Below are 57671 nucleotides of genomic sequence, written 5' to 3'. Positions count from 1 at the left end.
CATCCTCCTGCAATAAACTTGATTATTTATTGTTTTTCTTATAATCGTCGTAGTATTTTTGCATGATCTTCAGGTTGTCTGTGAGACCGGCTTTTTCGCTGTTCTTCACATAAGCATCCCATTCTTTGTCAATGCCGCCGTTTGTGATCCATTGGGAATATTTCGGCATGACCAAAGCCATCAGGTTGGTATTGTTGAGGCCCAAGGTGGAGTTGTCGGCGGTGCTGTACTTGATGAACATGCCCGGGAACACATCTTTTTCTTTATCGATCGCATCAAAGGTTGCTTTCAGCGGCTCCGTTTGTTTGATGTTGGAAGCCATATCCGTGCCGAGATTCAGTTTCAAATCGTCGGAGATATACATCGGGCCGTTGTCCGCCCAAGTGGACGTCCATTTCCAGGTACCCGGGTCCATGGCTGCGTCTGTCGGAGGCAGCACGCTGTACGTGCCATCACCGTTATCGGAAATGTTGGTGCCGAGAGAACCGAACAGAACCTGCATACTGACTTTCGGATCATACAGCTCGTTGATGAACTTCATAGCGGCTTCTTTGTTCTTGGTTTTTTCCGACATGGATACCATGTTGACGCCGTAGTTCAAAGAGTTGAAGTCGTAGTCCCAGGACAGCTTGTAATTGGCGTCGGCAGATACTTTCAAAGGCGCCATGGATTCATATTGCGGAGCCAGTGTGTTGCCTACGCGGTCTGTGATTTCCCAGCCCCAGGTAAAGCCGACGGTAGCTTTATCGCCGTTGCCGCGGGCTACGGCTTGGAACTTGGTGTAGTCTTGAGTAAAGACTTCCTTGTTGATCAGACCGGCGGCATAGCATTTATGCAGGAACTCGATCAATTGCTTGTAGCGTTCGTCAACGAAGAAGTTCTTGACTACGCCATCTTCCAGGAAGTAGCCTTGTCCGCTGCCGTCCGTCAAGGTGATGCCTAAGCTTCCCAAGAGCACCGTTGGCATAAAGTAACCTACACCACCTGTGCCGGCCGGTGCGAAATCCATCGGAATTTCATCTTTTGCTCCATTGCCGTTCGGGTCTTTATCCTTGAATGCCAGCAGCACATTGTAGAGCTCATCCCAGTTGGTCGGCATTTGCAAACCGAGCTTATCCAGCCATTGCTTGTTGATGTACTGTCTCGTTGCCGATGCCGGCCAGAATCTTTGGTATTTGGAGAGGCCGTAGATTTTTCCATCCAGTTGAGTGGAGATGGCTTTCGTTTCCGGCTTGGCTTCGAACATTGCCTTAACGTTAGGCGCATATTGATCAATGAGATCCGTCATGTCCTGGAACAAGCCGTTGAATTGGGCATACTCAGGGTCCGTAATGGCGTTCGGCCCGATGATCAAGTCCGGAATGTCGCCGCCAGCAAGGAGGGCACCTTTCTTCTGATCCCAATCCGCCGTAACCTCCTGCCACTCGATATTAACCCCTGCCCGGTCTTCCGCCTCTTGCAGCCATTTCATTTTGGATAATTCCTGAGTCAGCGGATGCTTGGTCATGATCGCCGTCAGCTTGACTTTCGCCCCCGAATTGCCCGAAGACTTTACCGTTGCAGCAGCATCTTTATTTTTGTCGCCGCCGTTTGAGCACCCCGCTACAACTGCCGTACCTAAACACAAAGCCATCAATGCAGGAAACAGTTTCTTTTTCAATTGCTTCTCCTCCATTTCGTTTGCTATATAGAAAGCGGTTCTGCGCAGAACGGAGTGAACCCGGCTGGTGCGCGTTTGTCCGCTTATCCCATGGTTGCGCTTACAGTGGAATGCGTTCGGTGCGGCACGCGTGGTGCCGCCCCTTACGTTATTTTTTTCGCATGACAAGGGGATAACAGGTCTCGGTTGCAAAATCCTCAGCAACCACCTTCAGCATAAATGCAGCTTCATTGCCGGGAACAGGAAGCTCCCGCGGGAGCGCCTCATCGATTAAGATGCCATCCAGATAAACCAAGGCGTTTTTGTGTGCCGGCGTCACCTTCATCCGTACCGATGCGCAATCCTTGGGGATCAGGCAGGTATAATCGGCAGAACCAGAGGGAACAGGCTCTCCTTTTGGAACGGTTGGGACAGCGGGAACATTATCATCCGACGCTCCGGCGAAAAAGTCGATTTGTTGAAGGTCGGCATTGTCATCATAGGGTTTCATGGTTCGCATCACATCGTAGACGGCGATTTTTTGTTCTCCAGCTTCGAAGCGAATGTCCACGGAGGTTTTCCCTTGGATCAGATTAGCCGGCAGCAGATACCGTTTCTCAAAGAAGGAGCGTTTCAGATCGGTCTCGACGGTTTCACTAATAAGCAGCTCGCCGTCTACCCGGATATTCAGCGTCATGCCATTGTTGCCGGTAAAGAAAACCACCGACAGGTACTGATCGGTTTGCGGGATCACCTTCATCCGGTAGCTGAACCAGCCTCCCGGATTGGCCCCCCGGAACGTGTAGCCGTCCCAGACACCGACATAAGTCTTCTCCCCCTGCACCTCATGCTTCAACTCATACTGGTCATTGCCTACGGGCAGGCTGTCGATGGTGGCATCCTTGATCCGCTGGTTGTCCTTGTTTTTCCGGATATGTGCCTGCAATTCCGCCGAATCCGGCTCCACAAGGGTCCAGTAAATACCGTAACGTTCGGAATGCTGCTTGTAATGAGGGGTAAAGATCAGGCGGTTGTCTTCGTCGGTATGGCGTAAACGAAAGACCGGCTTGTCCTTCTCCTTCACGAAGTGCTCCACAAAGCGCTCCAGCCACTGTTCCACGGTCATTCCTTTTACGGTGATGAAATCTTTGACCAGCATGCTCTTAGTAGGGACGCTGACCATGACTCCCGTTGCCGATAAGCTCATGTCCTCTTGCCCCAAAGCAGCGCTCAGCACGACGGGGCCGTATTGGAAGCCGATGACATGCGGGGCATCCGGCAAGGTGGAGTAGGAAACCTTCATCGGGAGGGTCAGACGGATTTCATCGCCATTTCGCCATTCCCGCTCCAACACCGCATAACGGCCACTCACCTGGAAGTTCAATTCAGCTCCATTCAAGTCGATCCGAGGAAGTCCCGCGATCCAGTCCGGCACCCGCAGATAAAGGGCCAGTTTTTTCGCTGCGCCTTCCGCCATTTGCAGCTTGAAGCTCACGATTTCCGCAAAGGGAATGTCCGCCTGTTGGATGAGCTTGATTTGCTGTTCCTCCCAATTCAATTCGGAGCCGATATATTGATTGACATAGAGCCGGTCATCCTGCTGAAAATAAATGCTGTCTCCCAGCTTCGTGAAGCTTTCCATCCCGGTTCCGGTACAGCACCAGAAATGGTCGAAGGGTGAGCTGTACACCTTGAAATAGCCCGTAGCCATCGGTTGAAAATACATCGTCATGCCTGTTTCCGGATTCTGTGAAGATAAGATGGCATTGATATAGTTTCTTTCGTAAAAGTCCGCGTATTTGGCGTCCCTGGTAATCCGGAATAATTCCCGGGTCAGCTTAAGCATGTTGTAGCTGTTGCAGGTTTCGCAGGTGAAGTTGGAGCGGTCCCGGTTTAAAATATCAGGCTCGCCAAAATGCTCCCATTCGCTATTGCCGCCAGTGATGTAGCTGTGATGCTCGACGACCATATCCCAAAACTTCATACAGGCTTCCAGGTAAAAGGCTTCGCTCTCTCCCAGCACGAGGTACCGGTTCAGGGCGCCGAGGAACTTCGGGATCGTGGTGTTGGCGTGTTTTCCCCGTAAAACATCCTTGCCCTCCCGGATCGGAGTGAATAGCGTCAGTTCATCAAACAAGTGCGCCGCTTCCAAGTGCTTGGGATCACGGGTTACCTTGTAAAGCTCATACAGGCAATCGTTCATCCCGCCGTACTCGACAGACAATACCCGAGTATGAACCTCTTCCGACCAGCTTGATGCGCGCCGGTACACCCAATCGCCCAATTTCGCGGCGACTTCATAAGCCACAGAACTGCCGGTAGCGGCATGAACCGCAATCAGCCCGGATAAAATTTTGTGCATCGTATACCACGGAACCCAAGCAGGCTGACTATTTTCCACCCGGTCAAATAAATCTTCCCGCGAGGCAAAAATGTATCCGCTTTCATTTTGGTAAAGCTTCAATTCGCCGATGATGTAATCGAGCCTTTTTCGGATGAACTCATCCTTCGTACTGCTGTAAGCTTGCGAGCAAGCTGTCAAATAGTGGCCCAATGTGTGTCCTTGAATCTCGGTGCTCTCCCAGCCGGGGTAACGTTCTTGCAACGCCTGCAGCCCAGCGGTTTCGCGAAAACCTGCAAGCAGCCGGTCCGGCTCAAATTCTTTCAAATACCGCAACTCTTGTTGAAAAGCATGAACATGATACCCTCCGGTTACATCCACTTGCTCCAAAGGAAAGCTTTTCAAGTGATTTTTGTCCGGTATAAGGTAAGGGGGGGCAGCAAATTCCATCGTGTGATCTTCACTCTCCAGGTTCATTATGTTCGGCTATCGATCACCCTCGGCTTAGTTTTAGCTTACGCTCCTCGCCCTTTTGGGTAAATAGATCAACGTTCGAATAAGTGTAAAAAGGTTAGTTAACTTTCCTCCTTTTCCCCGAACCATAAATCCGGGTATATGCCGCTTATATCTGAACTCTTCTATATTCACTCGTTGTTTTCATGAATTTTCAAGAAGCCAAACTGCCTTTATTGTGTTATCCTATTTTTGAATGCGGTTACTTTAGGTGTCAAAATGTTAGAAATGGTGGTGGATTCTTACATGATTGCCTATGAACTTTCCGTCGAAAACCCGGTTCAACTGGTGATGACCGGAAAATTTGTCGCCCCATCCCCGGAATGGATTCATTTGAACCGATTTTTGCTGGACTTCGAGCTGATCGTCATGACCCACGGAACCCTGTATATCGCCGGTGATAAAGATCACTTTGTTTTAAACAAAGGGGACTATTTGCTTCAGGCACCACTGACCAATCAGTACGGGTACAAATCGTCGGATTGCAGCTTTTACTGGCTCCACTTCACCACCAAGAACGAGATGATCCCCCGAAACATAGAAGAAGACGACTCTCCTCCGCGCGTGGAAGGGAAAGTCGTCATTCCTCAACAAGGCACATTGACCAGCCCGGAAAAAATCATCGTCATCATGAAGCAGCTTCAGGATTCCATCCGCTGCTATAACGAAAAAACGCTGAACGATTACATGTCCACCGTTATTTTGTGCGAATTGTACAACCAGCTTTTCCCGGCCAAGAAGGATTTCGATAAAACCTCCAAGCAAATGCAGTTGTACAACGACATCGTCGATCACATCAAATGGTTTCGCTATGAGAACCTGAAGGTTTCCGATGTGGCCGATTACTTCGGCTATAACGAAAAGTATTTATCCCACCTGTTTACCACCCTGTCTGGCGTATCGCTGAAGCAGTTCATTTTACAGCAGAAGATGGAAGCGGCGAAGTTCATCCTGTCGGATACCAATCAAAACATCAATGAAGTGTCCATGCGCCTAGGCTATCAAGACAGCCACCATTTCATGAAATCGTTCAAAAAGTTCGTCGGCTTGACGCCTACCGAATACCGCAACGCCTATTCCAAACGGCTGCTCTATTACGAGTGAATCAGGGACTGACGATCTCGGGCAGCAAATCGGGATACTTCTTTCGCCCTTCCGCGAGAATGAGGGCATCCAACTCCTTCGGGACGCCATTCATACTTTTATACTGCTTGCCGTTAATAAATAGGGTACTCAAATAGGTATCTTCCGGAGAGCTGCCGAATTTCAGAAAATAACAGTAGCCTACCCCATCCGGCATATCCGCCACGTACTGCAGCCGAAGCTCCGTTAACTTGGAAATGACAGTCTGGACGGTGTCCGGGTCGGATATCGTCAAGAGCTTGCCGTCCCCATAGCGAACCTCGATGCTGTGGATCTCATCCAGCGGCGTTGCCGTCAAATCCTCAAACTTAACGGTCTTCTCTTTGCCCAAAACCGTGCAACCGCTTATCAGCAAGATCGCAACCAGCAAAAACGCCATGAAACGCGGCATACCGGATCGCCCCCTCTCTTATAACCTTTAGACACGACCCACGCCACTTTTGTTGCATGCCGAACAAGCCGTTCCAAATGAGGAACGACCTTTTGTTATGCAGTCCATCTGAGCATTATTCGACTACCGGCAGCTCAACGGCAAACCGGATCCGTCTACCCACATAATCCGCCCGGATCCGGCCGCGATGCAGCTCTACGATCCGTTTGGCGATGGCAAGGCCAAGGCCTGCTCCTCCGGTGTCTTTTCTGGCGCTGTCGGCCCGGTAAAACTTTTCAAACAGCTGATCCAGCCGGCCCACCGTCTTCGGATCCGCTTCGTTTGAAAAGACTATTTCCGTCAGGTCCCCCTGCCGCTCCAGTTTCACTTGAAGCTCGGAAGGTTTAACGCTGTATTTGATCGCATTCGTCAAAATGTTCTCAAACGCCCTTACGATTTGATCGGCATCCCCTTCTACGTAAAGATCCTCCTCGGGTATCTTCAAGGTTACGGTCATTTCCTCTTTGTGAATGACCGGGGTATACTCACCGACCAGTTGCTCTAATAAAGAGCCCAGATTCACTTTTGCCCGGTTGATTTTGATGCCGGGGGTTGAGAGCTTCGTATAGTCGAATAATTCTTGAATAAGCGCCTGAAGGCTCAGCGATTTATGGTAAATGGTATTCACGTAATCGTTCATTTGCTCTTCTGTCGAATATTCTTTTCTCCTGAGCAAATCCACATAGCCGATAATCGACGTAAGGGGCGAACGCAAATCATGGGAAACGTTGGTGATGAGCTCATCCTTCGCGCTCTCGATGGCTTTTTCCCGGTCCAGCCTGATCCTCAGCTCTTGCGACATATAATTGATGCTGGCCGCCAGCTCGGCAAGCTCGTCGTTTCCGCGGATTTCAACCGTTGCACCTAAATTATTGCGAGCGATCTTTTTGACTCTCTTGGCTAAGTAATTTAAATAGCGGATTTTCCGATGAACGATTAACCAAATAATCGCGATAATAACGCCGACCACCGTCAAAAAATCGGGGAGCGTGTCTTGGATGTATTGGGAGTGGATACTCGAATAGTTGAACAGAGTGCGGGTCAGCAGCAAGAGGAGCACGCAAAGCAAAAGCAAGAGCCGGAGGGTGATATTGCCCGTGTGGGTTCTGAACCTCTTCTTTTTCATATCTTGTACCCGACGCCCCATATCGTTTTGATATAGAGCGGACTCTTCGGATTGCTTTCGATTTTTTCCCGTATTTTCGTAATGTGAACCATCACGTTATTGTCGGATTTCAAGAAATCTTCCTTCCACACGGACTCATATATTCGGCTCACGCTCAGCACCACTCCTTTATTTCGTGCCAACAGCTCCAGGATGTCGAATTCCTTCGGCGTAAGCCGCACCTCCGTTTTTCCCACATAAACCTGGCGGGTATCGGTGTTTATCGTTAAATCTCCGATTTCAATGACGCTGCTGTCCGCGTTAGCCGCAACATTATATTTTTTATACCGGCGCAGCTGGGACTTCACCCGGGCGATCAATTCCATGGGGTTGAAGGGCTTGGTCATGTAATCGTCCGCGCCTGATGAAAGGCCGTAGATTTTGTCCATCTCCTCGGATTTCGCCGAAAGCATCAGGATGGGCATGTTTTGTTCCTCCCGTATTTTAAGGCAGGCTTCCCACCCGTCCATCTCGGGCATCATGACATCCAGGATAATCAAATCGACGCGATTCTCTTGTAAGAAGCTTAGCGCCTCCAAGGCGTCTTTGGCCTTCCGGGTAGCATACCCCTCGTTCTCCAAATAAATGGCGATTAAATTGCGGATCTTTTCATCATCATCCACGATCAAAACTGTTTCCTTCACCATTCCCGCCCCTCTTTGCTTCGGTATTATCGACTCCCGCGCTGCAGTTGAACACATACGCCGGAGGAAAGTTACGAATTTCCCGCTTGATTCGGATCTCACCGAAATAACGGCTGATCAAGCCCTTCTTCAACAAGGTGTATTGAAAGGTGATGAATTTGCCGTCTTCTTTCAAGTATTGCTGGGATTTTGCTAGAATGCCGGATGAAACGGCTGCCGACAAGCTGGCGAAAGGAAGTCCGGAGACGAAATAATCCACCTGGGAAATCCCATACTGAGCGAGATATTTATCGATATGCTCAGCGGAATCGTGAATGATATGAACGTTCGGCTCCCGACCGTATTTCTCCTTCAGCATGCTGTAAAATATGCTGTTGTATTCTACTAGTATTATAACGGTATGCGGCTTCCGCTTTGCCAACAGTTTTTCCGTGAAAACGCCTGTCCCCGGTCCATACTCCACGATGTACTCCGCATGGCCAAAATCGATATCTTCTACCATTTTCCCGGCAAGATACTTTGAACTGGGGGCAACCGCTCCCACGATTCTTGGCCTATGCGCATACTGCCTAATAAACGAAACCCACTCCATAACCGCCGCCTCCTTGAGATGAATTCCTCCCAAGTGTAAAAGGCAAACGTGAAGATCCTCTCCAGGAAAACCTTAAGAATCCTGAAGAAAACAAAAAACCTCCCTGTCGGGAGGCTGTTGCTTTGGAGGATCGATTTTTCATCAGGTCTATTCGGCTAATACCATAAAATAATAAGGTTCTTCCGAATCCGTTACTTCTTTTTCTATTCTCCATCCTTGGGATAGATAGAACTGGAAGGCATTCTTATTTTCCATGACACATTTCAATGACATCGGTTTTCCTTTTAATCGAACGGCTTCATCCAATAATGCTCTTCCTATTCCGAAGCGTTTAAATTCTGGCGAAACAAATAAATTGTGAATAAAATTATCCTCTTCCCAAATGGAAATGAAACCGGCAATCTGGTTGTCAACAGAAGCTGCAAGTATCAATTCGCCTTCAACACTATGGTCAAAATCGTCCATTTTCAGGGTACTGCTGTCCACCCAATGGAAACTTTCCTTTCTTGATTGAAAGAAAATGGTCCTTAATTGCTCGTAATCTTCTTTTTTCGCAGGCTCAATACGAATATTGCTCAATTAGATCCCTCCGTTATTAGCGACATCCTTGCGTCTTCACGATATCATCCTCAAACGCTTGTCCTCACCTTTTATCGTTTATATGGAAAAAGAATAGACACTCAACGGTACATCCTCTTTCACGATATCGCTACTCCTATTCTCCATCATACCCACAATTCGGCAAACATCCAACCGAAACGGGCTCCAAATTCCGCAAAAAGAATGCGAATCCAACGTAATGATAAGTTCATTCGCCGACCATCCCCTCCAAAAAAGAAACCTTAAAAGGCATGAAGCCAATCAAGGTCATTAGTTCATTGCTATTATCTAAAAAGTCAACCGAGTCTACAATAATCATCTTCAAGCCAGGATTCCTTTTCATTTCTAGATGCTCGTGCCTGTGCTATAGACCACACTTCCTTTTCTGTTTCCTGTACTGGTTGCTGTTTCTTCAGCTCTCCTGCCACTACTTGATCACGCTTTGCCATTTGTATCATTCGCTTTTGATTTTGAGCATGCAAAAAAAGCTCATCCCTACTCTGAAGTGCAAGTTGAAAAGAGCTTTTAAAAGTTATTCAAATGTTTGAATTGGTTTATGTTTGGTTTGTTAGTTGTATTGCACTATCTTGCTGTTGCGGTTGTAAAGAATGCAAAAACTTTTTTTGTTGTTAATCTTCTTCTAGGAACTCTATGCTTATTCTATCGATCACAATTTCAACGTATTTACCTGTTAAATAACAGTATTCTTGAAACCACTCATCATCTTGAAATATTATGGCAGAGTACAAGCGATCCCCGTCCAATTCTCCACGAATAAAATACCCAAAGCCCTCTTCTATCTGCTCTATCTCTTTAGCTGGTCGATCAATCTCCTTCAATTCTAAATCATCTAGAACAGTTATGCCAATTTCAACGGGATAATAACCTCCTATATTAATTCCGTAAGGAAAACTATCTACGAATCCTATAAGCTCTACCCCGTTTATTTCAATCTTAACCTCTTCTTCAATATTGGGATCTGTGGCTTTTATCAATGCTTTATATTTCATAAACATCATCCCTCTGTCTTATGGTACTGGATTAATAGTTTTATCGTGTTTATCCATTTAGCAATTTCCACAAGTCTTCTCCACGTTTGACATGATAAGTAGTGATTTTTCCATCTTTATTCGTTCCTACAAACTCAAATTTAAGTTCACCCTTTTTTGTATTCCCCATATATTTAACATATCCTATCCGTGTTTCGACAGTCCCATTTTTCAATGTGTACTCATATTGGACCTTTGTTCCACCAGCTATTACATTCCTAGCCCCCTGAAGATAATCATCCGAATTCTTATAAACACCTTTGAATTCTCCCTTATGCTTATAAAAATGTTCATCAAGGAGCTTCTGGTCAGCAAACTCAGATGGAATATTAATAGCTTTTGGTGTCCCCTTCAATCGACCAATAATACTTTTAGCAGATTCTCCCCCTGCAAAAATCGTTTCTCCAATATTCATGACTTCTGCATAGGCCCCAGCTAAACGTTTTCCATAAGAGGTTATGGCACTTCGGCTATATGTCTTATTATCGAAAATAATATTCCTATTATAATAAACATATCTTATATCACCTTTAATAGTATCAATTCCCATTCGTTTTAGTTGAGCCCAACTTATTTTCCCGGAGCTGATACCACTAATTAAATCTTTCATTGCATAAAGATTATTCCAAGTCTCTTTTATTCCTCCCATGGTGTGGCGTAGCTCCGATACTGCTCCCGAAACAAAACCGGCTACTAAATATTGCGTTTGATACCAAGCAACTTTATGTCCAGTAGGATCAATATAACTCAACGGATTATTCTTCGCATATACATACTGATTCAAACTCAGCGGATTATCAACTTGCCCTTCATACGTATCCTCTGAGATAAACCGAGCTGGACGAGGGTCATAGTAACGAGCTTGTAGGTAGTAGAACTGTGTCTTCCGATCCTAGGAATCCTATTTTCAATTTTTTTGTCATATATTGTAGATTGATATAGTTGTTGGGCATAAATAATCTGTAACCATGGAGCCAGTTTGCATCTTCAATCGGAATGCCCACCTTGCCGGATTGCCTCCATGGCAACCTCCAAAGCATCCTCACCTGCCGGAACCAATATATCAGGAACCAGCTCCCGCTCAGCATCCTTGGCTGTGTCGGGGCGGGTAAATTTTTTGTGGGAAACGATGCCGTACAGCTTGGAGTGCTCCAGTTGAAAATACAAAATATCGCCGTAACTGGAAGGGGAATTCGACGGCGGCGTGCCGACTAATTTGCCCAAATGCCCGTCCCGGACCCATACGGCCAGCATGTTGGCGGAGCTGAATGTGCCTTCATTCACAAGCACATACAGCGAAAGATTAGGATTTCCTTTTGCCTTGTTGCTGGGCTTGAACGTGATCGAACCACTGGTACGGAGGTACCCCTTCTGCTTGGATATTTCCTTGGACAACCGGATGACGCTGCCGTATTCCCCTTCTTTCATTGACATGGCATGCAGCAGCTTGCTTACCGCACTGGAATTGCCTCCCGGATTGTCCCTCACGTCGATCACCACCGATTTAACCCCACTTGCAACGGCCTTCTGCAAATCGCCGGCAACTTGATCCAGATTGCGGCTCATCTCGCAACTCCGCATCGTGATTACGAAAACGCCATCTTCCAAACGGCTTTCGATATCCGGTTTTTGATCCTCTGCAGCTTCCTTGGATGTAGTGTGAAACGGAACCTGCTGTCGAATGGTTTCAGAACCGTTTGTATAAGCGAGCTCAACCGAATCGTTCACTTTTGCCCCGGCTAAAGCGAGCATACTTTTATCCTGGGCATATCCGGACACATTCACGATCTCTGTCGATTTATTTTCAACAGGCAACAGTGTATTCACTAGCTGAACGACCTTTCCTACCGCCACACCACCAATTTCCGTTACTTCCGCTCCGGCAGGCAGATCGCCTCCTTGGGAAATGAGCAGCTTGCTTCCATCCCAGCGCCAATCGACAGCCAGCATGGGATCGCCCTTCCATGAAACCCGGGTATGCCCGTCCTGAAACCAGCTTAAATACCGGCTGACCAAAACCCGAAAGTCCGCGACGGACATGCTTTTGCTTGCCCCTTCGAGAAAATGCGCTTTGTTCGCTTTGTATTCTTCCGTTTCCTTGTTCAAAAACAGCGGGTGTACATCCTCGATAAATGCCGTCAACTGCGCCGCATCTTCCTTCACCTGCTCCACAGTGAGGATGGCATCCGACTTGGGCTCTTGGGTGATGTTTAGCGGATTCCCTACACTAAAGGATATGGGGATTTTGTAGTATGCAAATAGGCATGCCGAGACAGCTAAAGCCAAAATGACCAACAGCGTTCCGATCAGAATCTTCTTCGTGCTCCAAAATCCTAGCTTATGTACGTTTCCTATTGGTTGCGCATTCTCCACATTCTCCATCTCCCTTGGTGATGCTTATCCGCTTTTGTCGAGGATTTCCTTCAACGCCTGTTCGCTGATCCCGTTCTGCATAAACTGAAAAGAACGTTGGCTGATCCTCTGACTTCGGTCGACGATCTGTCCCAAATGATAGCCTGTATGCTCAACGAGATGATAGATATCGTTCATATTAAGGGTGTGATTTGGCAGGTCTTTCTTAACATAGGTCATCGTCACGTCCTGCCACATTCGAAAGGATTTCGTTACTTGTTCGATCAGTTCAACACCCGAAAGCATTTTATCCGGAAAATAATTCTCGATCCCGCCGCCTGCTGTCGCCAGCTTCAGCTCGAAGTACATCGCTTGAGTTTCAGCTAAACCAGCATTAGAGCCGTTTTCTGCTTGGAATTGATCTCCGGTCCCGTTCTCACCTGATCTTGCATACCGGACCGTGTGCCGGTTCACATGCTCGCAAATGTGCAAAACGATGCCGCCAATGGCATTCATATGCACGTATTCATGAAGCCACAGCTCCTCCAGCTTCAGCGGCTCCAAGGATTGAATCAATTTCGGCGCATAATGCTCCATCATCCGGTTGACCGAGATCCGCACAAATTGCTTCATGCTATCGTCCATAAGCTCCCCCTCTCATCTGTCCTTACTATACCTCGACCGTTTTGGAAAATATATCCTCATTTAAAAATGATTTGATTTTCATCTGATTTGAATTAATTATTCAACAAAGCAAAAAAGCTCAATACCTACCTCTCCAGATGTGCTAGGGTATGGATAATGATACCAATAGGGCTTGATATGCTCCGTTTGGTAAATGAATTTGGGGGGCGAACATGGAGGACAAGCCGATAACGACTTTATTCATGCTGATGTCATTGGACGGTAAAATCAGCAGTGGCGCAAGCGACGAGTTGGACGTAGACCGGGATTGGCCCGAGCTAGCCGGTGTAAAAGAAGGGCTTCACCAATATTATGAAATCGAAGCAGATACGGATTGGTACTCTTTAAACACCGGCAGAGTAATGGCAAAAATCGGCGTAAACGGGAAGAAAGAACCGAAGGGAAAAATAAACATCCGGTTCGTCATCATCGACAGGAAACCGCATTTAACGGAAAGCGGAGTCGAGTATTTGTGCAAATGGGTGGGAACGTTGATTTTGGTCACGAACAATAAAAACCATCCGGCTTACAAGCTACAAGAAAGCTATGATAATTTGGAAATTCTAGAATACGACGGCAATATCGATTTGGAAAAAATGATGAAGGATTTAAAGGACCGTTACGGTGCGGAGCGGATTACCATTCAATCCGGGGGCACTCTGAATGGCGAATTTTTAAGAGCGAATCTGATTGACTATGTCCATATCGTAATCGCGCCTGTGTTGGTAGGCGGAAAAGATACGGCTACGCTGATTGACGGGGAATCGATTACGACTGTTGAGGAACTCCATAAACTTAAAGCGATGAGATTAGTAGAGTGCAACCAGTTGGAAGATTCCTATGTGCAGTTGAAGTATGAAGTCATCAAGTAGAGCCTCTGCATTCACCAAAAGAAAACCCGGCAGCTTATGGGCTGCCGGGTTTTGATTGTTGAGCAAAACTCCGCCTTCTCGAGACGCTAATCCTCGTGTCCTCAGCTTACGCGTTGCTAATCTGCGCGTCCCCCAGGTTCTGTACATTATAGAGCCGGGCGTAGGAACCGTCTCTCCCCATCAACTCGTCATGGGTTCCGGTTTCCGTAATCTCCCCATGCTCGATGACCACAATCTGATCCGCATGGGTGATGGTGGACAGCCGGTGGGCGACGATCACCGTCGTGCGGCCCTGAGTCAGCGTCATCAGCGATTCTTGGATCAGGTGCTCCGATTCCAGGTCCAAAGCGGAAGTAGCCTCGTCAAGAATGAGGATGCGCGGGTTCTTCAGGAATACCCGGGCGATAGCCACCCGCTGTTTCTGCCCGCCTGATAGCTTCACTCCCCGCTCGCCAATCTCCGTGTCGTAACCGTCCGGCAAAGAAAGAATGAAGTCGTGGGCGTTGGCTGCCTGAGCTGCGCGGAATACTTCCTCGTCAGAGGCATCCGGCTTCCCCAGCAAAATATTATCTTTCACGCTGCCGCTAAACAGCGTATTATCCTGCAGCACCATGCCGATCTGTTCTCGCAGGCTTTGGATGGTGGCCTCCCTCAGCTCGATCCCGTCGATGCGGATGCTGCCTTCCTGGATATCGAAGAAGCGGGGCAGTAGGCTGATCATGGACGATTTTCCGCCGCCACTCATGCCTACAAGGGCGATGGTTTGCCCCGGCTTAATGGAAAGGCTGACGTCCTTCAACACCCAATCCTCCGAACGTTCATAGCGGAAATGCACATGCTCGAAGTCGATCTGTCCCTTGATCTTGGGGAGCGGCACCGCATCCGGCGCATCGGCAATATCATACGGCTCGAGCATCAGCTCCATCACCCGGTCGAGAGAAGCGCTGGCTTGGGTAAGCTCTGTCGAAGAATTGACCAACCGTCGTAATGGGCTGTATAACCGATCCAGATAAGCATAAAAAGCGATAAATGCCCCGAGGGTCACCTTGCCATGGATAACCTCGTATCCCCCATAGCCGATGACCAGAAGCGGAGCGATATCCGTCAATGTGTTGATGATGGAGTTAGTCAGCGCGTTCCAGCGGGTCAGGTCAAGTGCTCTGTCGAGAAACTTACCGTTGCGGCGACTGAATTGCTTGCTTTCATGGCGCTCCAAAGCGAAGCTTTTGATCACCGGCATGCCGTTGACCCGCTCGTAGAGGTACCCCTGCATCTCCGCCAGCGCTTGGGAGCGGGCTTTGGTCAATAACCGCAGCCTCCGATATAACGTTTTGACCGATACCCCGTAGAACGGAAAAATGGCGATGGCCACCAGCGTCAGCTTCCAATCCATGCCGAACATGAACGCCATGGCGATGGTCAGGGTGAACATGTCCAGCCAGACGTTCATCATCCCTGTTTCCACCAGGCTCTTGGTCTGCTCTGCATCGTTGATCATTCGGGAGATGATCTCACCGGTTTTATGGTTATGGTAATAGCGCAGGCTCAGCTTTTGGATATGGCCGTACAAATGTGCCCGCAGGTCGTACAAAATCTTGCTGGTGGTCAACTGGGCAAAATATTGCCGGTAATATTCGATCGGCGCGCGGATCACGACGAATAGCAGGAACGACCATCCCAGCACCTTGAGAAGATCGTGGGTTTTCTCGTCGGGTGTCAAATTTCCTGTCAACAGATGATCTACCACATATTTCAAAATCAGCGGCAGGGTGAGGGGAATGCCGAACTTGATCATTCCAACCAACACCGTAACCGCCACCAGCTTCCAATACGGTTTGACAAAGGCGAGATAAGAGCGGAAAGGCGACATACCGAAGAGGCACTCCTTTTATGCACGGGAAAACCGCCATGCTTGTTACCCTAAAGTATACATAATCCGCGGAAAAATGAAAAAGGCTGCACCGATATCTTTCATCGGTACAGCTCAGATGGGTCATCTGTAACCCAAAATAATAGACTTAAGCACTCTGTTCCTCCCCGCCGTCGTCCAACCGATAAATGACGCCGTTTAACGGCAGTACACAGCGGATCTCCGTCCCGGAACCGACCAGTGAGCTGATGAACAGACCGTAATGCCGCCCGTACTGGATGCGGATGCGGTCCGCCACGCTGCGAACGCCCAAGCCCCGCCTTTCGGGATGGGCCGGGGTGCCCTCCTCGTCGCCTTGACCCTCATCCTCCGCCATGTATTGGAAACGGGCAAGTACCTCCCCCGGAATCCCGACACCGTTGTCCTCCACGGTTAGGATCAGACGCTTCGCTTCCGGTTCTCCTTTTGCACGAATGACGATTTTTCCGACGCGTTCGAGGCCGTCGAAGCCGTGCTGGATACAGTTTTCCACCAAAGGCTGCAGGGTCAGCTTCGGCACAAGACAGTCCATCCACTCCTCCGGCGCATCAATCTCATATTCGAAGGTATCCACAAAGCGGAATTTTTGAATTTCCAGATAGCTTTGGAGATGCTCGATCTCCTGACGCAGAGGAATCTCCTCCTTGCCGTGAATGCTGATCCGCAAAATACTGGCCAACCGCAGTACCATCTGGCTGACTTTACGGCCTTCGTTTTGCACCGCCAGCACATTGATGGACTCCAGCGTATTGAACAGAAAATGCGGCTTAATCTGCGCCTGCAGCGCCCGCATCTCCGCCCGGTACTTCTGGTCCTGCTCCGTCCGCACCTGGGAGAGCAGCACGTTTACCTGGCTGATCAGGCTGTTCAGCCCTTTAGCCATGAGCTGCAGCTCCGTATCGCCCTTCTCCTCCAGCCGGATGTTCATCTGCCCGCTTTCCACCCGTCGCATAAACCGGACGACGCGGATGATGCTTTTGGCCACCCGATTCACGAAGAAGAGCAGAAAAATGAGCGCCGAAAGCAAGAACAGCCCCATGATCACAGCGACCCAGCGGGAATAGCGCATGATCTCCCCGGACAAGGAACGCCAGGACGTAACCGACACCAAGTGCCAATCCTCCTGCCCCATGCCAATGCTCGATACGACGCTATCTTCTCCGGCAAACTCCTTCCGGCCGCTGGCGAAATCCTCCAGAAGCGGAACGCCGTCCTTGGCCTCGTCTCCTAGTTTATGGCCGTTCATCTGACCGTTGCTGTCGAACAAAATCAAGCCTTTGTCATTGGTGATCAAAAAACGGGTGTGATATTTTTCCCGGTCGTAGCTGAATTCGCGGAAAATCGCTTCCAAACCGGAATTTTTGATCTGCACGAAAAGCAGCCCCTTGTTCGTCAGGGTGGGAATGTCCTTGACGACGCGGAGCTGGGTAAAGACCGGATCGGAGCCTGTTAGCTCCGGATACTCGTAAGGGCCTACCCATTTGGGCAGACCGTCGCGATCCAACACTTGCTTGTACAATTCTTGCTGCTGGAACAAGTCAAAAGGCATGGCATCGAATTCTTTGATATACAGGGGGATCGTCTGCTTGTCAGCAAAGGTGTACAAAAACGCATAGCTGACAGACGGATGGTTCACTAATAGCTCGCGAAAATTTCGCTGAATCCCGTTGAGCCGAAGGTACTCCACCTGGGACAGGTTTTGATAGTCGAAATTCTGGTTGCTAAGAACGTCCTGCAGAGCCGTGCTGGCGATGGTGCTGTCCGTCATTTTATCCATTTCCCGGAAGACGAAATCAACGCTTTGGGATAAGGCCCGAAGTGTCAGTTCCGCCTGTCGGGAATATTTTTCTTCGATGATGCCGGTAACGGTGTAATAGGCGATGATACCGATGAGTATCAGCGGGATGGCGATGAGGGCAAAAAACGATGTGAACAGCCTGGACCGCAAACTCAACTTCATCATTCCCCATTTCCGTTAACCTTTAACGCTTCCCGCCGTCAGCCCTTCAATGATTTTCTCCTGCAAGAAGGCATACATGATCAGGACGGGAACGACGCTGTATACAATCCCTGTACAGATCAGGGCGTAGTTGATTTGGAACGTGTCCCGGAAGGTAACCATGCCGATGGGAAGGGTGCGCAAGGAATCTTTGCTCAGGAAGAAAGCGGCGAGCAAATATTCGTTCCAGTTGCCGAGGTAATTGACGATAAAAACCGTAACCAGCGCCGGCACCGTGATCGGCAATATAATTCTAACAAACAGGCCCGGCGAACTCAATCCGTCCATGATCGCCGCTTCCTCCAGTTCCATGGGTATGGCTTTCATGAACGCCGAGATGAGCAGCACACTGATTGGCAGAGCTCCGGCGGTATACGGCAGGAAAAGCGACCAATGGGTGTTCACGATATGCATGTCGGATACGAGAATGTACTGGGCGATGAACAGAACGTTCCCCGGAATCAGCATGCCGATGAGCACGAACTGGTAAATCCACTTGTTGGCCGTGGCGAACTTCATCCGGGTCAGAGCAAAAGCCGTACCGGCCGCCATCAGTACTCCCGTTATCGAGGAGCTTAGAGCCAAATAGAGGCTGTTGAAGAAATACGTGCTGATTTTCGCTTTTACCCAGGCTTGATAGTAGTTGTGCCAAATCCATTTTTCCGGAAGTCCGAAAGGATTTCCGGCGATCTCCAGGTTATCGGCTTTAAACGAAGACAGAATAACAAAGAGAAAAGGAATCAGGATGATGGCGACGTACACCACCAGGATGACATGGGGGATCGCCTTTTTTATCGAAGTCGGCATCAGTACTCAATCCCTTCCTCTTTGCGATTGAAAATAATTTGATAGAGCGCGGTAAGCAGCATGGCGATAGCGAAAATGATAATGGCAATGGCCGTGCCGTACCCATAACGTCCGGATTTGATTGCCTCCTGCACCATGTAGGAAGCCATGACTTCCGTACTGCCTACCGGACCGCCGCCAGTCATGACGAGTACGATATCCACGACCCGCATGGCGCCGGCGATAGAAAGCATGATGATGACTGAGATTATGGGGCGGATCAGTGGAACGGTCAGGTAGATAGCCCGCTGAAAGCCGCTGGCTCCGTCGATTTCCGCCGCTTCGCCGATTTCCTTAGGAATGGCGAGAATCGCCGCCAGCACCAGAACGATGTAAAAGCCCATCCACTGCCAAGCGTTGGTAATAAGAATGCTGATTAGTGCCCAATGACGATCAGACAGCCAATAAATGGGTTCAACGCCAAAGATGCTGAGGAATTTGTTGATCAGACCAATATCCGGCTCATAAATAAATCCCCACAAAATACCAATAACGGATGTGGACAAAATAGAGGGCATGAACACCGTCGTTTTGTAAAACCCTTGGAACCGTTTGACCGAGCCGATCAAGAGCGCGAAGAAAATAATGAGCGGTACTTGAATAAAGACGCAAAAGACAATAAAAATCATGTTGTTCTTAATGGCATTGAGAAAATCCTCATCTTTTAACGCCTTGGCGAAGTTGGAAAAGCCGACGTAATGGGTTTTGTCCAACCCGTTCCAGTCGGTAAAGCCGTAGAACACTGATGACAGCATTGGATAGATGAAAAAGAGACAATATAGCGCGATGGTGGGCAAAATGAACATCGCATAAAAATACGGATTTCGTAACGTACTCTTCATGACTCGGTCCTCCTCAAGCCCTCCTGAAACGGAAGGCGGTTAGCAAGAAAGGGCGCGACCCTTTAAGGGGCGGCGCCCTTTCTACCGTGATGCGATCAACCGGAATTATTTCGCTTTGGCAAGCTCGGCATCCGTTACTTTTTGAAGCGCTTCGCCCATTTTTTCAGGTGTCGTATCGCCAGCAATCAGCTTTTGGATTTGTTTTTCCGATTCGCTATAAATGACCGATCCAACCGTGGAATCATAGTGAGAGAACAATCCACCGGCTGTATTGAAGCCTTGAAGAACGATCTTGACGATGGGGTCGGTTACTTTGCCGATCGCATCATCCGAGAGCTTCATCGCCGGCAGGACGTTGTCTTCCAACAGGCCGCGCAGTTGTAGATCCTCATTATACAAATTCTTGATGAATGCTTTCACGGCTGCCTTTTCGTTATCGTTCAAATTAGCGGAGAAACCGTAGCCGTTGGAGTAGTTGCCGTTGACGGCGGTTTGGTCGCCAACGCCGCCAGGAACGGCAGGAGCCGCAAAGTAACCGACTTTGCCGGTCAAATCCTTGGCTTGGGCTGCATCCTTGAAGACGGAAGAGCGCCAAGTACCATCGAACAGCATACCGGCCTTGCCGGTCAGGAAGTCGTTCAGTTGGTCAGCATATTCCTTGCCCAACTCTCCTTTGGAGAAATAGCCTTTCTTTTCCCACTCTTGGTATTTAGCAAAAGCGGCTACGACGGTGGGATCGGTCCATTTCTTCGTGCCAGCAGGAATTTCGTTCACGATGTCCGGTCCGGCATAACGTCCGAGCAGGGTATTAACCAACATGATCGGTACCCATGCGGCTTTGGAACCCATAGCGAAAGGCGTTACGCCGTTTTTCTTCAAGGTATCGGCTGCCTTTTCCAGGTCGTCCCATGATTTCGGCTCAGCGATGTTGTATTTTTCAAAGAGTGGTTTGTTGTAATAGAAGCCTTCAGAGCTGCCGCCTACAGGCAAGCCGTAAATTTTGCCGTCCAAGGTGAATTGGGTCAGGTTGACGAACTTGTCCTTGATGCCCAGTTCTTCTACGATCGGGGTGAGATCCAAGAGACGACCAGCCTTTGCGTATTTCAGCGCATCGCCTGAACCGCCAAACATGTCGAAGATTTGCGGAGGATTGCCGGCGGCCATTTCAGCTGGAAGCTTGGTGAAGCGGTTGACGTTATCTTCGATGCCGTCCAGTTCGATCTTCAGACCGGGAACTTCGGCTTCCGTCTTCTTGACGACGTCATCCAAAATCGCTTTGCGGAACTTGGTAGATTCACCCACTTGAATATGGCGCAATGTGATACTGAAGGGTTTCGCTTCCTTCGTCGGTTCCGGTGTCGCTGTCGCTGCTGCTGTTGTGGCGGTAGGCGCAGTACTCGGTGCCTTGGATTCTGACGCCTTGTCGCTCTTACCGCAACCGGCGAGAGCGGTGCTCAAGACCATAACGGATGCAACTAACAGTGTGAGGCTCTTTTTCATCCTATTTGACCCTCCCAAATCGATATGGCAACGTTTTCGTTGCATCTTCATTATAAATTCGCCCCGAAAAACCGGGCAGGTTCACATTTTGATAATAAAGGGAGAAAATTCACCAATCGCTTTCCAGATCATTTTACCCCATTTCTCGCGGCTGGATATAGAAAAACGCCCCGTGAAGCCCGTTGAGGGCTTCACGGGGCGTTAGCTTTAAAGATTCCTATACATGTTTTACTATATTGCAAAAACAGAAGACAAGTTCCTTTCCGTTACTTTTCTATCTTAGCCGCTTAAAGAAAACAAGCTCAGGATCGCCCTCATCCAGGTTATCGATGATCCCGCTCCTGACGTAACCCAATTGTTCAAACACACGCTGCATGGCCCAGTTGGATTCGTTCGTAGAGGAAAACAGTTTGTCCGTCGGACAGATCTGCTCGATGAGCCCGATCATCTTTCGAGCAACACCGTTTCTTCTTCCATCCGGTGCCACCATGACAAGGGAGATGAAGCCATTATCAAAAAAATGAGTGTCGTAAAGAGCAAAGCCCGCGGCTTTCCCATCTGCTATGCCCACAATGCAGCGGCCTTCCACGATCCCATTCTCAATGATTTCGCGCCGCGAGCCGTTGCCGATGCAGGCTAAATCCACGGCCGCCAAATCCTCCAAATGCCGGGCATCCGCGACAAAGGCATCCACGGAGGAGGCTTTTTGTTCCAATCCTTCCATATATCAAACCTCTTTTCGATGAAAATACGTTAACCCCGCCAGGAAAAAGACCGCGAAGCCCCCGACGATGACCAGCAGCAGCGTTTCCATGGAAACGTTAAGAGCACCGTGATTATTATGGGTAACAGGCATCATGGCAAGAAGGGGCTGAGCCCACGGATAGTAAGGCCCATAAGTCGCGGAGTTGACGATCAATATATTCGGAATGGTCGCTATTACATTGATCGCCAGAGGGGTGGCAAAGCTGGCCCAGCCGACCGAAACGGCGAGTTGCAACGCGACTAGCGGCAATGTAGCAACGAGGCCCCCGCACATGCTTTGCAAGAGCGTGCTCCAGGGAATATCGGGCATTCCATTCACCGTACCCACGATGACTATCGCCACCAAAAACAACAGCTGCGTTCCTGCAATCAGTCCGGCAGCCATAGCGAACTTAGCCAGATACACGGACACCCGGGATACCGGAAGGGCGAGCAGCCGCTTCCAGCCGCCGTGCTCATGCTCGTAACGGCAGATGAATGCGGTAAATATGCCGGCCAAGAGCGGTAGAAAAAGAAAGCCGTGAAGCAAGACCATGTCGCTCATAATGGAAACCCACTTGCGCTCTGTCTCCCCCGACCGGATCAGCGCAACCTCCATGATAGCCGCAAGGAGCGGACTAATGAAGATCAACAGCCAAATGCTTGACTTGCGAAGCTTGATCCACTCGGAACTAACAAGCCTTTGAAAACCCAACATGTCAGTCCACATCCTTCCCGGCAAAATGCACCATGCTGATGAGCAGCAGCAGCAATCCGACCGTTATTCCGGCATAAACGGGCCAGTTGGGACTATCCACCCCATTCAGCATAATCGGCCATTTCCATAAGAGCCAATCGGGAAGCTTAAAGGAATACAAGCCGACAATCGTGCCCACGATGCCTGCCGTCAACGGAATCGCCTGGTTTTTGAAAACGACGGACAGCCACAGTTGGAGGGCGGCAATCGCCAGGCTTGCCAGCATCGGATAAAAACTGATTTTCAGAATCCCTTGTATGGGCGCGCTCCAGCCGAAGCCGAGAAAACCTCCTAGGAGCCAAGTTCCGACCGCTAGCAATGCGCTTGATATAACGAGCAGCAGCACGCAGACCGCAAACTTGGAAAGGAACACATGGAAGCGGGTAACGGGCAGCGACAAGAGCTGTTTCCAGGCGTTCGCCCGGTGCTCAATCCCGGCGACCATCGAGGTGAGAAGGGTATTCCCCAACAATAGAGCCAGCGCGCACAAGTCGGCAATATTTGAAAGGAGTCCTCCCCACAGATCGTCTTTATAGAGATGAGTCAAATAGTCATAGCGCAAGCCGAAATTGACAGCGGTCAAGGCGACGACTCCAAACGGCCCGAGAAGAACCAGCACCCCGACCATCGTCCGCTTCAGCTTGAGAAAATCGGCAGCAAGCAGCCGTCCCATCATAAACTTGTGCCTCCTCCCACCATGTCCAGGAAAATATCCTCAAGGGACCGCTTGATTTCCTCGATACGGTAAATGGAATGCCCCGCATACACAAGCTGTGCCACGATTTGCGCCACCTTATCGTCGGGCAATTGCTCCAGCAGCAACCCTCCGTCCTGTCGTACCGCAAAGTTACCAGTAGCAGCGACGGCTTTAACGGCCTGCTCCGGTTCACTGACGACAAGCCGTATGCTTCCGGCGGCTTGCTTGCGCAGGACGTCAATCCCGTCCTGAAACAACAAGGCCCCATCGCGGATAATGCCGACCCGGTTGGCCATCAGATCAATTTCGCTCAAGAGATGACTTGAGACCAGGACGGTCATGCCATATTCGGCCGGCATGCTTTTGATCAGCTCGCGGATTTCGATAATGCCTGCCGGGTCCAGGCCGTTGGTCGGTTCATCGAGGATAAGCAGCTCCGGTTGGCCCAACATGGCGGAGGCGATCCCGAGCCGCTGCCTCATGCCTAGCGAATATCCCTTTACGGGACGATGGGCATCCTTCGTAAGCCGGACGGCAGCAAGGACTTCGTCGATGCGCGATTTGTCCACTCCCAGTATCCGCCGCGCGGCTTCCAGATTTTCGTAACCGGTCAAATGGCCATAATAGGAGGGCGACTCCACCAAAGAACCTACTTTTGCTAGAATGCCCATCCTTTCCTTGCGCAGATCCTTGCCGAAGATGCGTACCGACCCCGACGTAGGACGAATCAAACCCAGCAACATGCGGATCGTAGTGGTTTTACCGGCACCGTTGGGTCCGAGGAAACCGTAAATGTCCCCTTTACGGATTTGCAAACTGATGTGATCTACCGCTTTTCTGCGGCCGTATTGCTTGGCTAAGCCGCTCGTTTCAATAATCCATTCCTTCATGTCCTTCACCTCGTCAACCAGCTTATCAGCCGAAGGTTAGAACGAGGGATGGCTTCTGTTTAAATTTTGTTTAAAACATTCCTATCGCTACTCCCGAATGTCCACACCTTCCCCATATGTCAAACAAACCCGGGTACCGCCGGCATGGCTGCTCAAGGTATATTCAAGCCCCAGCTCGCGGGACATGAGAGCAACGATGTCGAGACCGATTCCGGCCCCTTTTTCCTCGGATGATTCTTCCATGCCGGGCCCTTTATCCTCGATGACGATCCGTGACCGCCGTTCCCCGGTTTCTTCCAAAATGACGCCAACGTATCTTCCGGATTTGGCGTGGCGGAGAGCATTTTGCAGCAAGTTGCCGAGAATCCGGCTCATCCAATGGGGATCGACCTGCCAATACACGGCATGCTCCGGCAAATCCACCTCCACTTCGAAGCCCTCCGCTTCCAGTGCGGGAAACCATTCGGCAACCGTCGTCCGGATGAAACGAACCATATCCGTCTCCTTCCGCTCGAGGAGGTATTTCCCCGCCGCAACCAGGTTATACGACAGCAGGTTGTCAATCAGCCGGTTCAAATCGTCGGATTTCACTTCGATAAGCGTGACGGATTCCTGGCCCTTTTTCGATAACGGTTCTTTTGCAAGGGAATAGGCATGACTGCGAATGATGGTGAGGGGCGTGCGCAAATCGTGGGAGAGATTGGCGATAAGCTGCTTCCGCAGTGCCTCTTCCTGCTCTTCCCGTTGTCGAGCGGTGCTGAGCTCCCCGATCATTCCATTGAAGGCGATCTCCAACTGGCCGATTTCATCCTCTTTTTTCACGGCAACCGGAATGGGGATGCCCTTTACGTCCAATTCTCCCATCGCTCTTTGCAGCCGAATCAGCCTCTTGCGCAAACGGTAGATGAAGGACCAGGACATCACCAAAAACAGAACAAAAAGAACGAGTAGGATAACATAATTGTAAGTGTTATTTGAAGCTTTGACGGCAAAAAGTGCTGCGGGAAGCTGCAGGACCATAAAACCCTGCTCTGGTTTATTCCCGATAAAGGCAACAACGGTGAAGGGATCGGCGCCATAGCTTTTTTTCATGAAAACGATAGCATCGTTGGACGTCCAGTATTCAGGCAAGTCCGGCTGAACGGGGAGCTCCAGCATCGTTTTTCCATCACCGTTTACCCAAAATATCGTGGATTCTGGCATTTCGGCCTTAAGCGACCGCAGCTTTTCGTCTATGGTTTCGGAATCGGCATTATTTAACTCGCCAGCTGTGTCGTGCCACGAAGAAATCAAAGCGCTTCGGGACCGGTACGCTTCATTTCCATGTCCATCCCTGTGAATAACCCAATCCACTATGTTGGACAAGTTAAAGCTCGCTAACAAAAGAAGAGGCAAGATCATGATCGCAATGACAATGATCAGCAGGTAGCGCAGCAGCAAGGAGTTTCGCCATTTCGTCTTCATATCCGCACCCGGTAGCCGATGCCGCGAACCGTCTCCACGATTTCCGGATTGCCGGGATCAAGCTCCAGCTTCTCCCGCAAATACCGGATGTGCACCATCAGCGTCTTGTCTCCTTCCAGATAAGGCTCCCGCCAGACGGCCTCGAAAATCTGCTCCTTTGTAAGAATTTGATTCGGATGAAGCAGCAGATACTGGAAGATCTGATGCTGCTTGCCTGTTAGCGGGATTTCCTCACCCGTACGGCTATCCACGACCCGGTTTTCCTCCGGGTAGACGAGAAGATGCTTCAATTCAATGACAGCCGGCGTCTTGCCGGTCCTGCGGAGCAGAACCTCGATCCGTGCGGCAAGCTCGTCCGGGTGAAAGGGCTTCGTCAAATAGTCATCGGCAAAATCCAACCCCTGCAGCTTGTCCTCAATGGAAGTGCGTGCCGAGAGCAGAAGCACCGGCGTCGCAGGAAATGCCTTTTTCAGGCGCTGCCCGACGGTAAACCCGTCGAGTCCCGGTAGCATAATATCCAGGATGACGAGGTCGCATTTCTCCGCTTGTTCCACTGCGCCTTCTCCCGATTCCAGCCAGGCAACATCATAGTCCCGCTCCGATAAATGATCCCGAAGCCATGTTCCGATCTCCCGGTCATCCTCTATGTACAAAATCCGCTTTTTCATCCTTCTGCTCCTTTAGCATTCATACGCATTCCCAATGATCCGTTTGGGGCATACCTCCATCATATACCAGCAGCCGTCTCTCCTGAAATCAGTTCCAGGAAAAACGGCTGGTTATTCAGTATGGAGATGTCCGAGGAGCATCATCAAACGGTCAAATCGAGGAAATCCTTGCTCATATCAAATCGGTCCCGGACGATCGTCAGCTTCCCTTCCCGTTTTTCAATGTATGCCTCACCCCAGGGCAGGATGGTTTCCTTCGTTGTGCCGTCTTCCATTTTTATCGTTACTTTTACCGAGTAATCAATATGAAAAGCATTTTTGGCTTCTTTTTTCACTTTCACATCGATAACCTCTGAGGTGACATCCGCCTTTTGGTGGTCCGCAATGGCCATGGACAAATAAATGTAGCGATTAGCGCTTATTTTTTTCATCAGATCTTCCACGACATACCCTCTCACTCGTTCATCCTGTTCCGAATAGGTCGGGATCTTATCATGCAGGACATCGAATTGAACCGTCTTGAACTCCTTCAACAAACGGATGCTCTCTTTTTCATCCTGACTTTCCTTACTGCATCCAAAGGTAAATAATAGCGCAAGAGTCGCCAAAAGCACGGTAATCGCTTTCTTCATAACAAGCCTCCGGAGTTACAAAATTTTCCGTTTATTCCTATGCCTATATACGCTTTGTAACCGATTCAAGTTTCATCTTGCATAGGAGTTTGCATAAAAAAACCCGCCCCCGTAGCGCACGTTCCTGAAGAACGGAGGCCAGGGGGCAGGTTTTGTCTTGCAGCGAATCCAAATGCTACTTCGTTAGCAGTGTGTAAATGACTTGCGCTGCTTCGGCACGGGTTAAGTAGGCCGCAGGAGCAAACTCTCCGCGATCTCTTCCGTGGATTAATCCTAGGGAATGAGCAGCGTTTACCGAAGCTGCCGCCCAATCCGCAATTTGAGCTGCATCTGAAAAGCTATCCGAAACTTCCTGCGTGTTCAAGACTCCCCCCCGGAACAGATAGGCCTTCATCAACATGACTGCCATCTCTTGTCTGGTTACCGGCGCATTCGGATCAAAAGTCCGGTTATCCCGTCCCTGTACAAGGCCTGCCTTATAGGCTCCTGACAAGGACTGGTAATACCATGCGTTTTGAGATACATCCACAAACGCATCCATGGTTCCCGGCTCAAGCTTCAACGCGTGCGCCAGCATGACGACGAATTCGGCACGGCTGACCGAGCGGTCAGGTTCAAAGGAACCATTCGATGTCCCCGCCACGATTTGCCGCAACGCAAGACCGGAGATCGCGTCATAAGCCCAGTATGCTTCCGGAACATCCGCGAACCGCTTCGTGAACTCCAGCACCGCATATTTGCTGAAATGGTGGACTGGGGCGCTGATTTCTCCATTCGCCCAATTTCCGCCTGCATACTCCAGCTTGCCTTCGTCGGAAATATAGAAAAGGCCCGTTTGCTTGATATCATGAACGGCATCCGGCTTAATCCGGATCGTGATCGGAGTCTGGAAGCTCTTTAGATCTTTCTCTATGCCTTCGCCAGTCACCAAGCTTAGCTTGAAGTCGTAGGCCTGCCCTAAGGGTTTGACCGTTGTAGACTCATTTTGAAGGGCTCCCCGCTTCAAGGCGGCTTCCAGTGCTTCTTGCTCTACCGGCTTAAACTGCAGAACAATCTCAAAGCCCGAAGACGCTCCCACACTCTCGATAAGCTGCTTCAGCACTTCCGCCGGAATAACCAGGGACAAGCTGCCGTTTGTTACCTCCAACGGACGATTTCCAAGAAAAGCTGCAGACTCTTTCGTCAAAATCACTTTGTTCACATCCGGCGCTACCTTAACCATTCCAGCTCCTGATTCATTGGTTGTGATTTGCTCCGGCTTAATCGTCACTTGTCCCGGTTGCGAATTGCCTGTTCCAGAGCTGGAAGATGGGGTTGTTCCGCTTCCGGTCCCTGGAGTTGTTGGGTCCGTTGGTGTCACTGGTGCTTCCGCTGTCAGAACAAGCTCTACATCGTCGAAATATCCCCAAGTGTTCGCCGGTGCTTGAACCTCGAATCCGACCGTTAACACGCCATCCTTCACTTCTATGTCCTCAATGACATATTGCTTCCATTGATTCCATCCCTTATTGACCATATCCGCGCTGCGGATATTCCCCGCGCTATCTTCGGTAAACAATTGCAGCACCGTTTCTCCGCCGCCTCCAGAAGCCCAGGTTTTCAGCGAATAGGTTCCATTGGGCAGGCCTGTGATTACTTGCGTCAAGCGATAGGCATACGGCGCATCATACCAGTAATTTAGAGCATGGCTTCCCGAATGGGCATTAGCGGCATTTTCCTCAACCTTACCTGCTCCACTCGTTCCGGATAGCGTCCAATTGCTCAGATCTCCACTCTCAAAGCCAGCGTTCTTCACCCGGTTTTCCTGAGCAAGTACCGTAACTTCGATTTTAGCCTTTTGCTGCATGCCGGCTATTGTGCCATAGACCGTGAATGTTCCCGGCGTTTGCAGTTGCCCTTCTGAAATGCTGTCCCACGTTACACTCTTCTGTAAAATCGACCCCTCGTTATATAGCACTTTCACCGTCGACGGGAGTGTAGGAGCGGCTCCCTTGGATACGATAACCTTATCGGCTGGATAAACCAGAATCGGAAGATCTTCCGTGATGCTTCCAGGCAGGTATTGAAATGCGTTCAACGAATCCAGGGCATTGCCGTTATAATCGAACATCGCCTGGTTCTCCCACGCATTGCCCTCTCCCGATTTCCAGCCTACTCCGGGAAGCCATGCCGGTTCCCAGTAAAAAGCCCCCAGTCCCTGATGGTTCTTCACGCTGGCTACTGTATTGAATACCGTTTCGATGACGAGCTTTTGATTTTCCACCGTGGCAGGGAACCCTGCTATATCCGTCTCACTCTGTTTAACGATATTGGTGTAATCATCCCCGTTTTCGTAGGTATTCGCATAAGCCGTCTCTACGACAACAACCTGTTTCCCATACCTCGCCGACAAGTCGTTGAGATTGCTCTTTAGATCTTGAAAAGTCCCATGCCAATAGGGATAATAGGACAAACCAATGATATCGTAATCTACGTCGTGCGCCTTGATTTGATCAAAGAAACTGCGGAATTTACTGTTGTTTCCTCCCTCGGCAAGATGAAGCACGATTTTGGTCTCATGGTTTACTGGCGTCATGTCGCGCACAGCTTGAATGCCTTGCTTCAACAGCTCGGCCAAGTTGTCGAATGTGCTGGTCGACCCGTCCGGAAGCAGAATCCCGCTATTGATCTCATTGCCGATTTGCACCATATCCGGATATGCATCTACAGCCTTGAGCTCTGACAATACCTCTGAAGTGTAATCGTAAACCGCCTTTTTCAACTCAAGGAAGCTCAACCCTTGCCAAGCAGCCGGCTTCACCTGCTGCCCGGGGTCAGCCCAAAAATCGGAATAATGAAAATCCACGAGCAGCTTCATTCCCGCCGCCTTAACCCGCTTCGCCATCGCTACCGTATGTGCTTTGTCATTGTAGCCGCCCGCTTGTACAGGATCATTCCAGACTCTCAGTCGAATGTAGTTAACACCGTGATTTTTCAATATCTCCAGGAGGTCCTTTTCTACGCCGCCTTCGTAGTATTTGACTCCTGCATCCTCTAATGCCTGCAGCGTTGAGATGTCTGCGCCTTTGATGAAATCGTTCGGATCATAGGGTTGAGTCTGATTGGCTTTTACCAATTCGATATCGTCGAAATATCCCCAATAATCAGCCGGGGCACTAACATCAAAACCGATGGTCATCTCCCCTCCGACAACCTCGATATCCTGGACAATGTATTGAGACCAAAGATTCCAACCCGTATTAACAATAGCCGTGCTTTTGACAGAAGGATTGCCGCTGCTGTCTTTCGTCTCGGCGAACAGCTTCAAATCCGCGTCTCCTGCCTTTCCCGAAGCCCATGCCCTCAGTTCATAGCTGCCGTCCTCTAGCCCGCTGAACGTTTGCGACAAACGAAGCTCATACTCAGCGTCATGCCAATAATTCAAAGCATGGTCTCCGCTGTGGGCATCAGCTGAACTATTCTTTACTGAAGCCGCATAAGTGACCCCGGTTACCGTCCAGCCCGTAAGGTCGCCGCTTTCAAATCCTGGATTTTCGATCGCAATGTCTGTAGATGCAACGCTTGTCCCCGCTGCTTCGGCTATCCTCGAGTCCTGGCTGAACAAAATACCAGGCAACGCCAATAATACAATCAAAAGAATGATGAACGGTCTTTGAATCCTCTGCATTGTCCTCATTGCTTCCCCCCCAATGATCGTCTTCGCCTCTATTGTAGTAGGAATAAAACAAGGCCAGGATTCAGCGCGCCAACAATATTTAATACTATTTCTACGAACATGACGAAGAAAAGTGATGACTAACTCAACTTTCGCAGCAACAAAGAGAGGTGTAACTTAGTACACCATCGTTCCTATATGGCCAGTCTCGTTTTTCATCTGTATTCATCGCCATTGCGATACAGCCCCAGACCGTTCATTACATAGGGACGAACAATGTCTACAAGCATATCGGTTCGATCTTTTTCCTCGACATATAACCAATAATGCGCAGCGCCATAGATCGCTGAACCTGTCATGGCCGCCATGATTTTTATATGATACCTCTCCGTCCTATGGTGAGTATCCCCTTTCAGAAAAATACATTCTATGGTTTGCTGCAGCATTTTCTTTATTTTTTCATCGACAAGCGTAGCCATCGAATTGGAATCCATTCTGCAGATCCGATAAAAATCCACGATGTATTGGTGCGTCAGCAAGATCAACTGGTCACATATTTCATCCGTAAACTCCTGTGCATTCGCCACTTTCTCAGGAATCATCTCATGAAAAGCCTGTTCTGTGACTTCGTCAAGCAAAGCATATTTATCTTCAAAATGGGCATAAAAGGTCGCGCGGTTAATGGTTGCTTCTTGAGCGATATCTTTGATGGTGATTGCATCAAATCTTTTACTCCGCAACAAAACTCTGAACGCTACTCTAATTAACTGCCGTGTGCGCAACACCCTCGGATCTTCCTGATTTACCATTTCTGTATCTCCTTGTTAAACATCATTTATCACAATGTGTTGTCTATGCAACTTTCATCTAAATCTGCCGATTGAAAGCATAAGCATGCGATTTTATGATCTTATCAAACAGGTGTTGCTTAAACAATCTGTGACTAATTCTATGAAAGGAAGGATCATATTGAACACCAAACCACATAGGCTTTTGATATTTGGCGCCGGCGTGATTGGCAGTGTATATACTCTCCGATTCGCACAGTCAGGACTGGACGTCACTATACTGGCACGAGGAAAGAGACTGGAGGAGCTGAAAAGGGACGGACTGAAATATAACGATAATGGAACGATTAAGCAGATATCGATCAAGACGATCGAAAAACTTGATAACGATGACATTTATGATTTCATTTTGGTCCCAGTCCGATATGATCAAGCCGAATCTGCCCTGTCTGCGATCAAGCATAATCGGAGCAAGAACATCGTCACCTTGACCAACACCATTGGATATGATTCTTGGCTTGAAATCGTGGGCGATCGCTTACTTCCGGGATTACCGGGCGCCGGTGGAGACATCAAAGAAGATGTTCTATACGCCCAATTCGGTTCCGAAAAACATCAAGGAACCATTTTTGGTGAAATAAATGGACTGACGACCGAAAGAGTGAAAGAGCTTGCTCAAATATTTGAATCGGCAGATTTGCATTATGAAATCCAAAAAGATATTCAAGCATTCCATATTTCGCATACTGCGTTGGCTATCGTCAACAAGCATTTCTATACAAATGACGGCATGATGGATATAGAGACGGCAAGAAGTGCGAGCACTCTAAGTAAGATCGCCGCAGATATTAAACAAAACATTCACCTGGTAGAGCAAGCCGGAATTCCGGTAATTCCACCTGAAACGAAGGCAATGGGAGAATGGCCTGACAACGATATTATTTCCCGTTACCGCCAGATGCTGAGCAATGACTTCATAATTGATGTAAAGCTTGGGAACCATGCCGTCAGCCAAAAAGCAGAAATATTGTTATTGGATGAGATGTTTCATAAAATGATATCCGCCCGGCGATGACATCACCATAGGCTCCATAAAGGACGGCAAACGGTTGATATTACCGCCCAGCGGGAATAAATTGAATATCCATATCGATTCATATCGAAAAACATGTAGTACATCAAGGGTTTGTTCGGCAATTTAAGCTACGAAAGTTGAGTTACTAAGATATTCAAACCTCATGACGTTACGGCCAACAAAAAACCCGAGCTCACTTTACGCCATAAAAAATCGCGTTAAGTGGGATCGGGTTTCGTATAGATATCGTAAAACCAGCTACTTCCGATGCATCTTAAACTCCAGGAACAACTCGTTGTAGTGGGCCAGCATCTTTTTGCCCAGGTTGTCGTAGACCTCCAGCTTGCTCGTTACCTCGGGGTCGGGGTAAAAACGCTTATCCTCGGAGATATCCTTCGGCAAAAGCGCCAGCGCCTCCTTGTTGGGCGTCGCGTATCCGACGTATTCGGTATTCTTCGCCGCATGTTCCGGGTCCAGCATGAAGTTGATGAAGGCATGGGCGCCTTCGATGTTTTTGGCCGTTTTCGGGATAACCATGTTGTCGAACCACAGGTTGGAGCCTTCCTTCGGCACGATGTAATCGAGCTTGTCGTTGGCATCCATGATTTCCGCGGCATCCCCGGACCAGACAACGCCGACAGCGGCTTCTTCGTTGGCCAAAAGCATCTTGATCTCGTCGCCGACAATGGCTTTGACGTTAGGCGTCAAGGTGTTCAGCTTCGCTTTTGCCTGCTGCAGGTGGTCTTCATTGGTGTCGTTCAGCGAGTAGCCCATGCTGTTCAAGCCGAAGCCCATGACTTCGCGTGCCCCGTCGACCAGCAGGATCTGGTTGCGCAGACTCTTGTCCCACAGATCATTCCAGCTCTCAAATTTGAGATTGCCGACGAGATCCGGGTTGAAAATAATGCCCACCGTGCCCCAGAAATAAGGCACCGAGTAGACGTTGTTGGGATCGAAGCTCAGGTTCATGAACCGCGAGTCAATGTTTTTCAGGTTCGGCAGCTTGGAGTGATCCAAGGGCAGAAGCAAATCCTCTTCCTTCATCTTGCTGATGGCGTATTCCGACGGCACGGCGACATCGAAGGTGGTGCCGCCTTGGCCGATCTTGGTCATCATCGCTTCGTTGGAATCAAAGGTTTGATAGATGACCTTGATGCCGGTCTCTTTTTCAAACTGGCTCAACAGCTCGGGATCGATGTAGTCTCCCCAGTTGTAAACCGTTAAGGTATTTCCGCCGCTGTATCCTTGGCTTGAGTTCAAGTAAGAAGTTAGGAACATCAGAGCGAAGGCGACGACGAAGATGGTCAGAAACGTCTGAACGAGCTGTTTCATTCCGGCACCTCCAGTCGGGCTGTGCGGCTGGCCGTGTGGTTGCCGCGGCGGGTGATGAAGTAATACCCGACAACCAGCAGGATGGTGAACAGGAACAACAGAGTGGACAAGGCGTTGATGGAAAGCGAGATGCCTTGCCGCGCCCGGGAATAAATTTCGACGGACAGGGTGGAGTACCCATTACCGGTGACAAAGAAGGTAACGGCGAAGTCATCCAGCGAGTAAGTCAAAGCCATGAAGAAGCCTGCGAAAATACCCGGCCGGATAAAAGGCAGTACCACCTTGGTCAGCACATTCCAGCGGCTTGCCCCCAAATCCCGCGCAGCGTCGATCAGCGTCGGGCTCATTTCCTGCAGCTTGGGCAGGATCATCAGTACCGCGATGGGAACGCTGAAGGCGATGTGAGACATCAGCACGGAGATAAAGCCCAGCTTGATCCCCACGATGGTGAATAAGATCAAGAAGGACGCTCCGATAATGACGTCAGGACTGACGATCAGCACGTTGTTCAGCGTGAGCAGCGTGTTTTCCATCCGCCGTTTGCGCACATTGGAGATGGCGAGGGCGCCGGCAACGCCGATGATCGTGGAGATCGCTGCCGACAAGAGGGCGATGATCAGCGTATTGAGCACGATGATCAAGAGCCGCGTATCCTGAAATACTTCCTTATAATAATCCAGCGTAAAACCTTTATAACCATGCATCGTTCCGCCGCTGTTGAAGGAGTAGTACATCAGGTACAAGATGGGTGCATACAGAATAATAAAGATGACGATCAGGTACAGGTTAGACCATTTTCCTTTTGCCCGCATCGCTCACCCCTCCCTTCCGTTTGCCGGTGAGAATCATGATGATCGCCATGGCAATGATGAGGAATACGGCGATAGTCGAGCCCATCCCCCAGTCCTGAGTGACGAGAAAATGCTGCTCAATGGCGGTACCGAGGGTAATGACCCGGTTTCCCGCAATGAGGCGGGTGATCATAAACAGCGACAGCGCCGGAATAAACACCGCTTGGCAGCCGGATTTTACCCCATCCAGCGTCAGCGGGAAAATAACTCGGCGCAGCGTCGTCCAGGAGGAAGCGCCCAAGTCCCGGGACGCATCGATCAGCGCCGGATTCAACTCCTCCAGGGAATTGAAGATCGGCAGAATCAGAAACGGAATGAAGATGTAGACGGATACGAAAATAAAGCTGAAGTCCGTGAACAAAATCTGCTGGGTGCCGATGCCCAGCCATTTCAGCATGCTATTGGCGGCTCCGTAGGTGCCGAACAGGCCGATGAAGGCGTAAGCCTTCAAAAGCAGGTTGATCCAGGTCGGCAGAATGATCAATAGAAGCCAAAGCTGCTTGTGCTTCGTCTTGGTCAGCAAGTACGCCGTCGGATAAGCGATGATCAAACAAAAGAAGGTGATCAAAAAGGCATACCAGAAAGAACTGACGGCCATCTTCAAATAGACCGGATCAAAGAATTTGCCGTAGTTGGCGACTGTAAAGTTCCCTTCAATATCGAAGAAGGAATAGTAAACGATCATGGCGATAGGGGCCACGACGCATAAAATTATCCAAAGGGCGTAAGGAATCAAATAGAGGTTGCGGGATTTAATCTGCATGGCCGGCCTCGATCTCGCTGTCGCTGTACGCTTCCAGCCGCTTATCGAATTCCTCTTCCGTCTCGCCGAAGCGCATGACGTGGATCGCTTCCGGATCGAAATAAAGGCCGATGCGGGAGCCGACGTTTACTTTTTTCGTGGAATGGACAAGCCATTCGTTATCCGCATCGTCATAGCAGACGATTTCGTAGTGCACGCCACGGAACAACTGGGTATCGACGCGAACTTGCAGCTTGCCCTGCTCAACCGTGGTGATCTCCAAATCTTCGGGACGGATGACGATTTCCACCGCCTCATCTGGATGAAGCCCTTGGTCGACGCACTCGAATTGCTTTCCTGCGAATTCGACCAAGAAATCTTCTTTCATTTTGCCGGGAACGATGTTGGATTCCCCGATAAAATCGGCGACAAACCGGTTGATCGGCTCGTCGTATATGTCAGTGGGGGTGCCGCTTTGCTGGATTTTCCCTTTGTTGATGACAAAGATGTAATCCGACATAGCCAAAGCTTCTTCCTGATCATGGGTAACGAAAATAAACGTGATGCCGAGACGGCGCTGAAGCTCCCGAAGCTCATACTGCATTTCGTACCGCAGCTTCAAGTCCAGTGCCGACAAGGGCTCGTCCAGCAAAATGATCTCCGGCTCATTGACGATAGCCCGGGCAATGGCAACGCGCTGCCTTTGTCCTCCGGACATTTCGCGGATTTCCCGCTTCTCGTAACCCACCAGATTCACGAAGCGCAAGGCTTCGGACACTTTACGGTCGATTTCCTCTTTCTTCAGCTTTTTGATGCGCAAACCAAACGCTACATTCTCAAACACATTGAGATGGGGGAACAGGGCATAATCTTGAAATACCGTGTTCACCTGACGTTTGTTGGCAGGGACGTCGTTGATCACTTTGCCGTTAAAATGTATCTTGCCTTGGGACGGCTCGATAAATCCGGCGATCAAACGGAGGATGGTCGTCTTTCCACAGCCGGAAGGGCCGAGAAGAGTATAGAACTTTCCCCGTTCAATCTCAAAGCTGACGTCGTTCAAAATGGCGTCGTCGTCATCAAATTGTTTAGTTACCTGTTCGAAACGTATGATAGGAATGTCTTCTGGCATTGTCGCTCCCCTTTTTTCCGATTAGATATGAGGTCTACAGAACGAATCCGGCATACCCCTACAGTCCCTCATTGTAGTCGAATTTTGACAAATCGTAAATCGGCTAGAAATGAAAACTTGTCAGGAGAAGTTCTTTTCCGAAACCATTTTTCAGTTATGATTCGCTCAAGGAAATGGTATTATGAATATAGTGGACAATATCGTACAAAATGAACCTTTTCAAAGGGAAAAGAGGCTAAGGCATGAGCGTACAAATCGTAACAGACAGCGCAGCGGATCTTCCTAAGGAGATCATCGAAAAATATAGCATTAAGGTGATTCCCCTGGTGGTGATGGACGGCGATCAGGAATATCTGGATGGGGAGACACTGGACCCCGTCGACTTATTTGCCGGGATGCGCAAAGCGACTGTATACAAAACGTCTCAGCCTAAGTTCCAAACGTATTTGGATGTATTCAAGGGCTATGCGGAGGAACGAAAAACGGTTCTATACATTGCGTTCTCCTCGGGCCTTTCGGGGACGTATCAAACCGCCGTCATGGCGAAAAATGAACTAGTGGACGAATACCCGGATTTTTCGATCGAAGTCGTGGATACGAAGTGCGCCTCCTTCGGCGAAGGATTGGTAGTGCTTTATGCCGCCCAAATGGCGGAGACCGGGGCAAGCTTGAACGAGCTTAAGGATAAAGTCGTCCATTGGGCGGAGCATATGGAGCATATTTTTACGGTGGATGATCTGAACACGTTGATGAGAGGCGGCCGGGTCAGTCCGTTGTCGGCGTTCATCGGTGGGCTGCTCAATATCAAGCCGATCCTCGATGTGGAGGACGGAAAACTGATTCCCATCGAAAAAGTGCGCGGACGCAAAAAAGTGTTCCAGCGGATAATCGAGATCATGCGGGAGCGCGGCGTTCAGTTGGATAAACAAGTGATCGGCATCAGCCACGGTGACGATTTGGAAGCTGCTCAGCTCTTTGCCGATATGATCCGGGAAAGCTTCGGAACGAAAGAGATCATCACCACCATCATCGGCGGTGCCGTCGGCGCCCATGCCGGCCCAGGTACGCTGGCTATTTTCTTCCAGAACGTAGAATAACGTGATCCAAAAAAATGCCTACCAAGAGAAATCTTGATAGGCATTTTTATTGCTATTTGGAGCGTTCAGTCAAGAGCTGCACCAACTGCTCGCCTAGCTGGCCGCCGCCACCGAAGCCACCTTCAGGCCGCTGTCCGCCAGGTTGTCCGGACGGTGCTTGGCCGTTCCAGTCGCCCTTGCCACCCTTGCCGCCGTTTGCATCGGCGCCATTGCCTGCGGCACCACCGTTGCCATTGGCGTCAGGTCCGCCGGGTCCTCCCGGCCCCCCGTTGCCATTGCCATTTGCGTCGGCACCATTGCCTGCAGCGCCGCCTGCGTCTGCTCCGTTGCCTTTGGCTCCGGCTCCACCATTGCCGTTAGCTCCCGGTTCACCGTAGCCCATGCGACCGTTCCGCATGTTGTTCATACGATCCTGCTGGGCCTGCTCTTGTTCATCCACGAACGCCTTCTGAGCTTCCGTCAATTGGTTGTTAATCTTCCCGAGGTTTTCGTCCGAGGCAGTGTTTGCCTTTATCATATCCTGAACCACTGGCAAAAGCGCGGTAGCCTGCTCTTTCGTATAGGCCAGTCCATCGGCTTTATCCATCTGCAGCATAATTTGAAAGGTGCTGAACAGCTGGAACATGCCCTGATCCATCATTCTCCCCTGACCGTATCCCCCATTGGCACTGGTGGCTGACTTGGCCGCGTCTCCGCTGTCGCTTTTTCCGCCAGTTCCATTGGCAGACTTCGTTCCGCACCCCGTCCCAACCAATGCGAACAGCAAACCAACTGCAAGGGCTTTCTTAAAATTCAACCCTATCACCCTTTCATTTCCACTTGATATTGACAGCATTTTATCAAGCGAAGATGAAAGTAAGCTTAAAAATAGCCAAAGATTTCATGAAAAAGCACCCTCATGACTCATAGGGAAATCGGTTGAATCCTGCCGTCTTCATCGTAATGAAGCTCGGTGAATTTGACGCTGCGCAAATGGTCCACGCCGCCGGATAAAGAAGCGTCATGATAGAACAGATACCATTTTCCCCCGAACTCTACAATGGAGTGATGAGTCGTCCACCCGAGTACCGGACTCAGGATCATCCCTTGGAAAACAAACGGTCCGCAAGGGTTGTCGCTCATCGCGTACACAATCTTATGGGTCGAACCCGTAGAGTACGATAAATAATATCTTCCATTATATTTGTGCATCCACGGACCTTCGAAATATCTCCGTTCTTCGTCCCCCGCCAAAAGCGGTTTACCGTCTTCGTCTATGATATCGATTTCATGAGGCGCGGCCTTGAAAGTAAGCAGGTCGTCGCTAAGCTCCGCTAACCGCGGTTTGTAAGCCGGTTCCTCCGGACCTTTTTCTATCGCATCCGGCTGAAAAGCGCCGGTCTGCCACTTTTCCAATTGTCCGCCCCATAATCCGCCGAAATACATATAGACCCTGTCATCATCGTCGACGAAAACGGCGGGATCGATGCTAAAGCTGCCGGGTATATAGCTCTCTTTTGCCTGAAAAGGACCGGCTGGAGATGAACTCGTCGCGACTCCAATGCGGAATATCCCTTCTTTGTCCCGTGCCGGAAAGAACAAATAATAGGTGCCATCCCGGTACGCGGCGTCAGGAGCCCACATTTGCTGCGATGCCCACGGCACGTCTTTGATATGCAGCGCCGCCCCATGATCGACGCAAGGCGAAGTTATATTCTCCATCGACAGCACATGATAATCTTCCATGACATATTGATCGCCGTTATCGTTGGTTGGCCCATCGTGGTCGATATCATGGGAAGGATAAATATATATCCTGCCCTCGAATACATGAGCGGACGGGTCCGCCGTAAATAGATGGGTAACCAACGGTTCGTTTGGTCCAACGGCTTTTTCTATCATCGCCATATTTTTTTCTCCTATCTTAAGTATGAAAAATATAATATTTTATCCTATTATTGCAAAATATATCCATGAAGATGCGCGTGAAGCGCTGCACTTCTGACCAAGCTACCGTAAAACGGCCAAAAGTGCAGCAGCTGCAATTGTCACCCACGCTTATTTCCCTATGGATTCATACTATTTGGGACTTGTTTTGAAGGGAATAACAACTTACTCTTTCACGCCTCCAAGAGCCACGCCCGCGATAATATACCGTGAAAGCAGGAAGTAAATCACAAACAGCGGCAGCGCAGTCAGGGATAAGCCTAAATAAATCGTGCCGAACTCTGTTTTGTAAATGTCGCCGCGCAGCAAGCTTACCATGATCGGCAAGGTATACTTTTCCTTCTGCGTCAGCAGGATCATCGGCATAAACAGGTTATTCCAGTTGGCAACAAAGGCAAAGATCGCTTGCGTCGCCACTGCCGGTACCATGATCGGCATGATGATCCGGTTGAAGGTAGCTAACTCGCCGCAACCGTCGATGCGCGCCGCCTCAACGATCTCCATCGAGAGCGTGGCAAGCAGGTACTGACGCATGAAAAAAACGACTGCCGGAGCGGCAATGGCTGGAAGAATGAGCGGTAAGAAGTTGTTCGTCCAATGCATGTGATACATAAACTGATAGAAGCCGATAGCGCTTGCTTGCGACGGAATCATCATCACGGCCATGATGAACGTAAAGAACGGCTGGCGCGCTTTCCAGTGGTAGGCCACTAGCGCATAGGCGGTCAGAGACGAAAAATATACCGTACAGATGGTGGCGCCGCCGGAAATCATGAGCGAGTTCAGAAACCCTTTGATAGGATCGAAGGTTTTCTTTTCGAGTATCACATGCCAGTTGGCCGATAAGTGTGTGGATGGAATAAGGGAAATACCGCTTTGGATTTGCGGCGTCGAACGCGTTGCGTTCACGAACATGATCCAGAACGGAAGGATGCTGAGCACCGCAAGTAAGATGCAGACGACATAAATGATCGTTTTATTTACTTTTCGGGAGGCGTTTCCGCTACTTTGTATTTTCGCCATGGATTACGCCCCCTTTATTGCTGCTTTTGCAGCTTTTTTACGCATTTTATCACGTTTCTTGAGTTTGGCCGCATCGCGGTCGCGCATCAAGTAGAAAAGAATGGCCGACAATACTCCCGCGATCACGAACATGATCATGCTTGCCGCCGCCGCGCGGTTATACAAGTAGCTGCCCTTAAACGCTTGCCCATAAATGAATACAGATGTCGTGAGCGTTGCATTATCTGGACCACCGGCAGGCGTGAGGAACAATTGCGGAATATCGAACATTTGCAAGCCGCCGATCATCGAAGTAACCAAGCTGTAAGTCAAGATCGTGCGGAGACTCGGCAAGGTAACACGGAAAAAGGTTTGCCAACCATTGGCGCCGTCGATAGAGGCCGCTTCAAAAAGCGCGGGATTTATACCCAGAACGCCTGCGATAAGGACGATCATCGTGTTGCCGTACCACATCCAGAACTGAATGAAGGAAATGATGCCTCTGGCCGTATTCCGGTCATTAAGGAAGAAGATCGGTGTGTCCGTTATGCCCAGAGAGTGAAGGATACTGTTAACCGGCCCTATCGGATAACCGAACAAAGAGCTAAAAAGCACAGCGATCGTACTCGCCGTGATAATATTCGGCATGTAGAGCAGAACCTTGAACGCACCTTGCCCCTTTATGCTGAGACGTTTGTTGGTAAACCAGGCAGTAAGTAAAAGCGCAAGAAGGATCTGCGGAATGAAGTTGACAATCCAAAGGATGAAGGTATTGATTAGAGACTGTTTAAACAATTGGTTATGGAACAGGAGATCTTTAAAGTTCTGAAATGGATTATCCAAAATATGAATTGGTTTCGGAATTAATCCGTGCAAATCGGTGAACCCGATCGCTGCGGTGTATAAAATCGGGTATAACGAAAAAATCAGAAAAGCAAGTATAAAAGGAGCGCTAAAGATATAGCCAAATTTCGAATAGTTAATTCCTTTGCGGCGCATACTCTCACCCCATCCATTGTATAAAGGGGCGGGAAAAACTCCCCGCCCCTTCGGCGCCATTTATTTTTATTCGCTATCGATATTCAATTGGTCTTTAACCGTTTGTTTAAAGGATTTGATTGCATCCTCTTTACTCTTTTTGCCTGTAGCGTATGCGGTTACTTGATCGCGCCAGATTTGGTTGATCGTTTCGTCGTACTGCGTCAGGTTTTTACCATTAGCGTTGGCATTTGCCGGAACGAATACGTCAAACATGTTTTGTCCGCCGAGCAGCGGAACGGTTCCATCAGCCTTCGACATAACAACGGCAGAAGCAACACTGTCCTTCGTTCCTTGCTTGGAAGCATCCATCGTACCATTTGCCCAGTAAGTTTGGAGGCCCGTATCAGAGGTGTCGAGAGTAACAAACTTGATGAAGTCAGCTACAGCCTTGGACTTTGCATCATCCTTGGCAACGTCCTTGTTGGCGAGGAGCCAAGTGCCGCCCCAGAAGAATCCTGTCGTCGGCTCAGTAACCGCCCAGTCGCCATTGGTGCCTTTAACTTGACCATTCATAACATAGTTGATCAGCCAAGCAGGACCGAAGAAGCCGAATACCGGTTTAGCGCCAGAACCGGACATATCCGCATACCAAGCATCCGTCCAGTCTTTCGTGCCGTTGCTGTAACCGTTATCTGTCAGTTTCTTAGAGTAATCCAGGAACGCTTCGCGCTTCGGATCGATATGCAGCTTGTCATTAACAAGCCAACCTGTGTCGGAGCTGTTTTCGATCGGGTGCCACATGTCGCCGTCGCCGGAAACGATGGCGTAGCCTTTAGCTTTCAATTTATCAGCTGCATCGAAGAACTTATCCCAGCCAGGACCGACTGCGGCCTTGATGGTTGCTGGATCGTCTGATCCGAATACGTCTTTAGCGATCGAACGGCGATAAATGAAAGCACCGCCAGTTGCTTGATAGCCAAGGCCTTTCAATTTGCCGTCCTTGGAGCCGATATCAACGGAGTATTGAGCGATACCAGCGTCCTTCACCAATTGATCGGTAAGGCCGAGATCGGCATAATTAGCTGCAAAATCGGATGCGTCGCCTTGGGTGTACTTGAGGACGAACGCAGATTCAGCTGCATAGATGTCAGGTGCATCTTTACCGCCGGCAGCCAGTGCCTGGTCAAGAGCCGGCTGATAAGCGCCATCCGTGGTTGCGATAACCGTTGTTTTAAACGTTACATCAGCGTTCGGATGGGTTTCGATATACTTTTTGGTCATGTTGGGAATTTCGTCGGTAAAGCTCCAAAGGTTGATGGTGACTTTACCGCTTCCAACCGAGTTTACTACAGGTGTAGTCGAAGGTGATGCGGTAGCTGCTGCATTTGAACTTTCAGCCGGGCTAGAGCTTTCTTTGCTGTCCGAGTTTCCGCCGCAAGCGGCAAAAACAGATGACATCATAAGTACTGCAGATACACCGGCAATCGTACGTTTCATGCGTTTCATACTTATCCTCCCTTTTTCCCTCTAACTATGATCGGTTGAATGTAACCGCATTCATAATTATAGAGCGATAAATGAAATCGCATAAGGAACGGGTTTTGGGAAAAGTTCCACTATTTTTAGATCCGGTTAAATACAAAAAGACACCGAAGGATTTCTCCCTGGTGTCTTCTATGCACGTCTTCTTCGATTACTTGCCCGCTTTCAGCGCCTCATCCTGCTTCTTGATGAACTCCTCCGGCGTAACCGCCTCTCCGAACAGTGCTTGAACCTGGTTGATATGCGTACTGGAAGCGCCCGGTTTCATCTGGGTATCCAGATACAAGGTGACTCGATTGGCCTTGTTCAATTCGTTCAACAGATCGATGAACATTTTCGGAAGCTTGACCATGGAAGTATCAACTTTCGTAGCGGGAATGACACCCGCGTCCACTACGGAATGCTCTCCCCATTTTTGCACGAAGAAGCTGACGAATTTTTTGGCCTCTTCGATATGCTTGGAATTTTGGGAAACGAATAACCCCACCCCCGGGCCGCCGACCCAATCGTCCACACTGCCTTTGCCGCCTGTTACCGCTGGAAATTTGAAATAACCGATCTTGTCTTTAAACGCTTGGGATACATCCCCAGCGGTCGTGTAGTTCGGCACTTCCCAAGTACCCATGGCGAACATGGCCGATTTCCCGTTCATGAACTGTGCTTTAGCTTCGTCATTCGATAGTCCGTTATAGCCTTTGATGAACGTATTTCGGTCCACCAAATCTTGCACTTGTTTCGCAGCCTCAAGCAAGGAAGGATCGGTGAAGTCTTTGCCCGCGACGGCTTTATCCATCAAATCCGCTCCCCCGATGCGGTCGGCCAGGTACATATACCAGAAGGAAGCCGGCCAACCGTCCTTCCCGCCAAGCGTAACCGGGGTTACACCGTTTTGGTTCAACGTTTTTATTATGGCTTTGAGGTCATCCAAGGTTCCAGGCGGCTGCAGGTTATATTTGGCGAATATTTCTTTGTTGTAATAGACCGGAACAATGTTCAGCTCCACTGGGAGGGCATAGGTTTTCCCATAAAAAGAGAACGCTTCCGTCGTGCCGGTTACGAATTTTCCCTTCAACTCGTCCTGCAAAAGATCGTCCAACGGAGCAAACTTGTTACCGCCCACATAGGGATCCATGAAACCGGCTGCCCAGGTGAACCCGATGTCCGGCAGAACGTTGGCTGCGGCCAACACTTTCAACTTGCTCTTGTACTGCTCGTTATCCAGAACTTCCGTGGCGATCGTGATATTCGGATTGGCGTCTTCGAATTCCTCGACGATTTCTTTTACCATTTTGTTCTGCGCGGAATTGTTGCCGTCCGGCCACAGATGCATCAATTTGAGGGTGATTTTCTCACCCGCAGCCGTTCCATCGCTCGGTTTAACGGCATCGCCGCTCTCTCCGTTACCGCCTCTGCAAGCTGTTGCAAGCAGCAGCAACGTCATGAGCAGAGCGCAAAATAATAATGCTCTCTTCATTGGACACTCGCTTCCATTTCGTTCCGCATGGATCGGTACTGCCCCGGGCTCATCCCTTCATTATCCTTAAACAGCTTGTTGAAATATTTGACGGTCTGATAACCGATACGGTCAGCAATCTCCGCTATGGGCAGATTCGTTTTCAGCAGCAGCTCCTTCGCTTTCTGCAATTTTCTGCGGGCTACGTATTCGGTGAAATTCATCTGGATCTGATCTTTGAAAAGCACGCTGAAATAGCTCCCGTTCAGGTGAACATGCTCAGCGACATCCTTCAGGCTGATGGCCTCCTCGATATGCATTTCCACATATTCAATCGCCTGGCGAACGGGATCGCTTAATGCGGCTTCTTGGTCCTTAACCGCCATCAATTGCGGGTCGGCCATCTTTTGCATGAAGCCGATGCGGTCCCGCTCTTCCCCAGCTTTAAGAGCCTCCTCTACGGCTGCGTATAGTTTTTCTCTACTGACCGGCTTCAGCAAATAATCCGCAACAGACAAATGGATTGCTTGCTGGGCATATTCAAACTCGGCATGGCCGGAAATGAGAATAACGGAAGGCTGGCGCATCATCCGATTTTCCTTCATTCGGCTCACCAAAGTAAGTCCGTTGATTTCCGGCATGCGAATGTCGGTGATGACGAGATCCACCGGAACGCTCTCCAGAATTTCCAAAGCAGCCACCCCGTTGCCTGCGGTGAGGATCTCATATTGCCCGGCTGCCCATACCCCCAATAGTTTCTTCATACCTTCTCTCGATCTCAGCTCATCGTCGACGATAAGGATCGTTCTGTTCCTCATAGTTTGTTCCCTCCATGGATAGGTATATGAATTTTTATGCGGGTACCATGGCCTTTCCGACTTTCGATGGCGATTTCTGCGGTCTTGTTGACCTCATCTGCAAAAAACAACTGGAGTCTGCGCTGCACGTTGGCGATTCCGAGGCCGGATTTTTTGGAGGAGGGCACTTTTCCGCTTTCCAGCCCTTCCACAAGTTTCCGCATCTTCTCCTCGTCCATCCCTGCCCCATCGTCCTCCACTGTGATGGCGATCCGATCTCCTTCACTCGTAACCGTCAAACTTACCCGGCCGGGTTCAATCTTACTTTCCACCCCATGCAAAACGGCATTTTCCACCAACGGCTGCAGCAAAAGCCGCGGCAATTCCACATCTCCGTATTCAGGCGGAGCATTGATCTCCCAGTCAAGGTGGTCTTCCAGACGCATCTTCATAATGAGCAAATACCGCTCAACATGCTCCAACTCTTCACGCAGCTTCACCCATTCGGATTTATTAGGCCCTGTGATGGTATAGCGGAATAAATCGGACATGGCGACGACATACTCGGCCAGCTTGTCTTCATCCTTATCCAGCAGTGACCAGTACAAAGCATCCAGGGTATTAAACAAAAAGTGCGGATTGATTTGGGCTTGAAGCGCTTTTAGCTCGGTATGACTTCGGGAAAGCTCCTTCTCATACACCAACTGGATCAGTTCGTTGATGTTATCGACCATTTTGTTATAGGAATAATTCAATTCTTGAATTTCGATGGTAGACGACACGTGTTCGATGGGCTTCAAGATGCCGAGGCGGGTGCCTCTCATGGTTTTGATCAGTTTGAAAACGGGCCGAGTGATGATGGTAGACAGGAAAAACGAAAGCAAGGTAAATAACACGGTGCCTATACAGGCCGATACGACGATGGTCGTGCGCAAAATCGATGTCCCTTTGGTGACGGCGCTAACCGGCGTTAAGATGAGCAGCGTCCACCCCGTAACGGATGAGCGCTGTTTGACGACGATAAAGGACCGATTGCCGATGGAAGCCACCTGATCATTGGATGCCTCCGCCAACGTGACTGCCGTTTTTTGCGATATGGTGTCGTCATTGGACGTGATCAGTTGACCGTCAGCGGCGAGGAGCAGCACCGTCTCCCCTGTTCCCTCACCGGATAATGAGCCTTTCAAGGCAAACTTGCTGCGGTCTGCACGGATGAGCAAATAGCCGCCTGACGTGAAATACCGGTCGATAAGGCTGACCCGCCGAATAGCCAGAAGTGATGAGGAATCCGACGGGTCAATGCCGAACCACACGAGACTTCCTTCCTCCATCGCCGCCTGCCCGATCCAATCCTTAGGTACCTTGTCTCCAAGACTGCCCCCGTCGAGAGGGTACAATCTCGCCCCGCTATTGTTGTAAAGCTCGACGGATTTGATGCCGTCTGTGTAGATTTGAACCAAATTGATAATAGGCTGTAGTGCCTGCCGTTCCGCGAAGGTAGAGTGGGAGCCATCCATTTCCTGCAAAAGCAGCTGTTGTACGTACCCGTTGGTCGAGACCAACGTCGTCAGGGAATTGATCTGTTCGAGAATGACTTCCAGGCGGCCGTTGGCCTGAATCGCGGTTTGCTGGATATGCTTCTCCGCGTTGTTCTTGAGCAGAGTCGAGACCGAATGGAACGTAATCCCACCGACAAACGTCAAAATGATCAGCATGACGGCGAGAAAGCCAAGCAACATTTGGTTGCGCAGCGTATTGAACCTCGACAACTTCGACCGCATGCAGTCGGCCCCCCCTTCGACATTCGGAACTTGGATTCCGTAAGGGCTTACAAAATTTCATTGTCTGAAACAGCGCTCGACCTGCAAATATTGGCAAATCGTTGCCGCTCGGATACATCATCGTACTACATCCTATCCTTTTTTCAAGTTTGTGTACAGTACCCGGATGATTTACCAATCGATTTACGGCTCCGTCGCTGGATGAAAAAGTAGCTGCAAATAAGAGAAGGAACCTCCATTGGAGATTCCTCTGTCTCTTAATGCCGTCGATCGGCATTCCGCCGATCAGCCTTTCACGCCGCCAACCACCATACCTTTCACAAAATACTTCTGCAGGAACGGATAGATGATAATCATCGGCACGGAGGCCACGATCGTCATCGTTGCACGGACCGAAATTGGGGAAACCTTCATCGTCGATCCGCTACTCGAACTCGCAAACGCAGATGCCGCATCATTGGTCGTATTCGAATTCTGCAAAATTTTCTGAAGCTCATACTGCAACGTGCTGAGGTTTTGATGAGACGAGGTGTACAGCATGACGTCAAACCACGAGTTCCATTGACTGACAACCGTGAACAGCGCGACTGTTGCAAGGACAGGGAGACTGAGCGGCAGTACGATATTGACGAACGATCTAAAATCTCCCGCTCCATCAATGGTAGCCGACTCGATTATGCTTTCCGGCAGCTGCTCGATAAAGGAACGGATGACGATCAAGTTAAACACGCCGATAATCCCTGGTAAAATGTAGACCCAAAAGTTATTGACCAAGTGCATATCCCGGTAGAGCAAGAAAGTCGGAATCAACCCGCCATTAAAATACATCGTCAAAATAAAAGCAATGGTAACAAATTTCCGCAGAACATAATCTTTCCGACTGATCGTGTACGCGACCATCGCAGAGCTGAAAACCGTAACGACCGTGCCGATAACGGTACGAAGAGCCGAGATGAGTGTCGCATGGTAAATCGAGTCTTCTTTGAACACAAATTTATAGCTTTCCCAGGAGAACATTCGCGGCCATAAGTAGATCCCCCCTTTGACCGAATCGCTAGCGGCGTTTAAAGAAACGGCGATTGTATTGATAAAAGGGTATAGGGTAATGATCATTAAGAGGGTCAGAAAGGTGTAAACGATGCCATCGAATAGTTTATCGTTAATCGTAGAGTTACGGCTTGAGAACTTGAACTTGCTTTGTTTTGAGGCAGCTGTCGTATTCGCCATTCCAATAACCTCCTTCTAGAACAATCTTTCTTCACCCATCCGTCTGGCGATATTATTCGCTGTGAATAGAAGAATGAAGTTGACTACCGTTTTAAATATGCCAGCTGCAGTAGCAAGCGGGAATTTAAATTGCTGGATCCCGTACTTCAATATATATAAGTCAATGTTCTGGGAATAATCGACGTTCATACCGTTACCGAGCAGGTACTGCGGATCGAATCCCGATTCCATCAAATTTCCGATATTCATAATTAACAATACGATAATAACAGGTCGAATGCCTGGCAGCGTGATACTCCACATCCGTCTTAACCGGCCCGCTCCGTCCATTTCCGCCGCTTCATACTGTGCAGGATCGATCGACGTGATGGCGGCCAAATAGACGATCGTATTCCAGCCTACATCTTTCCATACCTGACTTACACCTAAAATCCCCCAAAACCAATGGGCTTTACCGAGGAATAACATTTCCTGACCACTGTGGATAATCCCGGTCCACTTCAACAATTCATTAATAATACCATCCGGAGCCAGCACATTTTGGATAATGCCCGCGGCGACAACCCACGAAACAAAGTGTGGCAAATAACTAACCGTCTGTGCGACGCGTTTGAACGCGACTTTACGAACTTCATTAAGAAGCAGTGCCAAGGTAATCGCCGTAACGAAGCCTAACACCAAATTAATTACGCTCATTGCCAGCGTATTTCTCAAGTCTTGTATAAAGAGATTGTCTGCAAATAATTGCTTGAAATACTTCAACCCAACCCATTTTTGCTGGCTAAAGTGTTTGGCCGGAGCATAGTTCTGGAAAGCGATCGTCCAGCCCCAAATCGGCACATATCTAAAGACAAATAACCAAAGCACAAAAGGAACGGACATGACTACCAGCATCCGTTGTTGAAACAGCCGTTTGAAAAACAGCTTCAGCCCTGCCGCTTTTTGATCTGAAGTCAAAGGCGATGTTGCCAGTGTGGTGTTATTCTCCATGATTCTCTCTCCTTCCCGTCGGGCAAAAAATAGGAAAGGAAAGGCCGGACTTATGCACGGATCAGCACGCTAAGCCGGCCTTTCGCTATTTCCTATCATTCAGTTCGATTACTTTGCAACATCCATAACTTTCTTGATTTGTTCCGTCGTCCACTTCTCATAGCCGGCCGTATCAAGCTTGTTGAACTCTTTGATGTAATCGGCCCAAACGCCTTCGAAATCGGCAGGTTTTGCAAGGACCATTTTCGGGAAGTATTTCTTCGTCAGATCGTCTTTCTTCGTCTCCCAGGTTTTCTCTGGCGAGTCATTGTCTTTCGCGAAGCTCCATGCCGGGTACCATGGGCGGTCAGCCGGTGCAGAGAACATTGCGGAATACGTTTTAACGCCATATTTACCAAGAATCATCTTGTCCGCATCCGTCAACGTTGTTTGGAATACTTCAGGCTGATAGCCTGGAGCTAAAGCATTGCCATCCGAAAGGGTAGAGGAGGTGTTATATTGCGGCCAATCCCAATCGTAGGTCGAAAAACCAAAGCTATCTTTGAACGCTTGGGAGGAAAATTTCGTGATTTCTTCTGGCGTTTGGAAGAAGCGGCCGTTGGCGTCAACTTCGTACGTTTCGCCTTTGATGCCCCAAGATCTAAGAACTTGATTCTCTTCTTTCAGCAGGTTATCAAAGTATTGAACGATGCGGGCCGGATCCTTCGCGCTCTTCGTGATGCCTACCCCACGGTTGCTCGTCCATCCAGGAGGATCCAGATAGGCGTCTTTCGTTCCATCGAACGTTACCGGCAGAGGGAAGTATACGTAATCGTCTTGTGCCGGATCTTTTCTCGCTGCGTCATTCAAAGCATTTTTCGCATCACCGATCTGCCAGCCGTAGTCGAAGAAGCCTACGACTTTGTGGGAGGTCAGTTTCGCGATGTACTGATCGTAGTTGTCTACGAATGAAGATTTATCGAACAGACCTTTACCGTTCAGATCGTTCAAGGTTTGCAGCCAACGCTTGGTAGAGTCAGAACCGGCATACGTCTTCGCTTCAAACGTACTCAGGTTAACCTCGACGTTACCGTCGTTCGGATAGCCATCCAAATGCATCGGCGGGTTGGACGTTGCGAAGAATCTCCAGTCGTTCGTCAGCGTAAGCATGCCGGTCAGCTTCTCGTCGCTATGTTTGGCAACGAAGTCTTCGACCAACTTGATGTATTCATCCAAGGTTTTGATTTGCGGATAACCGGCTTCCTTCAGCACGCGGCGTTGAACCCAGAATGCGCCTTGGTTGATGTTCGGATCCGCAGTGTAAGCTCCGACTTGAGCGGAGAACGGCAGGAAGTAAATATGGCCGCCGTAGTCGGCTTTCATGCGGTCGAAATACGGGCCGTAAACACGTTTGATATTCGGGCCGTATTGATCGATCAGGTCATCCAGCGGGATATATGCATTTGCTTTCATTATGGCATCGATCCCAGCGTCCGGAGCCATGACGTCCGGATACTCGTCAGAAGCAATAAAAGTACCGATTTTCGTGGTCAGGTCACCGACCAAGTGCTCGATCTTGAAGTTGACGCCCGTTTGATCTTCGAGGGCTTTACCGATGGTCGTCTCGTTCGTATTGACGTCCTTATCACCAGCAACCCCATTAAAGAAAGTAAACGTTACTTTGTCCAGCGGCTTTTGTGTAGGTGCTGCGCTTGCCGCACTTGTGGCCGCTCCCCCTGAGGAAGCACTTGGACTTACGCTTTCATCTGCCTTCTTGTTACTTGAGCAGCCGGCAAAAACGGATGCCAACATCACGGACGCCAAAACCAGCGATAAAACTTGTTTTTTCGCCATACTTGAGCCATACCCCTTTCAAATCTACTTATTGTTGAAAGCACTTTCATTATAAAGGGCTATGCTCTTCCTTGATTACCCGGCAAAGTATAGTTCCTACTTTGAAAAACTAAGCTCTTTCGCCTGGGATCGTCAGGGTTATTTCCGTGCCTTTACCGTTTTCACTGGCCAAATCGAAGCCGAAATCGGCGCCGTAATAGAGTTTTAGCCGATAGATGACGTTCTGGATGCCCACCCGCTCGCCCATTTCCTCATCGCGTTTCAGATAGGAGAGAATGCGCTCAACGGTGTCCGGGCCCATGCCGATGCCGTTGTCTTTCATGTGGAAGAGCAGGTTGCCGCCCTCACGGGTGATGCGCATTTCCATTCTTCCTCCGTTTTTCAAAGGCTCGATACCATGAATGCTGGCGTTCTCCACAAAAGGCAAGAAGGTCATTTTCGGGATTCGGCAATCCAGCGCCTCGTCGTCCACTTCAATGGCGTAATCCATTTTGTCGCCGAACCGGTATTTCTGGATTTCCAAAAAGCAATGAATAAACTCCATCTCCTCCCGGACTTGCACCATGTCCTTGCTCCACGCCAGGGAGTTGCGGAAAATTTTCGCCATGTTGTGGATGATCCGAGCTGTCTCCGTCTCGTTCTTCATCAAGCTGCGCATGCGGATCGTTTCCAGTGCGTTAAAGAGAAAATGGGGGTTGATCTGGCTTTGCAGCGCATTGAGTTGGGCATGCCGCCGCTGCAGCTCCAGGTCTTTCCGCTGGATATCGGCCACGTAGACGTCATTGATCAGACTGTCGATGCGCCGGGTCATCCGATTGAACTCGCTGGTCAACTGGCCGATTTCGTCCCGGGCTTCACCGCCGTCGATGGTGTCGAAGTTTTGGTTTTTCACCTTTTTCATATGCCGCAGAACCCGCGTAAGCCGCGTATTGAGAGATCGGGTAATCCAAACGATGACCAGCGTCGGAATGAGCAAATTCAAGCTGGCCAGCAAGAAGATGAATTTCCGCGAACCTGTAAGGGCTTTCAAAACTTCATCTTCTGAGATTGTGCCAATAACCCGCCAGCCCTGCAGGTAGTTGCCTCCGGAAAACTCCGTTGCAAACTCCATCGTATCCTTCGGTTTTTTCACATTGTCGTAGAGAATCTGTCCGTGCGTCCAATTGATCACAGGGTCCGTTGTATATTCAATTTCATTATTCTCGTTAAGGAGATAGATATAGCCATCTAGATTCAAGTTGTCGAAGGTCGCCTTGATCGTGTCCGTGTTCATGTCGATCTTGACGAACTTGGGGACTTTTTTGGCCTCGGAAAAGTAATTCAGCTTGCGAACGATGCTGAAGGTATCGTATTTCCCTACCGTTTCGGTCTTGAACAAGAGTGGCAATGACTGGGTTGAGCCGTTCACGGCTTTATACCAGTCCGTGTCCTTGACCTCTTCCGTGATAGGCGTGACATAACCCGATGTGAGTATCGTCGGATTGTCAACGTAAAGGTTGATCGCTTGCACGGAATTATACAGCGGACTGTAACTGGTCAGCGTTCGGCGCACATAGTCGTAAGCCTCAACGTAATCGGCGGGGTTTACATATTGCGTCTCCAAGGTTTCGTTCAACAACTGGTCCGTATAAAAGCTGGTGGAAACCGATATCGTGTCCACCACTTGCTTCTTGAATTGGTTGGCGATTTGGTCCACAGCCCGGGTGATTTCCTTGATGCGTTGATCCCGAACATTTTCCATCGTTACGCTGTAAAAGACAATGTTGGTTACCAAGATGGGGAAAAAGACGGAGGCAAAATAGAGGAGGAGCATCTTGCTGCGCAGGCGGACATTATTTAAGCTTGGTTTCACGGCCAAAGCCCCTTATCGGTTTATTTCAGCTTGCTGCGGTACTCGGATGGCGAACATTTTTCCAACTTTTCGAACTGGGTGACAAAATAATCCGCATTGTTAAAGCCTATTTTTTCCGCTATCTCATAGATGCGGAGATCGGTCTGGCGCAATAGCTTTTTCGCTTCAGCCACGCGTATCTGCAGCAGGAACTCGTTGAAATAAACACCGTACGTCTTGCGGAATAATTGCCCCAGATAGACAGGATTCATGTAAAATTGAGCCGCGATGCTTTTCAAACTCATATTCTCTTGGTAGTTGGTTTCGATGTAGCTTTTTATTTTTTGAATGCCACCTCTGCCTGTTTCCCTGCGGCGGTTGGAAATCACTTGCATGCTTTCTTCCGTCCAATTGGTGAACAGCCGTTTAATCTCTTGCAGCGTCAGATTCATGTCCTGCCAGCTGATGATCGGCTCCAGTTGGGTCATATCATCTTCGTCCCCCTCCATCTCGCGGATAATCTTCAAGACGGCGGAGACGCATTGATGAATGCTCAGTTTCACCGCTTCAGGGGCATACCGTTTTTCCTCAAATTCTCGGAACATTTCTTCGATAGCGGCATTCACTTCCGCTTTGCTCATCTCTTCCATTTTCTCCGTAAGCCGTTGGTAGACGGAAAAGTCCATATGGACATGGTTGAGCGACTTTTCTTTAATCCTCTCAAAGATCACCAGCCGGTCTGCGTTTTCCGCGTACTTGTGCTGCAGCGCCTCTCGAGCCGACCGATAGGACTGGCTCACCTCTGCAAGACTCCCAACGCTTTTTCCGGCATACAAATATACAGGCTGTGCCATCCCGCGCTCCAACCGCTGCCGCAGCTCTTTGAGGAACCGCTCCAGGCTTTGGCCGCTTTGGTCCATCCATTCCACCGGCAGGAGCAGCCCCCATCGGTTACGGTGCTGGTGTACATAGATGCCGCGGCCCTTCTCCAAGCAGTTGCTGACGGACAGCTTGATTTGCCGCACAACGTCGTCATAGGTGAAAGGGTTCGCCTTAAGCTGCCAAGGCGTCCAATCGTTCACCTCAATCAGGATATACCGAAAGACGCTGTCGGCCGATATGCCGTAGCGTTTCGCCCAATGGGCGATATCTTGGGCACCGGCCTCCCCCTTGAGCAGGGCGTCCATCGATGCGCTGTCCAGTAGATGCTGGCTCTTCATGCGAAAAAGCTTGTCCTGGCTGATCCGCCGATCCAGGTTGCGCAGCGTTTCCCGTAGTTCGTCCTCATCGATGGGCTTCAGCAGAAAATCAAACACACCGTAGCGCAGTCCCTGCTGGGCGTAGGCAAAATCGTCATAACCGCTGATGATGATAAACTTTGGCTTCCGCTCCATTTCCTCTTGAGATCTGCGGATCAGCTCCAAACCGTCCAGAACAGGCATGCGAATATCCGTAATCACTAAATCAGGTTGGATGCGATGAATAAGTTCCAGAGCGTCTTCCCCGTTATCCGCTTCTTCTATGACTTCATAGCCGCAATCTTCCCAACGGATGAGATTCCGTAGTCCCTTGCGGGCAAAGATCTCGTCGTCTACCAGTAATACCGTGTGCACGTAAGGCTGCCCCTTTCGCTAACAAGGTCGTTCTTTTCGCTTCTAAATGCCCGGCATAATGCTGCCACCGCTAACCGGAAGAAAGGCGCCGGAGATGAAGCCAGCCAAATCCGAGGCGAGAAAAGCGACGGCATTGGCGATTTCCTGATCCGTCCCCCGGCGCTTCAGCGGCACGTTCCGTTCATATTCCTCACTGTGCTCCGTGTTGTTGTCCCGGTCCCGCTCGCTGATGGTCCAGCCCGGTGCCACTTGGTTGACGGTGATTCCATGCTCGCCCACTTCCTTGGCCAGCACCCGATATACGCCGTCCATGCCCCGCTTGCCTGCAACATAAGCCGATTGACCCGGAAGAAGCTGCATGGAGCATTCGGTATTGATGCCGATAAACCGGCCGCCTTTTGCCGCGATCATGCCTGGGATAAATGCTTTTGCCAGAAAAACGCTCTGCAGCACGCAAGACTCGAACTGGCTAACATAATCGGACGCCGGCTGTTCCAAAACAGAGGTCCACGGATATTGAATGACCGCATTGGCGACGACGATGTCGACGGCGCCTAGCCCGGCGGCAACTGCATCCTTCATGTTCCGGACCGACTCCTCATCGGTAATGTCCGCGTATACGGTTACCGCCCGACGGCCCAAAGCTTGAACCTCCTCTTGCAGCTCCAATGCCTTGCTTTCATTTCCACGATAATGGATGGCTATATCCGCCCCGCATTCCGCTAGAGTTCGGACCATGACACGGCCCAATTGGCCTGTAGCGCCTGTAACTAGCGCGATTTTTCCGGATAGATCGATATTCATCTGCTATTCCTCCTGTGCCCGGTAAGCCGGTTTGACGGCAGCCTCAACCGAACCGCGGTTTTCGGCGATAAACGTATCCCGGCCGGATTTTTCCCTGTCCTCTTTATAATGCTTCGGGTTTTTCTTATGGTAATCCTGGTGATAGTCCTCCGCCTTGTAAAACGTAATGGCCGGAACGATCTCCGTCACTATAGGCTGAGTAAAAGCGCCGCTGGCTTCAAGACGCAGCCGGGAGCTTTCCGCCCGCAGACGTTGGTCCTCGTTATGATAAAAAATCGCCGTGCGGTATTGGCTGCCCCGGTCGTGGAACTGCCCCCCGGCATCGGTGGGATCGATTTGCGGCCAATACAGCTCCAGCAGCTTTTCGTATGGGAACACTTCCGGATCAAAGGTGATCTGGACAACCTCGGCGTGGCCTGTCGTGCCGCTTTTTACTTCCTCGTAGGTTGGGTTTTCGCGGTAGCCGCCCATGTATCCAGATTCTATCCCATAGATTCCAGGGAGATCATCAAACGGCGTCACCATGCACCAAAAGCACCCTCCGGCGAATGTCGCTAATTCCTTTTTTTCTTGGCTCACTCGCTTCAACCTTCTTTCTCTGAGTTTCCGTCTATCTTACTATTAACCATATCACGATTGGAATGTGAAAAAAATCCCTGTCGAATGAGTTCGTCAGGGATTTGGTTTGCATTGAAACGAAGTTGAGGTAAATCATGTCGTAAAATCGGAACTGCTGAACATTTGGACCAACGGTCCTTAACCGAGAACGATCCGGTCGTCGGTCAGCTTGTGGCCGCTGATCTGCTCGAACTCGCCCAGCAGTCGTTCCACGGTGAGATCTTGCTTCCGTTCCCGGGGAATATCCAGCACGATGCGTCCTTTATCCATCATGATCAGCCGGTTGCCAAGCCGGATGGCCTGCTCCATGTTGTGGGTGACCATCAACGTTGTGAGCGAAAGCTCGCGGATGATCTCCTCGGTCAGCCGGGTGATCAGTTCCGCCCGTGCCGGGTCCAGAGCGGCGGTATGCTCGTCCAGCAGCAATATTTGCGGCTCGGTGAAGGTCGCCATGAGCAAGCTCAAGGCTTGGCGTTCGCCGCCGGACAGTAGACCGACTTTCGCCCGCAGCCGGTTCTCCAGACCGATGCCGAGACGCGACAGCTGCTCCCGGAACATGCTGCGCTTCGCGGCGTTCACGCCAAAGCGCAAGCCTCTCTTTTTGCCCCGGTTATAAGCCATGGCCAAATTCTCTTCGATCGTCATGCGCGGAGCGGTGCCGGCCATCGGGTCCTGGAAGACCCGGCCGATCCAGCGGCTGCGGCGGAACTCCGGCAGGTTTTGGACTTCGCTGCCGTCGATGAGCACCTTCCCGGCATCCGGCTTCATTCCGCCGGAAATGATGTTCATCAGCGTCGACTTGCCTGCCCCGTTGCTGCCGATGACGGTGACGAAGTCGCCCGGCTCCAGGTGAAGATTGATATCCATGAGGGCAACCTTTTCGTCGGTTGTACCCGGGTTAAACAGTTTGGAAACATGCGTAAGCTGCAACATCACGCATTCCCCTCCTTTGCGCCTGCATCAAGATCCGTAAGCTGGGCTGCCCGGCGCTTCGCCGCGCTTTTTTGCTGCAAAGAGCGCTGAATGGTGGGCAGGACGAGGGCGATAATGACGATGAGGGCGGTGATCAGCTTCAAGTCTGTTGTCTTGAACAACTGGACTTCCAGAGCCAGCGCCACGATTACCCGGTATACGATCGACCCGACGATAACGGCGATGGTGGCGACGAAAATTTTTCGGCTGCCCAAAATCGCCTCGCCGATAATAACCGACGCCAAGCCGATTACGATCATGCCAACGCCCATAGAGATATCGGTAAAGCCGGACTGCTGGGCGATCAAAGCGCCTGATAGGGCGACAAGGCCGTTGGACAAGCTGACGCCGAGAATGGTCGTGTTGTCCGTGTTAGCCCCGAAGCTACGGATCATCCGGGCGTTGTCTCCCGTCGCTCTCAGTGCCAGTCCCTTATCCGTGTGCAGGAATGCGTCCAAAAGCAGTTTGATGATAATAGCAAAACCCGCCACCGCGGCAATCCGCACCCATTGAGAGTCCAAACCGGAAAACAGCGTCTTTTCCCCGTATACAGAAATATTGGACTTTCCCATAATCCGGTTGTTGATGGAATAGAGGGCGATCATCATGAGAATCCCGGACAGGAGTCCGTTGATTTTCCCCTTGGTGTGGAGCAGG

General features: G+C 49.8%; 49 protein-coding genes and 1 pseudogene. 4 read left to right on the top strand and 46 right to left on the bottom strand.

Annotated features, from left to right (window positions below; all coding sequences use genetic code 11):
- Positions 1–22: 22 nt before the first annotated feature.
- Together TJ79_RS19450 and TJ79_RS19445 are read right to left on the bottom strand one after the other, a co-directional pair.
- The gene (locus tag TJ79_RS19450; RefSeq protein WP_040952006.1) at positions 23–1660 is read right to left on the bottom strand and encodes a type 2 periplasmic-binding domain-containing protein; all 1638 of its coding nucleotides are present in this window, start codon (positions 1658–1660) and stop codon (positions 23–25) included.
- Between the two features lie 148 nt (positions 1661–1808).
- Positions 1809–4430, bottom strand: a complete 2622-nt coding sequence (locus TJ79_RS19445; protein WP_052339766.1) for a glycoside hydrolase family 127 protein — start codon at positions 4428–4430, stop codon at positions 1809–1811.
- A 309-nt stretch (positions 4431–4739) separates the two neighbouring features.
- Between TJ79_RS19445 and TJ79_RS19440 the strand changes: the two genes are divergently transcribed.
- Positions 4740–5597, top strand: coding sequence for a helix-turn-helix domain-containing protein (locus TJ79_RS19440; RefSeq protein ID WP_040952005.1), 858 nt, complete (start codon positions 4740–4742; stop codon positions 5595–5597).
- A gap of 1 nt (position 5598) precedes the next feature.
- On the opposite strand, the gene TJ79_RS19435 is transcribed toward TJ79_RS19440, so the two are convergent.
- From TJ79_RS19435 to TJ79_RS19395, 9 genes and pseudogenes are all read right to left on the bottom strand, one after another.
- On the bottom strand, positions 5599–6027 hold the full coding sequence (locus tag TJ79_RS19435; protein ID WP_040952004.1) for a hypothetical protein: 429 nt from the start codon (positions 6025–6027) through the stop codon (positions 5599–5601).
- 115 nt (positions 6028–6142) lie between these two features.
- Positions 6143–7192 carry a HAMP domain-containing sensor histidine kinase gene (locus tag TJ79_RS19430; RefSeq protein WP_040952003.1) on the bottom strand — a complete coding sequence of 350 codons (1050 nt, stop codon included), beginning with the start codon at positions 7190–7192 and terminating at the stop codon, positions 6143–6145.
- Entirely contained in the window at positions 7189–7878 is a 690-nt protein-coding gene (locus TJ79_RS19425) for a response regulator transcription factor (protein WP_420319399.1), read from the bottom strand. The genes TJ79_RS19430 and TJ79_RS19425 overlap by 4 nt, the downstream gene beginning before the upstream one ends.
- Positions 7847–8467, bottom strand: coding sequence for a class I SAM-dependent methyltransferase (locus tag TJ79_RS19420; RefSeq protein ID WP_052339765.1), 621 nt, complete (start codon positions 8465–8467; stop codon positions 7847–7849). The genes TJ79_RS19425 and TJ79_RS19420 overlap by 32 nt, the downstream gene beginning before the upstream one ends.
- A 147-nt stretch (positions 8468–8614) precedes the next feature.
- On the bottom strand, positions 8615–9046 hold the full coding sequence (locus TJ79_RS19415) for a GNAT family N-acetyltransferase (RefSeq protein WP_081757017.1): 432 nt from the start codon (positions 9044–9046) through the stop codon (positions 8615–8617).
- A 650-nt stretch (positions 9047–9696) separates the two neighbouring features.
- Complete coding sequence (locus TJ79_RS19410) at positions 9697–10077, bottom strand: hypothetical protein (RefSeq protein WP_040952002.1); 381 nt, start codon at positions 10075–10077, stop codon at positions 9697–9699.
- Between the two features lie 49 nt (positions 10078–10126).
- Positions 10127–10996: pseudogene (locus tag TJ79_RS27780) on the bottom strand (RHS repeat-associated core domain-containing protein); the annotation flags it as partial.
- A 107-nt stretch (positions 10997–11103) separates the two neighbouring features.
- Entirely contained in the window at positions 11104–12489 is a 1386-nt protein-coding gene (locus TJ79_RS19400) for a S41 family peptidase (RefSeq protein ID WP_040952001.1), read from the bottom strand.
- Between the two features lie 24 nt (positions 12490–12513).
- Positions 12514–13113 carry a hypothetical protein gene (locus TJ79_RS19395; RefSeq protein WP_040952000.1) on the bottom strand — a complete coding sequence of 200 codons (600 nt, stop codon included), beginning with the start codon at positions 13111–13113 and terminating at the stop codon, positions 12514–12516.
- Positions 13114–13325: 212 nt separating this feature from the next.
- Between TJ79_RS19395 and TJ79_RS19390 the strand changes: the two genes are divergently transcribed.
- Positions 13326–14024, top strand: a complete 699-nt coding sequence (locus TJ79_RS19390) for a dihydrofolate reductase family protein (RefSeq protein WP_040951999.1) — start codon at positions 13326–13328, stop codon at positions 14022–14024.
- 106 nt (positions 14025–14130) lie between these two features.
- On the opposite strand, the gene TJ79_RS19385 is transcribed toward TJ79_RS19390, so the two are convergent.
- The 14 genes from TJ79_RS19385 to TJ79_RS19320 form a co-directional block, all read right to left on the bottom strand.
- Positions 14131–15894, bottom strand: coding sequence for an ABC transporter ATP-binding protein (locus tag TJ79_RS19385; protein ID WP_040951998.1), 1764 nt, complete (start codon positions 15892–15894; stop codon positions 14131–14133).
- Positions 15895–16042: 148 nt separating this feature from the next.
- Entirely contained in the window at positions 16043–17896 is a 1854-nt protein-coding gene (locus tag TJ79_RS19380; protein WP_238323076.1) for a cache domain-containing sensor histidine kinase, read from the bottom strand.
- Between the two features lie 12 nt (positions 17897–17908).
- Complete coding sequence (locus TJ79_RS19375) at positions 17909–18739, bottom strand: carbohydrate ABC transporter permease (protein ID WP_040951997.1); 831 nt, start codon at positions 18737–18739, stop codon at positions 17909–17911.
- Positions 18739–19620: a carbohydrate ABC transporter permease gene (locus TJ79_RS19370; RefSeq protein WP_040951996.1), complete on the bottom strand. Its 882-nt coding sequence runs from the start codon at positions 19618–19620 to the stop codon at positions 18739–18741. Before TJ79_RS19370 ends, TJ79_RS19375 begins: the two co-directional genes overlap by 1 nt.
- A 105-nt stretch (positions 19621–19725) precedes the next feature.
- Entirely contained in the window at positions 19726–21120 is a 1395-nt protein-coding gene (locus tag TJ79_RS19365) for an ABC transporter substrate-binding protein (protein ID WP_040951995.1), read from the bottom strand.
- 274 nt (positions 21121–21394) lie between these two features.
- The gene (locus TJ79_RS19360; RefSeq protein ID WP_052339763.1) at positions 21395–21844 is read right to left on the bottom strand and encodes a GNAT family N-acetyltransferase; all 450 of its coding nucleotides are present in this window, start codon (positions 21842–21844) and stop codon (positions 21395–21397) included.
- A 3-nt stretch (positions 21845–21847) separates the two neighbouring features.
- Entirely contained in the window at positions 21848–22582 is a 735-nt protein-coding gene (locus tag TJ79_RS19355; RefSeq protein ID WP_040951994.1) for an ABC transporter permease, read from the bottom strand.
- A gap of 1 nt (position 22583) precedes the next feature.
- Positions 22584–23297 carry an ABC transporter permease gene (locus TJ79_RS19350; RefSeq protein WP_040951993.1) on the bottom strand — a complete coding sequence of 238 codons (714 nt, stop codon included), beginning with the start codon at positions 23295–23297 and terminating at the stop codon, positions 22584–22586.
- Positions 23294–24208, bottom strand: a complete 915-nt coding sequence (locus TJ79_RS19345; RefSeq protein ID WP_040951992.1) for an ABC transporter ATP-binding protein — start codon at positions 24206–24208, stop codon at positions 23294–23296. Before TJ79_RS19345 ends, TJ79_RS19350 begins: the two co-directional genes overlap by 4 nt.
- Positions 24209–24295: 87 nt before the next feature.
- Entirely contained in the window at positions 24296–25672 is a 1377-nt protein-coding gene (locus TJ79_RS19340) for a HAMP domain-containing sensor histidine kinase (protein ID WP_040951991.1), read from the bottom strand.
- Positions 25669–26340: a response regulator transcription factor gene (locus TJ79_RS19335; RefSeq protein WP_040951990.1), complete on the bottom strand. Its 672-nt coding sequence runs from the start codon at positions 26338–26340 to the stop codon at positions 25669–25671. The genes TJ79_RS19340 and TJ79_RS19335 overlap by 4 nt, the downstream gene beginning before the upstream one ends.
- Before the next feature lie 143 nt (positions 26341–26483).
- A complete protein-coding gene (locus TJ79_RS19330; RefSeq protein WP_040951989.1) occupies positions 26484–26972 on the bottom strand; it encodes a hypothetical protein in 489 nt (162 codons plus the stop codon).
- Between the two features lie 175 nt (positions 26973–27147).
- A complete protein-coding gene (locus tag TJ79_RS26160; protein ID WP_238323075.1) occupies positions 27148–30606 on the bottom strand; it encodes a glycosyl hydrolase 53 family protein in 3459 nt (1152 codons plus the stop codon).
- Between the two features lie 236 nt (positions 30607–30842).
- Positions 30843–31436, bottom strand: coding sequence for a TetR/AcrR family transcriptional regulator (locus TJ79_RS19320; protein WP_040951988.1), 594 nt, complete (start codon positions 31434–31436; stop codon positions 30843–30845).
- A gap of 160 nt (positions 31437–31596) precedes the next feature.
- Between TJ79_RS19320 and TJ79_RS19315 the strand changes: the two genes are divergently transcribed.
- Positions 31597–32490, top strand: a complete 894-nt coding sequence (locus tag TJ79_RS19315) for a ketopantoate reductase family protein (protein WP_040951987.1) — start codon at positions 31597–31599, stop codon at positions 32488–32490.
- A gap of 258 nt (positions 32491–32748) precedes the next feature.
- Here the strand turns inward: TJ79_RS19315 and TJ79_RS19310 are convergent, their stop codons facing one another.
- The 4 genes from TJ79_RS19310 to TJ79_RS19295 are packed head-to-tail and all read right to left on the bottom strand — an operon-like array spanning position 32749 to position 36547.
- Positions 32749–33822, bottom strand: a complete 1074-nt coding sequence (locus TJ79_RS19310) for an ABC transporter substrate-binding protein (protein ID WP_040951986.1) — start codon at positions 33820–33822, stop codon at positions 32749–32751.
- Positions 33819–34634: an ABC transporter permease gene (locus tag TJ79_RS19305; RefSeq protein WP_040951985.1), complete on the bottom strand. Its 816-nt coding sequence runs from the start codon at positions 34632–34634 to the stop codon at positions 33819–33821. Before TJ79_RS19305 ends, TJ79_RS19310 begins: the two co-directional genes overlap by 4 nt.
- Positions 34609–35436 (bottom strand): ABC transporter permease, encoded by an 828-nt coding sequence (locus TJ79_RS19300; protein WP_040951984.1) that lies wholly within the window; start codon positions 35434–35436, stop codon positions 34609–34611. Before TJ79_RS19300 ends, TJ79_RS19305 begins: the two co-directional genes overlap by 26 nt.
- A complete protein-coding gene (locus TJ79_RS19295) occupies positions 35426–36547 on the bottom strand; it encodes an ABC transporter ATP-binding protein (RefSeq protein WP_040951983.1) in 1122 nt (373 codons plus the stop codon). Before TJ79_RS19295 ends, TJ79_RS19300 begins: the two co-directional genes overlap by 11 nt.
- A gap of 242 nt (positions 36548–36789) precedes the next feature.
- Between TJ79_RS19295 and TJ79_RS19290 the strand changes: the two genes are divergently transcribed.
- Positions 36790–37644, top strand: a complete 855-nt coding sequence (locus TJ79_RS19290) for a DegV family protein (RefSeq protein ID WP_040951982.1) — start codon at positions 36790–36792, stop codon at positions 37642–37644.
- A gap of 52 nt (positions 37645–37696) precedes the next feature.
- Here TJ79_RS19290 and TJ79_RS26155 read toward each other — a convergent pair whose 3' ends face one another.
- The 17 genes from TJ79_RS26155 to TJ79_RS19205 form a co-directional block, all read right to left on the bottom strand.
- A complete protein-coding gene (locus TJ79_RS26155; RefSeq protein WP_052339761.1) occupies positions 37697–38440 on the bottom strand; it encodes a hypothetical protein in 744 nt (247 codons plus the stop codon).
- Positions 38441–38547: 107 nt separating this feature from the next.
- Positions 38548–39525 carry a glycoside hydrolase family 43 protein gene (locus tag TJ79_RS19280; protein WP_202903346.1) on the bottom strand — a complete coding sequence of 326 codons (978 nt, stop codon included), beginning with the start codon at positions 39523–39525 and terminating at the stop codon, positions 38548–38550.
- Between the two features lie 210 nt (positions 39526–39735).
- Positions 39736–40593 carry a carbohydrate ABC transporter permease gene (locus TJ79_RS19275; protein WP_040951981.1) on the bottom strand — a complete coding sequence of 286 codons (858 nt, stop codon included), beginning with the start codon at positions 40591–40593 and terminating at the stop codon, positions 39736–39738.
- Positions 40594–40596: 3 nt separating this feature from the next.
- Complete coding sequence (locus TJ79_RS19270) at positions 40597–41367, bottom strand: carbohydrate ABC transporter permease (protein ID WP_238323074.1); 771 nt, start codon at positions 41365–41367, stop codon at positions 40597–40599.
- Between the two features lie 270 nt (positions 41368–41637).
- Positions 41638–43059, bottom strand: a complete 1422-nt coding sequence (locus tag TJ79_RS19265) for an ABC transporter substrate-binding protein (RefSeq protein ID WP_081757013.1) — start codon at positions 43057–43059, stop codon at positions 41638–41640.
- Between the two features lie 187 nt (positions 43060–43246).
- Positions 43247–44536, bottom strand: a complete 1290-nt coding sequence (locus TJ79_RS19260) for an extracellular solute-binding protein (protein ID WP_238323073.1) — start codon at positions 44534–44536, stop codon at positions 43247–43249.
- 29 nt (positions 44537–44565) lie between these two features.
- Positions 44566–45366, bottom strand: a complete 801-nt coding sequence (locus TJ79_RS19255) for a response regulator transcription factor (protein ID WP_040951978.1) — start codon at positions 45364–45366, stop codon at positions 44566–44568.
- Positions 45363–47126, bottom strand: a complete 1764-nt coding sequence (locus tag TJ79_RS19250) for a sensor histidine kinase (protein WP_040951977.1) — start codon at positions 47124–47126, stop codon at positions 45363–45365. The genes TJ79_RS19255 and TJ79_RS19250 overlap by 4 nt, the downstream gene beginning before the upstream one ends.
- Positions 47127–47411: 285 nt before the next feature.
- On the bottom strand, positions 47412–48353 hold the full coding sequence (locus TJ79_RS19245) for a carbohydrate ABC transporter permease (RefSeq protein ID WP_040951976.1): 942 nt from the start codon (positions 48351–48353) through the stop codon (positions 47412–47414).
- A gap of 15 nt (positions 48354–48368) precedes the next feature.
- Positions 48369–49343: an ABC transporter permease gene (locus tag TJ79_RS19240; protein WP_040951975.1), complete on the bottom strand. Its 975-nt coding sequence runs from the start codon at positions 49341–49343 to the stop codon at positions 48369–48371.
- Between the two features lie 108 nt (positions 49344–49451).
- Positions 49452–51176: a type 2 periplasmic-binding domain-containing protein gene (locus TJ79_RS19235; RefSeq protein ID WP_040951974.1), complete on the bottom strand. Its 1725-nt coding sequence runs from the start codon at positions 51174–51176 to the stop codon at positions 49452–49454.
- A 109-nt stretch (positions 51177–51285) separates the two neighbouring features.
- A complete protein-coding gene (locus TJ79_RS19230) occupies positions 51286–53028 on the bottom strand; it encodes a histidine kinase (RefSeq protein ID WP_040951973.1) in 1743 nt (580 codons plus the stop codon).
- Between the two features lie 20 nt (positions 53029–53048).
- On the bottom strand, positions 53049–54620 hold the full coding sequence (locus TJ79_RS19225) for a response regulator (RefSeq protein ID WP_040951972.1): 1572 nt from the start codon (positions 54618–54620) through the stop codon (positions 53049–53051).
- Between the two features lie 42 nt (positions 54621–54662).
- Positions 54663–55424, bottom strand: coding sequence for an SDR family NAD(P)-dependent oxidoreductase (locus TJ79_RS19220; RefSeq protein WP_040951971.1), 762 nt, complete (start codon positions 55422–55424; stop codon positions 54663–54665).
- A gap of 3 nt (positions 55425–55427) precedes the next feature.
- On the bottom strand, positions 55428–56003 hold the full coding sequence (gene msrA, locus TJ79_RS19215) for a peptide-methionine (S)-S-oxide reductase MsrA (protein WP_272944760.1): 576 nt from the start codon (positions 56001–56003) through the stop codon (positions 55428–55430).
- Positions 56004–56180: 177 nt separating this feature from the next.
- A complete protein-coding gene (locus TJ79_RS19210) occupies positions 56181–56975 on the bottom strand; it encodes an ABC transporter ATP-binding protein (protein ID WP_040951970.1) in 795 nt (264 codons plus the stop codon).
- Positions 56975–57671, bottom strand: a 697-nt coding sequence (locus TJ79_RS19205; protein WP_040951969.1) for an ABC transporter permease, incomplete at its 5' end; no start/stop codon positions are given. The genes TJ79_RS19210 and TJ79_RS19205, both read right to left, overlap by 1 nt.

Origin of the sequence: Gorillibacterium massiliense (assembly GCF_000455485.1) — a bacterium.
GTDB lineage: Bacteria > Bacillota > Bacilli > Paenibacillales > NBRC-103111 > Gorillibacterium > Gorillibacterium massiliense.
The sequence above is the reverse complement of the archived record's forward strand: the minus strand, read 5'-3'. Positions and strand labels throughout refer to the sequence as shown.

Bases quoted from the DNA above. Each gene is read 5' to 3' on its own strand.
- TJ79_RS19365 (WP_040951995.1), bottom strand. From the start codon at position 21,120: ATGAAAAAGAGCCTCACACTGTTAGTTGCATCCGTTATGGTCTTGAGC.
- TJ79_RS19395 (WP_040952000.1), bottom strand. From the start codon at position 13,113: ATGGACGATAGCATGAAGCAATTTGTGCGGATCTCGGTCAACCGGATG.
- TJ79_RS19295 (WP_040951983.1), bottom strand. From the start codon at position 36,547: ATGCCAGAAGACATTCCTATCATACGTTTCGAACAGGTAACTAAACAA.
- TJ79_RS19440 (WP_040952005.1), top strand. From the start codon at position 4,740: ATGATTGCCTATGAACTTTCCGTCGAAAACCCGGTTCAACTGGTGATG.
- TJ79_RS19385 (WP_040951998.1), bottom strand. From the start codon at position 15,894: ATGTCGCCTTTCCGCTCTTATCTCGCCTTTGTCAAACCGTATTGGAAG.
- TJ79_RS19340 (WP_040951991.1), bottom strand. From the start codon at position 25,672: ATGAAGACGAAATGGCGAAACTCCTTGCTGCTGCGCTACCTGCTGATC.
- TJ79_RS19335 (WP_040951990.1), bottom strand. From the start codon at position 26,340: ATGAAAAAGCGGATTTTGTACATAGAGGATGACCGGGAGATCGGAACA.
- TJ79_RS19380 (WP_238323076.1), bottom strand. From the start codon at position 17,896: ATGATGAAGTTGAGTTTGCGGTCCAGGCTGTTCACATCGTTTTTTGCC.
- TJ79_RS19430 (WP_040952003.1), bottom strand. From the start codon at position 7,192: ATGAAAAAGAAGAGGTTCAGAACCCACACGGGCAATATCACCCTCCGG.
- TJ79_RS19255 (WP_040951978.1), bottom strand. From the start codon at position 45,366: ATGAGGAACAGAACGATCCTTATCGTCGACGATGAGCTGAGATCGAGA.
- TJ79_RS19345 (WP_040951992.1), bottom strand. From the start codon at position 24,208: ATGAAGGAATGGATTATTGAAACGAGCGGCTTAGCCAAGCAATACGGC.
- TJ79_RS19320 (WP_040951988.1), bottom strand. From the start codon at position 31,436: ATGGTAAATCAGGAAGATCCGAGGGTGTTGCGCACACGGCAGTTAATT.
- TJ79_RS19375 (WP_040951997.1), bottom strand. From the start codon at position 18,739: ATGCCGACTTCGATAAAAAAGGCGATCCCCCATGTCATCCTGGTGGTG.
- TJ79_RS19350 (WP_040951993.1), bottom strand. From the start codon at position 23,297: ATGATGGGACGGCTGCTTGCTGCCGATTTTCTCAAGCTGAAGCGGACG.
- TJ79_RS19235 (WP_040951974.1), bottom strand. From the start codon at position 51,176: ATGGCGAAAAAACAAGTTTTATCGCTGGTTTTGGCGTCCGTGATGTTG.
- TJ79_RS19390 (WP_040951999.1), top strand. From the start codon at position 13,326: ATGGAGGACAAGCCGATAACGACTTTATTCATGCTGATGTCATTGGAC.
- TJ79_RS19280 (WP_202903346.1), bottom strand. From the start codon at position 39,525: ATGATAGAAAAAGCCGTTGGACCAAACGAACCGTTGGTTACCCATCTA.
- TJ79_RS19245 (WP_040951976.1), bottom strand. From the start codon at position 48,353: ATGGCGAATACGACAGCTGCCTCAAAACAAAGCAAGTTCAAGTTCTCA.
- TJ79_RS19310 (WP_040951986.1), bottom strand. From the start codon at position 33,822: ATGAAACAGCTCGTTCAGACGTTTCTGACCATCTTCGTCGTCGCCTTC.
- TJ79_RS19250 (WP_040951977.1), bottom strand. From the start codon at position 47,126: ATGCGGTCGAAGTTGTCGAGGTTCAATACGCTGCGCAACCAAATGTTG.
- TJ79_RS19420 (WP_052339765.1), bottom strand. From the start codon at position 8,467: ATGGAGTGGGTTTCGTTTATTAGGCAGTATGCGCATAGGCCAAGAATC.
- TJ79_RS19260 (WP_238323073.1), bottom strand. From the start codon at position 44,536: ATGACGTTGCTGCTGCTTGCAACAGCTTGCAGAGGCGGTAACGGAGAG.
- TJ79_RS19360 (WP_052339763.1), bottom strand. From the start codon at position 21,844: ATGGAAGGATTGGAACAAAAAGCCTCCTCCGTGGATGCCTTTGTCGCG.
- TJ79_RS19240 (WP_040951975.1), bottom strand. From the start codon at position 49,343: ATGGAGAATAACACCACACTGGCAACATCGCCTTTGACTTCAGATCAA.
- TJ79_RS19435 (WP_040952004.1), bottom strand. From the start codon at position 6,027: ATGCCGCGTTTCATGGCGTTTTTGCTGGTTGCGATCTTGCTGATAAGC.
- TJ79_RS19300 (WP_040951984.1), bottom strand. From the start codon at position 35,436: ATGCAGATTAAATCCCGCAACCTCTATTTGATTCCTTACGCCCTTTGG.
- TJ79_RS19410 (WP_040952002.1), bottom strand. From the start codon at position 10,077: ATGAAATATAAAGCATTGATAAAAGCCACAGATCCCAATATTGAAGAA.
- TJ79_RS19305 (WP_040951985.1), bottom strand. From the start codon at position 34,634: ATGCGGGCAAAAGGAAAATGGTCTAACCTGTACCTGATCGTCATCTTT.
- TJ79_RS19330 (WP_040951989.1), bottom strand. From the start codon at position 26,972: ATGAAGAAAGCGATTACCGTGCTTTTGGCGACTCTTGCGCTATTATTT.
- TJ79_RS19210 (WP_040951970.1), bottom strand. From the start codon at position 56,975: ATGTTGCAGCTTACGCATGTTTCCAAACTGTTTAACCCGGGTACAACC.
- TJ79_RS19445 (WP_052339766.1), bottom strand. From the start codon at position 4,430: ATGGAATTTGCTGCCCCCCCTTACCTTATACCGGACAAAAATCACTTG.
- TJ79_RS19265 (WP_081757013.1), bottom strand. From the start codon at position 43,059: ATGAAACGCATGAAACGTACGATTGCCGGTGTATCTGCAGTACTTATG.
- TJ79_RS19425 (WP_420319399.1), bottom strand. From the start codon at position 7,878: ATGGTGAAGGAAACAGTTTTGATCGTGGATGATGATGAAAAGATCCGC.
- TJ79_RS19290 (WP_040951982.1), top strand. From the start codon at position 36,790: ATGAGCGTACAAATCGTAACAGACAGCGCAGCGGATCTTCCTAAGGAG.
- TJ79_RS19275 (WP_040951981.1), bottom strand. From the start codon at position 40,593: ATGGCGAAAATACAAAGTAGCGGAAACGCCTCCCGAAAAGTAAATAAA.
- TJ79_RS19355 (WP_040951994.1), bottom strand. From the start codon at position 22,582: ATGTTGGGTTTTCAAAGGCTTGTTAGTTCCGAGTGGATCAAGCTTCGC.
- TJ79_RS19370 (WP_040951996.1), bottom strand. From the start codon at position 19,620: ATGAAGAGTACGTTACGAAATCCGTATTTTTATGCGATGTTCATTTTG.
- TJ79_RS19220 (WP_040951971.1), bottom strand. From the start codon at position 55,424: ATGAATATCGATCTATCCGGAAAAATCGCGCTAGTTACAGGCGCTACA.